This is a genomic window from Salmonella sp. SAL00653 (assembly GCF_046552515.1).
In the GTDB taxonomy this organism is placed as follows: Bacteria; Pseudomonadota; Gammaproteobacteria; order Enterobacterales; family Enterobacteriaceae; genus Salmonella; species Salmonella enterica.
In genome coordinates, this window is the sequence record NZ_JBGDTY010000014.1 from 56,072 (window position 1) to 113,002 (window position 56,931).

A 56,931-nucleotide genomic window follows, 5' to 3' on the forward strand; every position below is an offset into this window, starting at 1 on the left:
CGACCACTGGCGACGGTATTGTAGCGGGGCTACAAGTTCTGGCGGCGATGGTGCGTAATCATATGAGTCTGCACGATCTGTGCAGCGGTATGAAAATGTTCCCGCAGATTCTGGTTAACGTGCGTTACACCGCCGGTAGCGGCGATCCGCTGGAAAATGAAGCGGTGAAAGCGGTAACGGCGGACGTAGAAGCCACGCTCGGCAATCGTGGGCGGGTACTGCTACGTAAATCCGGTACCGAACCGTTGATTCGCGTGATGGTGGAAGGCGAGGATGAAGCGCAGGTTACGGCATTCGCCCATCGTATCGCGGATGCGGTAAAAGCCGTTTAAGCGTTTAAGTGACTAAAAAGGCGGCGGTTGCCGCCTTACGGCCCGCAAAAAACAACGCTTTTGCTGTTTTTTTCCGCAGTTGATACAATGCGCTTAAATTGCCCTTGCGAAGGTCATTCGCTTTGGTTAGTATTCACACCCGCTTCAGTGGGAAACAGTAAAAATCCCGCTTTATTGGTAGAAGCATTGGTACGCGGCAACTCCGCAAGGAACAGGTTGATTATGTACGAAGCTCTTTTAGTTGTTTTCCTTATTGTGGCAATTGGCCTTGTAGGTCTGATCATGCTGCAGCAAGGTAAAGGCGCTGATATGGGAGCCTCCTTCGGAGCAGGCGCTTCCGCTACGCTATTTGGTTCAAGTGGTTCTGGTAACTTCATGACCCGAATGACGGCGGTATTGGCGACGCTGTTCTTCATCATCAGTCTGGTGTTGGGTAATATCAATAGCAATAAAACCAATAAAGGAAGCGAGTGGGAAAATCTGAGCGCGCCGGCGAAGACCGAGCAGACTCAACCTGCTGCACCGGCTCAGCCGGCCAGCGATATCCCGCGCTAATAGCAGTATCCGTGCCGAGGTGGTGGAATTGGTAGACACGCTACCTTGAGGTGGTAGTGCCCAATAGGGCTTACGGGTTCAAGTCCCGTCCTCGGTACCAATATTCCAGAAAAGAGACGCTGAAAAGCGTCTTTTTTTCGTCTGTTATTTGTGGTTGTCTGTAGGTCGGATAAGGCGTTTACGCCGCCATCCGACATTATTACAACCCATGATGGCGCTACGTTTATCAGGCCTACAGACACCTTATATTCCGCGCATAAAAAAGGCCGCTTTCGCGGCCTTAAAATGATAAATGTTTACTTCGCTTTGTTTTCCAGATTCTCAACCTGCGGCAGACCGGTCGCGGAAGAGGCGGTTAACAGACCCGCTTTCGCGTAGCCGAACAGTTTCTCGCGGGTATCGGTAATGTCCAGATTACGCATGGTCAACTGACCGATACGATCGTCCGGTGAGAATACGGACTCGCCTTTCTCCATGGTCAGACGCTCAGCCTTATAGGTCAGGTTGTCGGACACGGTGTTCAGGATGGAGTAGTCGTTGCCGCGACGCAGCTCCAACGTCACTTCACCGGTAATCTGGCTGGCGACCCAACGTTGCAGGCCGTCACGCAGCATCAGCGCCTGCGAGTCGAACCAGCGGCCCTGATACAGCAGTTTACCCAGCCGACGACCATGAGAATGATACTGTTCAATGGTGTCTTCGTTGTGAATACCGGTCAACAGACGCTCGTAAGCGATGTGCAGCAGCGCCATTCCGGGGGCTTCATAAATACCGCGGCTTTTTGCTTCAATGATTCGGTTTTCAATTTGGTCGCTCATGCCCAGGCCGTGACGGCCGCCGATGCGGTTTGCTTCCAGCATCATCTCAACATCATCGCTGAAGGTTTTACCGTTCAGGGCAACAGGGTGACCCTGTTCGAAGCGGACGGTCACCTCTTCTGCCGGGATCTTCACGCTCTCGTCCCAGAACTTCACGCCCATAATCGGGTTGACGATCTTGACGCTGGAGTTAAGAAACTCCAGATCTTTCGCTTCATGCGTGGCGCCGAGCATGTTGGAGTCGGTGGAGTAGGCTTTTTCAACGGACATTTTATAGTCGAAACCGCAGGCAATCATAAATTCAGACATCTCATGGCGACCACCCAGCTCATCGATAAAGTCGGTATCCAGCCACGGTTTGTAAATCTGTAATTCAGCATTCGTCAGCAGGCCGTAACGATAGAAACGTTCAATATCGTTGCCTTTATAGGTACTGCCGTCGCCCCAGATATTCACGCCGTCTTCTTTCATCGCGGCGACCAGCATCGTGCCGGTTACGGCACGGCCCAGAGGCGTGGTATTGAAATAGGTCAGTCCGCCAGTCGTATTATGGAAAGCGCCGCACTGAATCGCTGCGATCCCTTCTGCAACCAACTGCTTGCGGCAATCAATCAGGCGAGCATTCTCTGCGCCATACTCCATTGCGCGACGAGGAATGGCGTCATAGTCATCCTCATCCGGTTGTCCCAGATTCGCAGTATAAGCATATGGGACAGCTCCTTTTTGTCGCATCCACAGCAGCGCGGCGCTGGTGTCCAGACCGCCGGAAAAAGCGATACCAATACGTTGACCTGCTGGAAGATGCTTAAGAATCGTCGTCATAGAATAGAACCCTGCTTGATTGACTGATAATGAGATCGGTTTCTGCTTTAGTGCATTTTTATGCAAAATAAATGAGTTTTCATTTAATCATCTTTTAGCAGAGACAGGAAGCGTTTAGTGAAGGTTTACTGAAATAACGTTGTGAAATGCATGTATAAGCCGGAGAGGTGGGATGAGTATAACGAAGAGTGGTATTCATTCATCTGCATATTGGGAATAGGGTTGACATAACTCATGCCTGGTCACTATACTGTGCGCAGATTTTACGTCCCGTCCTCGGTACCAAATCCCAGCAGTATTTGCATTTTTTACCCAAAACGAGTAGAATTTGCCACGTTTCAGGCGCGGGGTGGAGCAGCCTGGTAGCTCGTCGGGCTCATAACCCGAAGGTCGTCGGTTCAAATCCGGCCCCCGCAACCACTTTCCCTTAGAGTTCTTTTTCAAATATACTGTGAAGATTATGTCCTTCGTAGCTGGATTTGAAAAAAATTCTTTCGGAAGGTACACCAGACCGCCGTTGCGGTTATAGGGTTCAGTTATCTAAAGCCCCGATTTATCGGGGTTTTTTGTTATCTGACTACAGAATAACTGGGCTTTAGGCCCTTTTTTTATGTCTTGGGGGTGGGCTTGTCCACATTAGAGCAAAAATTAACAGAGATGATTACAGCGCCAGTTGAAGCCTTAGGCTACGAGCTGGTCGGCATCGAATTTATTCGCGGTCGCACATCCACACTGCGCATCTATATTGATAGTGAAGATGGCATCAATGTTGATGATTGTGCTGATGTGAGCCACCAGGTAAGCGCGGTGCTGGACGTTGAAGATCCTATCTCCGTGGCTTACAACCTTGAAGTCTCGTCACCGGGTCTCGACCGTCCTATGTTCACTGCCGATCATTATGCGCGTTTCCAGGGTGAAGAAGTCGCGCTGGTTCTTCGCATGGCGGTACAGAACCGTCGCAAGTGGCAGGGCATTATCAAAGCGGTGGACGGTGAAATGATTACCGTCACAGTCGAAGGCAAAGATGAAGTGTTCGCGCTGAGTAATATCCAGAAGGCGAACCTGGTTCCCCACTTTTAACAGTCTGGATGAGGTGAAAAGCCCGCGATGAACAAAGAAATTTTGGCTGTTGTTGAAGCCGTCTCCAACGAAAAAGCGCTGCCACGCGAAAAAATTTTTGAAGCGCTGGAAAGTGCGCTGGCGACAGCAACAAAGAAAAAATATGAGCAGGAGATCGATGTTCGTGTAGAAATCGATCGTAAAAGCGGTGATTTTGATACTTTCCGCCGTTGGTTGATCGTTGAAGAAGTGACCATGCCGACGAAGGAAATTACGCTGGAAGCGGCGCGTTTTGAAGACGAAAGCCTGAATGTCGGCGACTATGTTGAAGATCAGATTGAATCTGTCACCTTTGACCGTATCACCACGCAGACTGCGAAACAGGTTATCGTACAGAAGGTCCGTGAAGCTGAACGCGCGATGGTTGTCGATCAGTTCCGCGACCAGGAAGGCGAAATTGTCACTGGCGTGGTGAAGAAAGTGAACCGCGACAATATCTCTCTGGAAATTAAATCCGAAGGGATGGCCGGTAACGCTGAAGCGGTGATTCTGCGTGAAGATATGCTGCCGCGCGAAAACTTCCGCCCTGGCGACCGTATTCGCGGCGTGCTGTATGCTGTTCGACCGGAAGCGCGTGGCGCGCAGCTGTTCGTCACCCGTTCCAAGCCGGAAATGCTGATCGAACTGTTCCGCATCGAAGTGCCGGAAATCGGCGAAGAAGTGATTGAAATTAAAGCGGCGGCTCGCGATCCGGGTTCTCGTGCGAAAATCGCAGTGAAAACCAACGATAAACGTATCGATCCGGTCGGCGCTTGCGTGGGGATGCGCGGCGCGCGCGTTCAGGCGGTCTCTACCGAACTGGGCGGTGAGCGTATTGATATCGTGCTGTGGGATGATAACCCGGCGCAGTTCGTCATTAATGCGATGGCGCCGGCAGACGTCGCGTCTATCGTGGTGGACGAAGATAAACATACCATGGATATCGCCGTTGAAGCCGGTAATCTGGCGCAGGCGATCGGACGTAATGGTCAGAACGTCCGCCTGGCTTCGCAATTGAGCGGCTGGGAACTCAACGTAATGACCGTTGATGACTTGCAGGCTAAACATCAGGCTGAAGCACATGCCGCTATCGAGATTTTTACTAAATATCTTGATATTGATGAAGAGTTCGCGACCGTTCTGGTAGAAGAAGGTTTCTCCACGCTCGAGGAACTGGCCTATGTGCCAATGAAAGAACTGCTGGAAATTGACGGCCTTGATGAGCCGACCGTTGAAGCACTGCGCGAGCGTGCTAAAAACGCACTGGCCACTCTGGCGCAGGACCAGGAAGCAAGCCTCGGTGATAACAAACCGGCTGACGATCTGCTGAATCTGGAAGGATTAGATCGCGATATGGCTTTCAAACTGGCGGCTCGTGGTGTTTGTACGCTGGAAGATCTCGCCGACCAGGGCATTGATGATCTGGCTGATATCGAAGGGTTGACCGACGAAAAAGCCGGTGAGCTGATTATGGCTGCCCGTAATATTTGCTGGTTCGGCGACGAAGCGTAATAAACTGTAGCAGGAAGGAACAGCATGACAGATGTAACCCTAAAAGCGCTGGCCGCAGAGAGACAGGTTTCCGTGGATCGCCTGGTACAGCAGTTTGCTGATGCAGGTATCCGGAAATCTGCTGACGACTCTGTGTCCGCACAAGAAAAACAGACTTTACTGGCGCACCTGAACCGCGAAGCGGTTTCTGGTCCCGATAAACTGACGCTGCAGCGTAAAACGCGCAGCACCCTGAATATTCCAGGTACCGGTGGAAAAAGTAAATCGGTACAAATCGAAGTCCGCAAGAAGCGCACCTTTGTGAAACGCGATCCGCAAGAGGCTGAACGCCTGGCCGCGGAAGAGCAGGCGCAGCGTGAAGCGGAAGAGCAAGCCCGTCGTGAGGCAGAAGAACAGGCCAAACGCGAGGCGCAACAAAAAGCTGAACGCGAGGCCGCAGAACAAGCTAAGCGTGAAGCCGCTGAAAAAGCGAAACGTGAAGCTGCGGAAAAAGACAAAGTGAGCAATCAACAGACTGACGATATGACCAAAACCGCCCAGGCCGAAAAAGCCCGCCGTGAGAATGAAGCTGCAGAGCTGAAGCGTAAAGCGGAAGAAGAAGCACGTCGCAAACTCGAAGAAGAAGCGCGTCGTGTAGCAGAAGAAGCTCGCCGCATGGCGGAAGAAAACAAATGGACCGCAACGCCTGAGCCAGTAGAAGACACCAGTGACTATCATGTCACCACTTCTCAGCACGCTCGCCAGGCCGAAGACGAAAACGATCGTGAAGTAGAAGGCGGTCGTGGTCGTGGCCGTAATGCAAAAGCAGCGCGTCCGGCGAAAAAAGGCAAACATGCCGAATCCAAAGCCGATCGCGAAGAAGCGCGTGCTGCGGTTCGCTGCGGTAAAGGCGGCAAGCGTAAAGGGTCTTCTTTACAGCAAGGCTTCCAGAAGCCCGCTCAGGCCGTTAACCGTGACGTGGTGATCGGTGAAACCATCACCGTTGGCGAACTGGCGAACAAGATGGCGGTGAAAGGCTCTCAGGTCATCAAAGCGATGATGAAGCTGGGCGCCATGGCCACCATCAACCAGGTCATCGACCAGGAAACCGCACAGCTGGTTGCCGAAGAGATGGGCCACAAAGTTATCCTGCGTCGTGAAAACGAACTGGAAGAAGCGGTAATGAGCGACCGTGATACCGGCGCTGCGGCTGAACCGCGCGCACCGGTTGTGACCATCATGGGCCACGTTGACCACGGTAAAACCTCTCTGCTGGACTACATTCGTTCCACGAAAGTAGCCTCTGGCGAAGCGGGCGGCATTACCCAGCACATCGGTGCTTACCACGTTGAAACTGACAACGGGATGATCACCTTCCTGGACACCCCGGGCCACGCCGCGTTTACTTCCATGCGTGCTCGTGGTGCGCAGGCAACGGATATCGTGGTTCTGGTGGTTGCGGCAGACGACGGCGTGATGCCGCAGACTATCGAAGCTATCCAGCACGCGAAAGCGGCAGGTGTGCCGGTCGTGGTTGCGGTGAACAAAATCGATAAGCCGGAAGCCGATCCGGATCGCGTTAAGAACGAACTGTCCCAGTACGGCATTCTGCCGGAAGAGTGGGGCGGCGAGAGCCAGTTCGTTCACGTGTCTGCGAAAGCAGGTACCGGTATCGACGAACTGCTGGACGCTATCCTGCTGCAGGCCGAAGTTCTGGAACTGAAAGCGGTACGTAAAGGTATGGCGAGCGGTGCGGTGATCGAATCCTTCCTGGATAAAGGTCGTGGTCCGGTTGCTACCGTGCTGGTTCGTGAAGGTACGCTGCATAAGGGCGATATCGTACTGTGTGGCTTCGAATACGGCCGCGTGCGTGCGATGCGTAACGAACTGGGTCAGGAAGTGCTGGAAGCGGGTCCGTCCATTCCGGTGGAAATCCTCGGCCTGTCCGGCGTTCCGGCTGCCGGTGACGAAGTGACCGTCGTTCGTGACGAGAAGAAAGCGCGTGAAGTTGCTCTGTATCGTCAGGGTAAATTCCGTGAAGTGAAACTGGCGCGTCAGCAGAAATCTAAACTCGAGAACATGTTCGCCAACATGACCGAAGGCGAAGTTCACGAAGTGAACATCGTGCTGAAGGCCGACGTACAGGGTTCCGTGGAAGCGATTTCCGACTCCTTGCTGAAACTGTCTACCGACGAAGTGAAAGTGAAGATCATCGGTTCTGGCGTAGGTGGTATCACCGAAACCGACGCGACCCTGGCTGCGGCGTCCAACGCGATTCTGGTGGGCTTCAACGTTCGTGCTGATGCTTCTGCGCGTAAAGTGATCGAATCTGAAAGCCTGGATCTGCGTTACTACTCCGTCATCTATAACCTGATCGACGAAGTGAAAGCGGCGATGAGCGGCATGCTGTCTCCGGAACTGAAACAGCAGATCATCGGTCTGGCTGAAGTGCGCGATGTGTTCAAATCGCCGAAATTCGGCGCGATCGCGGGCTGTATGGTTACCGAAGGTACGATTAAACGCCATAACCCAATCCGCGTTCTGCGCGACAACGTGGTTATCTATGAAGGCGAGCTGGAATCCCTGCGCCGCTTCAAAGATGACGTTAACGAAGTCCGTAACGGCATGGAATGTGGTATCGGCGTGAAGAACTACAACGACGTTCGCGTTGGCGATATGATTGAAGTGTTCGAGATTATCGAGATCCAACGTACCATCGCTTAATCTTCGTCGTCTTTTGGGCCGCAACGGCGTTGGCTGCGCTCGCTCACCCCGGTCACATAGTTATCTATGCTCCCGGGGATTTACGAGCTTGCCGCCTTGTTGCAATCCAAAATCCTTAGAAGATGATTAGGCGTAGGCCGGGTAAGCGAAGCGCCACCCGGCAAGAAATTTAAAAAGGGGCTTATGGCCCCTTTTTTGTCTTTATTCTGGAGAATTTATTATGGCGAAAGAATTTGGTCGCCCTCAGCGCGTAGCGCAAGAGATGCAGAAAGAGATCGCGCTCATCCTGCAACGCGAAATCAAAGATCCACGTGTAGGTATGATGACCACCGTATCGGGTGTTGAAATGTCCCGCGATCTGGCATACGCCAAAGTATTCGTGACGTTCCTCAACGATCAGGACGAAGCGGCTGTGAAAAACGGCATTAAGGCCCTGCAGGAAGCGTCTGGTTTCATCCGCAGCTTGCTGGGTAAAGCGATGCGTCTGCGCATCGTACCGGAACTGACCTTCTTCTACGACAACTCGCTGGTGGAAGGGATGCGTATGTCCAACCTGGTGACTAACGTGGTGAAGCATGACGAAGAACGTCGTGTGAACCCGGACGACAGCAAGGAGGACTGATGAGTCGTCCTCGTCGTCGTGGCCGCGACATTCACGGCGTTCTGCTGCTGGATAAGCCGCAGGGTATGTCCAGCAATGACGTGCTGCAGAAAGTTAAGCGCATCTACAATGCCAACCGCGCCGGGCATACCGGCGCGCTGGACCCGCTGGCGACCGGCATGTTGCCGATTTGCCTCGGCGAAGCGACAAAATTTTCGCAGTACCTGCTGGATTCTGACAAACGCTATCGTGTTATTGCCCGTCTGGGGCAGCGCACGGATACCTCTGACGCCGATGGTCAAATCGTGCAGGAGCGTCCGGTGACTTTCAGCGCTGAGCAGCTTGCGAGCGCGCTGGAGACCTTTCGTGGGGATATCGAACAGATTCCCTCGATGTATTCGGCGCTGAAGTATCAGGGCAAGAAACTGTACGAATATGCCCGCCAGGGTATCGAAGTGCCGCGCGAAGCCCGCCCGATTACCGTCTATGAGCTGCTGTTTATTCGCCATGAAGGTAACGAGCTGGAGCTGGAAGTTCATTGCTCCAAAGGCACCTATATTCGTACCATTATTGATGATTTAGGTGAGAAACTGGGCTGTGGCGCGCACGTAACGTACCTGCGTCGTCTGACGGTCAGCAAGTATCCGGTGGATCGTATGGTGACGCTGGAGCATTTGCAGACGCTGGTAGCACAGGCGGAACAGCAGGGCGTTCCGGCGGCGCAGTTGCTCGATCCATTATTGATGCCAATGGACAGTCCAGCTTCGGACTATCCTGTTGTTAATCTGCCGTTAACATCTTCGGTATACTTCAAAAATGGCAACCCGGTTCGTACCACGGGCGCGCCGTTGAAGGGACTGGTTCGTGTGACGGAAGGTGAAGACGATAAATTTATCGGTATGGGCGAAATTGACGACGAAGGCCGTGTCGCGCCTCGTCGGCTGGTAGTAGAGTACCCAGCGTAATGTCGCTTCGTCTTGCGATAAGAGAGCGCTGCGAGTAGAATACCGCCGCTTAACGTCGCGTAAATTATTTAACAGTTTACGCGGCGTACACTGGGATCGCTGAATTAGAGATCGGCGTCCTCTCATTCTTAAATACTTTGGAGTTTTAAAATGTCTCTAAGTACTGAAGCTACAGCTAAAATCGTTTCTGAGTTCGGTCGTGACGCAAACGACACCGGTTCTACCGATGTTCAGGTTGCTCTGTTGACTGCACAGATTAACCACCTGCAGGGTCACTTTGCAGAGCATAAAAAAGATCACCACAGCCGTCGTGGTCTGCTGCGTATGGTTTCTCAGCGTCGTAAACTGCTCGACTACCTGAAACGTAAAGATGTTGCACGCTACACCGCGCTGATTGAGCGTCTGGGTCTGCGTCGCTAATTCTTTCGAGTTTCAGAAAGAGGGGGCCTTCATGGCCCCTTTTTTCCAGCAGATGGCAGCAATTCGCTGGAAACTAATGTATTGTTGCTATGAATGATCTTCCGTTGCAGAGGTTCGCGCGGCTAATGAGAGGCTTTACCCATATCAGGGTTAGGGTTGTCATTAGTCGCGAGGATGCGCAGAAGATCGGGTATTAAAGACGGCGCGTATTATGCCGTCAAAAATTGGAAAGGATATTATTTTGCTTAATCCGATCGTTCGTAAATTCCAGTACGGTCAGCATACCGTTACGCTGGAAACTGGCATGATGGCGCGTCAGGCCACTGCCGCTGTTATGGTAAGCATGGATGACACCGCCGTATTCGTTACCGTTGTCGGCCAGAAAAAAGCCAAGCCAGGCCAGGACTTCTTCCCACTGACCGTTAACTATCAGGAGCGTACCTACGCTGCTGGTCGTATCCCGGGCAGCTTCTTCCGTCGTGAAGGCCGTCCAAGCGAAGGCGAAACCCTGATCGCGCGTCTGATTGACCGCCCGGTTCGTCCGCTGTTCCCGGAAGGCTTCGTTAACGAAGTGCAGGTTATCGCGACCGTCGTTTCCGTTAACCCGCAGGTTAACCCGGATATCGTGGCGATGATCGGCGCATCCGCTGCGCTGTCGCTGTCCGGCATTCCGTTCAACGGCCCAATCGGCGCGGCGCGCGTAGGTTACATCAATGACCAGTACGTGCTGAACCCGACCCAGGACGAGCTGAAAGAAAGCAAGCTGGACCTGGTGGTTGCCGGTACCGAAGCGGCTGTGCTGATGGTGGAATCCGAAGCTGAACTGCTGAGCGAAGACACTATGCTGGGCGCGGTGGTATTCGGTCACGAGCAGCAGCAGGTTGTTATCCAGGCGATCAACGATCTGGTGAAAGAAGCCGGTAAACCGCGTTGGGACTGGCAGCCGGAAGCCGTCAACGACGCGTTGAACGCGCGTGTTGCTGCGCTGGCTGAATCTCGTCTGAGCGACGCGTACCGCATCACCGATAAACAAGAGCGCTATGCTCAGGTTGACGTAATCAAATCCGAAACCATCGAGCAGCTTATTGCAGAAGATGAAACTCTGGATGCTAACGAGCTGGGCGAAATCCTGCACGCTATCGAGAAAAACGTGGTGCGTAGCCGCGTACTGGCAGGCGAGCCGCGTATTGATGGCCGTGAAAAAGACATGATCCGTGGTCTGGACGTGCGCACTGGCGTACTGCCGCGTACTCACGGTTCCGCTCTGTTTACCCGTGGTGAAACGCAGGCGCTGGTTACCGCAACTCTGGGTACTGCCCGTGACGCGCAGGTGCTTGATGAACTGATGGGCGAGCGTACTGACAGCTTCCTGTTCCACTACAACTTCCCTCCGTACTCCGTAGGCGAAACCGGCATGGTCGGTTCTCCGAAGCGTCGTGAAATTGGTCACGGTCGTCTGGCGAAGCGCGGCGTGCTGGCAGTGATGCCGGACATGGATAAATTCCCGTACACCGTTCGCGTGGTGTCTGAAATCACCGAATCCAACGGTTCTTCTTCTATGGCTTCCGTGTGCGGCGCTTCTCTGGCGCTGATGGACGCTGGCGTGCCAATTAAAGCCGCCGTAGCAGGTATCGCTATGGGTCTGGTGAAAGAAGGCGACAACTACGTTGTACTGTCTGACATTCTGGGCGACGAAGATCACCTGGGCGATATGGACTTCAAAGTGGCGGGTTCCCGCGACGGTATCTCTGCGCTGCAGATGGATATCAAAATTGAAGGTATCACCAAAGAGATCATGCAGGTTGCGTTGAACCAGGCTAAAGGTGCGCGTCTGCACATCCTGGGCGTGATGGAACAGGCGATCAACGCGCCGCGCGGCGATATCTCTGAATTTGCGCCGCGTATCCATACCATCAAGATCAGCACGGACAAGATCAAAGACGTGATCGGTAAAGGCGGTTCTGTGATCCGCGCGCTGACTGAAGAGACCGGCACCACCATCGAAATTGAAGATGACGGTACTGTGAAGATCGCGGCGACCGACGGTGAAAAAGCGAAATACGCTATCCGTCGTATCGAAGAGATCACCGCAGAGATCGAAGTCGGCCGTATCTACAATGGTAAAGTGACCCGTATCGTTGACTTTGGCGCGTTTGTTGCCATCGGCGGCGGTAAAGAAGGTCTGGTTCACATCTCTCAAATCGCGGATAAGCGTGTAGAGAAAGTGACCGATTATCTGCAGATGGGTCAGGAAGTCCCGGTTAAGGTTCTGGAAGTTGACCGCCAGGGCCGTGTACGTCTGAGCATTAAAGAAGCAACCGAGCAGTCTCAACCTGCGGCTGCGCCGGAAGCTCCGGCGAGCGAACAGGCCGAGTAAGGTAGCCTTTTGCCCTCCGCAGTGCGGAGGGCTTTAGACCTGGCTGGACGCCTTGTTGAGCCACCGGGGAACAGGACGTTCATTCAATCGTTGTCTTCGGGAGTGGGAAATGAAGCCTTTTTTGCGCTGGTGTTTCGTTGCGACAGCACTTACGCTTGCAGGATGCAGTAATTCCGCCTGGCGTAAAAGTGAAGTCCTCGCAGTACCATTGCAACCGACTTTACAGCAGGAAGTGATTCTGGCGCGTATGGAACAGATTCTTGCCAGTCGGGCTTTAACCGATGACGAACGCGCACAGCTTTTATATGAGCGCGGAGTGTTGTATGATAGTCTCGGTTTGAGGGCATTAGCGCGAAATGATTTTTCACAAGCGCTGGCAATCAGACCGGATATGCCTGAAGTATTCAATTACTTAGGCATTTATTTAACGCAGGCAGGCAATTTTGATGCTGCCTATGAAGCGTTTGATTCTGTACTAGAGCTTGATCCAACTTACAACTACGCGCACTTAAACCGCGGTATCGCATTGTATTACGGCGGCCGTGATAAGTTAGCGCAAGATGATCTGCTGGCGTTTTATCAAGACGATCCCAATGATCCTTACCGCAGCCTGTGGCTGTATCTTGTTGAGCAGAAGCTTAATGAGAAGCAGGCGAAAGAAGCGTTAAAAGCACGCTTCGAAAAATCGGATAAAGAGCAATGGGGATGGAACATTGTCGAGTTCTACCTGGGCGACATTAGCGAAGCAACGCTGATGGAAAGGCTCAAGGCGGACGCAACGGATAACACCTCGCTCGCTGAGCATCTCAGTGAAACCAACTTCTATTTAGGTAAGTATTACCTAAGTCTGGGGGATTTGGACAGCGCCACGGCTCTGTTCAAACTGGCGGTGGCCAACAACGTTCATAACTTTGTTGAGCACCGATACGCATTGTTGGAATTATCGCTCCTGGGCCAGGACCAAGATGACCTGGCAGAATCGGACCAGCAATAGCTGACGAACATATCAGCCCGTAATCTTTTTGATTGCCATCACCTTCGCGGGTGAGGGCGTTGTTGTTCGTTAATACACCTACTTTGAGCCGGTTCACACTTTTCAATGAAAATTGCAGATCAATTTCATGATGAGTTATGTAGACTGGCCGCCATTAATTTTGAGGCACACGTACTACATGGCTGAATTCGAAACCACTTTTGCAGATCTGGGGCTGAAGGCTCCTATCCTTGAAGCCCTTACCGATCTGGGTTACGAAAAACCATCTCCAATCCAGGCAGAGTGCATTCCGCATCTGCTGGGCGGTCGCGACGTGCTGGGCATGGCCCAGACCGGTAGCGGCAAAACCGCAGCGTTCTCTTTACCGCTGCTCAACAATCTTGATCCTGAGCTGAAGGCACCTCAGATTCTGGTGCTGGCGCCAACCCGCGAACTGGCGGTACAGGTTGCCGAAGCCATGACGGATTTCTCTAAACACATGCGCGGCGTAAACGTGGTTGCCCTGTACGGCGGTCAGCGTTATGACGTGCAGTTACGCGCCCTGCGTCAGGGTCCGCAGATCGTTGTCGGTACGCCGGGACGTCTGCTTGATCACTTAAAACGCGGCACCCTCGACCTCTCTAAACTGAGTGGTCTGGTGCTGGATGAAGCCGACGAAATGCTGCGTATGGGCTTCATCGAAGACGTTGAAACTATTATGGCGCAGATCCCGGAAGGTCATCAGACCGCTCTGTTCTCCGCCACCATGCCGGAAGCGATTCGTCGCATTACCCGCCGCTTTATGAAAGAGCCGCAGGAAGTGCGCATTCAGTCCAGCGTGACTACCCGTCCTGACATCAGCCAGAGCTACTGGACTGTCTGGGGTATGCGTAAAAACGAAGCGCTGGTGCGTTTCCTGGAAGCGGAAGACTTTGATGCGGCGATTATCTTCGTACGTACCAAAAACGCGACCCTGGAAGTAGCAGAAGCGCTGGAACGTAGCGGCTACAACAGCGCCGCGTTGAATGGCGATATGAACCAGGCGCTGCGTGAGCAGACTCTGGAACGCCTGAAAGATGGTCGTCTGGACATCCTGATCGCTACCGACGTTGCGGCACGTGGTCTGGACGTTGAACGTATCAGCCTGGTGGTGAACTACGATATCCCGATGGACTCCGAGTCCTACGTTCACCGTATCGGTCGTACCGGCCGTGCGGGTCGCGCCGGTCGCGCGCTGCTGTTCGTTGAGAACCGCGAGCGTCGTCTGCTGCGCAACATCGAACGCACCATGAAGCTGACCATTCCGGAAGTGGAACTGCCGAACGCAGAACTGCTGGGTAAACGCCGTCTGGAAAAATTCGCCGCGAAAGTTCAACAGCAACTGGAAAGCAGCGATCTGGATCAGTACCGTGCGCTGCTGGCGAAAATCCAGCCGTCTGCTGAAGGCGAAGAGCTGGATCTCGAAACGCTGGCTGCCGCACTGCTGAAAATGGCGCAGGGCGAGCGTCCGCTGATCCTGCCGCCGGATGCGCCGATGCGTCCTAAGCGTGAATTCCGTGACCGTGACGACCGTGGTCCGCGCGATCGTAATGACCGTGGCCCGCGTGGCGATCGTGAAGAACGTCCGCGTCGTGAACGTCGTGACGTTGGCGATATGCAGTTATACCGCATTGAAGTGGGCCGTGATGACGGCGTTGAAGTTCGTCATATCGTGGGCGCTATCGCTAACGAAGGCGACATCAGCAGCCGTTACATTGGCAACATTAAGCTGTTCGCGTCTCACTCCACCATCGAGCTGCCGAAAGGTATGCCGGGCGAAGTGCTCCAGCACTTCACGCGTACCCGCATTCTGAACAAGCCGATGAATATGCAGCTGTTGGGTGATGCGGTTCCGCACGCGGGCGGCGAACGTCGCGGCGGTGGTCGTAGCTTCAGTGGCGAACGTCGTGAAGGCGGTCGTAATTTCAGCGGCGAACGTCGTGAAGGTGGTCGTGGTGATGGTCGTCGCTTCAGCGGCGAACGTCGTGAAAGCCGTGGTCCGCGTCGTGATGACTCTACCGGTCGCCGTCGTTTCGGCGGTGATGCGTAACTCACGCTGACCTGCGCATTCACAGCGTAAAGTAAAATATACAGCCCCGATCGTCACAATCGGGGCTTTTTTTATTTCTTTTGTACTCGTGTACTGGTACAGTGCAGCGTATTGAGAGATAGTCACACTATAAATGACTGGAGAGAGAGCTGAATGGCAGCACTTACCACCACCCAAACGTCACCTTCGCTGCTTGGCGGCGTGGTGATTATCGGCGGCACCATCATTGGCGCGGGGATGTTCTCCCTGCCGGTGGTCATGTCCGGGGCGTGGTTCTTCTGGTCGATGGCGGCGCTGGTCTTTACCTGGTTTTGTATGCTGCACTCCGGGCTGATGATTCTCGAAGCCAACCTTAACTACCGCATTGGTTCGAGTTTCGACACCATCACCAAAGATCTGTTGGGGAAAGGCTGGAACGTGGTCAACGGCATTTCTATTGCCTTTGTGCTCTACATCCTGACTTACGCCTATATCTCGGCGAGCGGCTCAATTCTGCATCATACCTTTGCTGAGATGTCGCTGAACGTTCCGGCGCGAGCGGCAGGTTTTGCCTTTGCGCTGCTGGTGGCGTTTGTCGTGTGGCTGAGTACGAAGGCGGTCAGCCGGATGACGGCGATTGTGCTGGGCGCGAAAGTGATTACTTTCTTCCTGACCTTCGGCAGCCTGTTGGGGCACGTTCAGCCTGCCACGTTGTTTAACGTGGCTGAAAGCCACGCGTCATATACGCCGTACCTGCTGATGACGCTGCCATTTTGTCTGGCCTCTTTTGGTTATCACGGTAACGTACCGAGCCTGATGAAATATTACGGCAAAGATCCGCGTACCATCGTGAAATGCCTGATTTATGGGACGTTACTGGCGCTGGCGCTCTATTCCGTCTGGCTGCTGGGGACGATGGGCAACATCCCGCGTCCGGAATTTATCGGCATTGCGCAGAAAGGCGGCAATATTGATGTGCTGGTACAGGCGTTGAGCGGCGTGCTGAACAGCCGCAGCCTGGATCTGCTGCTGGTGGTGTTCTCTAACTTTGCGGTCGCCAGTTCCTTCCTCGGCGTGACGCTGGGGCTGTTTGACTATCTGGCGGATCTGTTTGGTTTTGACGACTCGGCAATGGGGCGTTTTAAAACGGCGCTGCTGACCTTCGTACCGCCGATTGTCGGTGGCCTGCTGTACCCGAACGGTTTTCTGTATGCCATTGGTTATGCAGGTTTAGCTGCAACTATCTGGGCGGCCATTGTGCCTGCGCTGTTGGCGCGTAAATCTCGCAAGCGCTTTGGTAGCCCGAAATTCCGCGTCTGGGGCGGTAAACCGATGATTGTACTGATTCTGCTATTTGGCGTCGGGAACGCACTGGTGCATATTTTATCGAGCTTTAATTTGTTGCCGGTGTACCAGTAATTGAACGAGCCGGATGAGCTGTTTTCATCCGGCAATATTTCACAAGTCCGCGAAATGGTATCAAATAAAACCCTGTTTATTATAAAGTTCTTCGGCGAGTGCTTCCCCGTGTTCATCGAAAAAAGCATCGGCGATAGTTAAATTTTCTGCCTTAGGATTTGCCGTTATTCTGCTACCATTGGCGTCAAATTCGAGCGCGATGGCGATCTCCGAACCCCACCAGTAATAATAAATTAGCGCAAAATTATTTTCCCCTGGCGTAATAAATTTCTCGATTCCCCGCACACAGGCCATGAGTGGCATGAAGATTTCATAGCTCTCTGAGAGAAATATGTGATCCATCGTGACTATCTGTGTTTCTTTATTAAAGTTGATATGTTCAGCATAAATATTCTTTTCACTTTCACCAGAATTACATGTGGCAAGATTGTTAAGCATTTTTGCAGGATCGCCGTACAACCTTTGCTCCTCAGTAAACCATGGCAACCAGTCGTCATAGTCTTTAATATTTGTTGCCGGTGAATGGAAAAATTTCTTGAGGTTACTCTCGGTAATATGTGCATGAAGAAAAAAGGAAGCAGGTTCACTCATGATGATTTTCTCTGGTAATAAGTCGATTTATTCATATCCCTGTTCGGCCATGATAAAACGATTACTATTTTATAAAAGTACAGAACTGGACCTTTCCTCTATTTCATATCATAGGAAAATATATACTTGAACTGGTTCAGAATAAGCGGAATACGAAAATGGGGCGTAAAGGACTACTCGCTATTGTATTATTGAGCCTGTTTATCGCTTTTATTTTAAAATTTTTCTGGCTCACTCCGTACGATGAAGACGTTTACCTGCCAGTGGAAAAACCTGTCGCATCGTCTTTAAAAATCATTCACCCCGGCGACCAGTTATTTATCCGCATTCTGAAAGCGGAAGATAAGCTGGAACTGTGGGCAAGCGCCAATAACAAGCCTTACAAACTCTACAAAACCTGGACTATATGCGCATGGTCTGGTGGCTTAGGGCCAAAACATAAACAGGGAGACGGTAAAAGCCCGGAAGGCTTTTATGCCACCAACAAAGGGTTGCTTAACCCAAACAGCCGCTATCATCTGGCATTTAATATTGGCTACCCGAATGCTTACGATCGGGCAAATGGCTACACCGGTGATTTCATTATGGTTCACGGGAACTGCGTTTCGGCCGGTTGCTATGCCATGACCGATGCCGGTATTGAAGAGATTTATCAACTGGTGGCGCAGGCGCTAAACAGCGGGCAGAAGAGCGTGCCTGTCCATATCTTCCCATTTACGATGAATGACGAAAATATGCGCCAGGCGCAAGCATGGCCGGAATATAATTTCTGGCGTATGTTGAAGCCCGGCTATGATTACTTCGAAAAAAATCGCCGATTGCCAACCATCACCGTTGAAAATCGGCGTTATAAAATCAGCCCAACAACTCTTCCTTAACATCCATCGCTAAATCAAACGAATGCAGGCGTGCCTGGTGGTCGAAAATCTGCCCGTTTACCATAATTTCATCCACCTGGGTCTCCCGCAGGATGGATTCCAGCCCGTGGCGGACTTTCGCTTTATCACCGACCAGCGACATACTCAGCGCCTGCTGCACGCCATACTGCTCGGATGGCGACCAGAAGGTCTCCATATTCTCAATCGGCGGCGGCAGTTGGCCGGTTTCCCCACGGCGTAGCTTCACGAAAGCCTGCTGCATGGAGGTAAACAGGAATTCGGCGTCGCGGTTGCTGTCGGCGGCGATAATATTGATACACACCATCGCGTACGGTTTTTCCAGCCGCGCTGAAGGTTTGAACTGGGTACGGTACAGATGCAGCGCCTGGAACAACATATCCGGCGCGAAATGCGAAGCAAAGGCGAACGGCAGGCCAAGCTGGGCCGCCAACTGTGCGCTATACAAGCTGGAGCCCAGCAGCCAGACCGGGACCTGCTCGCCGTAGCCGGGCACCGGGCGCACATGCGGATTAGGGTCGCGAGCGTCGAACCAGTCCACCAGCTCTGCGACATCGCGTGGAAAGTTATCGATATCGCCGCTCATATGGCGACGTAGCGCGCGCATCGTCGGCTGATCGCTACCCGGCGCGCGTCCCAACCCTAAGTCGATACGTCCCGGATAGAGCGTATTCAGCGTGCCGAACTGCTCGGCAATCACCAGCGGTGAATGGTTAGGCAGCATCACGCCGCCGGAGCCAAGATGTAATGTTGTGGTATTGGCCGCCAGATAGCCAATCAATACCGAGGTCGCCGCGCTGGCGATACCGGTCATGTTGTGATGTTCCGCCAGCCAGTAGCGGTGATAACCGCGCTTTTCAGCCAGCCGTGCGAGATCAAGCGAGTGCGTGAAGGCTTCTTTTGCCGAAGAACCTTCAGGGATCGGCGCCAGATCCAGCACCGAGAACGGAATAGTTTTGTCAGTCATAACGGCTCACTTTGTTACCGGTTAATCTTTTAATACTGCATTAAAGATTAGCGAATGTTGTTAACAAAGTGAGCTTTATGAGACTGACGGTAAAAACAATACCCGATAGCGCTGCGCTTATCAGGCCTACGGGATCGCTATTTGTAGGCCAGATAAGGTATTTATGCCGCCATCCGGCTAGGCCTGTAGCTCCAGCCCGGCCAGCCGCTTCCAGTAGCCGTTACAGTCGCTATGGGCGGCAAGCGGTAATGGTGCGCCGCCGTTTTCGTTAGCGCGAAAGGCATCAAGCATGGCAAATGTCTCCGTCCCCAACGGCGACAGGCGCACGATATCGACCAATCCCTGCATTGACGTCAGTTCGTTGCCAAGGTTATAGACATAGCCGCTCATGGTCTGAATACCGTTAAGCACAAACACCTGCTGATTCTCTTGCGAGAGCACGTCACGACCGTTTGGATACTTGATACAGCAGGTTTCGCACTCATCTTTCGGACGGTCTTCCGAACGGGCGGTAAAGCAGCGAGCGGAGTAGGCCAGCGGCAGATGGCCGTAGCTCAACACTTCCACTTCAAACTGATTGCGGATGCCCAGTTCATCGCACTGATTAAGCAAATTCACCAGCCAGTCGCGAGACAGCTCCACTGGCATACACCAGCGTACCATGCCTTCTTTCAGCAACCGGCGCAGCGTGACCGCGTTGTAGCAGTTCAGCGCATGGCCAGCGACAAACGGCAGTTTGCGCTCGGCGCACAGATTCACCACGCCGAGATCGCTGGCTTCCAGCAGAAAATCGCCGTTGTCCACATAGCGTTTCAGTTCGCTTAATTCAGATGACGCCTGTACCAGCGCCAGGGTGGAGAGCGCCACCTGCTTACCGCTGGCAGCGAGGGATTTCGCCATTTCCAGCCAGTCGCCGACTTTAGTCGCGCGACGCTTGCTGCACACCGCTTCGCCCAGATAAATGACGTCAGCGCTGCTTTTTGCGGCCTGCTGATAAAAATCTTCCAGCGTCTCTTTCGGCCAGTAATAAAGCACCGGTCCTAAGGAATATTTCATAGCTCCTCTCACTGCCATTTACGGTGATATGCGCCAAGCGTGGTTTGGGTGCCTTCGGACATCGCGCCGAGCGTCTCCATCCAGTCGCGCTGTGGAACGAAGTTTTGCGGGGCGGCTTTGCAGCGATCGATCGCCTGGCGCCACACTTTCGCCACCTGGCTGACGTAGGCCGGGCTGCGCTGGCGGCCTTCGATTTTCACCGAAGCGATGTTCGCCGCCATGAGCTCCGGCAGCAGTTCCAGCGTGTTCAGGCTGGTTGGCTCCTCCAGCGCGTGATAGCGCTCGCCGTCCACTAAATAGCGGCCTTTACACAGCGTTGGGTAGCCTGCGTTTTCGCCATCCTGGTAACGGTCAATCAGGACATCATTCAGGCGCGATTCCAGCCCCTGCGGCGTTTGCTGCCAACGGACAAAGCGGGCGGGAGAGCAGGCGCCGACGGTATTGGGCGACTCCCCCGTCAGGTAGGAAGAAAGATAGCAGCGACCTTCCGCCATAATGCACAGGCTGCCAAACGCGAATACCTCTAGCGGCACCGGCGTGACGCGGGCTAGTTGTTTTACCTGGTGAATCGACAGTACACGGGGCAGTACTACACGGTGGACATCAAAGTTGCGGTGATAAAAGCGAATCGCCTCTTCGTTGGTTGCCGAGGCCTGAACGGAAACATGGCGCTCAATATGCGGGTAACGCTCTGCGGCATATTCCAGCATAGCGAGGTCGGCGAGAATCAACGCGTCGGCGCCAAGCTGCGCCGCCATATCCACGGCGCGCTGCCAGCGGGCATAGCCGTCCGGATGCGCAAAAGTATTAATGGCGATGTGTAATTTGCGGCGATGCTGGTGAACAAAACTCACCGCTTCCTGCAATTTTTTTTCGGTAAAGTTAAGGCCGGCAAAATGACGGGCATTGGTATCGTCTTTTAACCCGATATAAACGGCGTCAGCGCCGTTTTCGATGGCCGCCTTCAGCGCCGGGAGATTTCCGGCAGGGCAGAGCAGCTCCATAATTTATCCTGAGGGTTACGTCTGAGACGCAAAATTGTTAACGAACAGGGATTTTAGTTAACCTTGCTGCGACAATTTTTGATTTAAGGCAGTTAAAGGCGTATTGGTAACACCAATAATGGGGTAGAAAATCAGACCCAATTGTTGATTTACGCCGCCATGTGATTTATTGGATATGGCAAAATAACAGGACTATTGAAACAGGGAGTAAAGCTCGTGTTAGATAAACTGCGTTCACGCTTAGTCCATGCTGGCCCGTCTCTGATGAGTGTACCGGTTAAACTGACGCCCTTTGCGCTAAAGCGCCAGGTTCTGGAACAGGTTCTGAGCTGGCAGTTTCGTCAGGCGCTGGCCGATGGAGAGCTGGAATTCCTCGAAGGTCGTTGGTTAAGCATTCATGTTCGTGACATCGACTTAAAATGGTATACCACGGTTGAAAATGAAAAATTGATCGTTAGCCAGCAGGCGGATGCCGACGTCAGTTTTAGCGCCGACGCCAGCGATCTGCTAATGATAGCTGCCCGTAAACAGGACCCGGATACGCTCTTTTTCCAGCGTCGACTGGTCATTGAAGGCGATACTGAGTTAGGGTTGTATGTGAAGAATCTGATGGACGCCATCGAACTGGAGCAGATGCCGAAAGCGTTACGCGTTATGCTGCTGCAACTGGCGGATTTTGTTGAGGCGGGTATGAAAAACTCGCCGGAAACCAAACAGACCTCGGTAGGTGAACCATGCTAATTCGAGTAGAAATTCCCATTGATGCGCCTGGTATTGATGCGCTGTTACGCCGTTCATTCGAAAGCGATGCGGAAGCGAAGCTGGTTCACGATTTGCGTGAAGATGGTTTTCTGACGCTCGGACTGGTGGCCACGGATGATGAAGGCCAGGTGGTGGGCTATGTCGCCTTTAGTCCGGTTGATGTGCAGGGCGAAGATTTACAGTGGGTTGGCATGGCGCCGCTGGCGGTCGATGAAAAGTATCGCGGGCAAGGGCTGGCGCGCCAGTTAGTGTATGAAGGGCTGGATTCGCTCAACGAGTTCGGCTACGCGGCGGTCGTGACGCTGGGCGATCCGGCGTTATATAGCCGCTTCGGTTTTGAACTGGCCGCACATTACGATCTTCACTGCCGTTGGCCCGGTACGGAAAGCGCTTTCCAGGTACACCGTTTGGCTGAGGATGCGCTGGAGGGCGTGACGGGGCTGGTGGAGTATCACGACCACTTCAATCGTTTTTAAGCACCGGCGTTTGCAGGCTGGACAGCAGCGCCTCAAACGCTTCGCGTTCCGTCACAAGGCGCTCTTTCTGGCGCTTTGTGAGCTGTTTGATGCGATACTCTATGCGCAGGGCCAGCGAGCGATCGCCAACCTGCGCCGCAAACGCCAGCGTTAACTCGCCTTTTCCCCGTAATGCTTTTGCGCCTTTTCCCGTTTGATGCTGCCTGTAACGACGCGCCACATCGGTGGTTATTCCGGTGTAAAGCGCATTGTCTGCAGTACGAATCAGATACAGATACCAGGGTGTCATTGTCGCCATCAGCATGATAATTTTCAGGTTCCCAGTATAAGCGAGAATAAAGATGGACACACTTACCGCTATTGGCCGTTGGCTGGCGAAACAACACGTGGTGACCTGGTGCGTACACCATGAGGGAGAGCTGTGGTGCGCCAATGCGTTTTATTTGTTTGATGCGCAAAACGTCGCGCTGTATCTGTTAACGGATGATAAAACCCGCCATGCGCAAATGTCTGGCGCGTGCGCGCCAGTTGCGGGAACGGTCAATGGTCAGCCGAAAACGGTGGCGCGCATTCGCGGCGTACAATTTAAAGGGGAAATTCGCCGTCTGGAGGGGCAGGAGAGCGACGCCGTGCGTAAAGCTTACCTTCGTCGCTTCCCGGTCGCCAGGGTGCTGCCAGCGCCGGTATGGGAAATCCGGCTGGATGAAATTAAATTCACCGACAACACGCTGGGGTTTGGTAAAAAACTGCACTGGTTACGCGACTCACGCGCCCAGCAGGCGTAGCGCCTCGCGGTTAAATGCCGGCAGGTCGTCAGGCGTGCGGCTGGTCACCAGCTGATCTTTATCGACGACGACTTCCTGATCGTAAAATTCCGCGCCCGCATTCTTCACATCGATAATAATCGGTTTCACCGCCGTGAGTTTGCGGCCACGAATGACATCGGCGCTGATCAACAACTGTGGGCCGTGGCAAATGGCAAAAACCGGTTTACCGCTGTTAACGAAATCGCGGGTAAAATCCACGAAACGGCTGTCGCCGCGCAGGTAGTCCGGCGAATGACCTCCCGGCAATAGCAAGGCGTCGAACTCGTCGGGACGAACGTCATCAATAGCCTTATCAATGGTGACGCTGGCCTCGCCTTTTTTTCCTTTCACCGTTTTACCCGCCTCTTTTTCGATGGTGATGACCTCATGGCCGGCCTGACGGAATTCTGCTGCCGGCGAGGTAAATTCTGAATCTTCAAATTCATCGGTAATCAAAACGGCAATTTTCTTACTCATGCGTTTCCTCCGCAGTGGTGGCGTCGGGTAAGGCAAATTTTCCACAATGATGGATACTTACCTCGTAGACTATTAAGCTTGGTCGATAGGGCCGAGAGTGCAAGGTGGACAAATCTGTAAAGGAGCGAGGATGAGTCAGGTACTGATTACCGGCGCGACCGGACTGGTCGGCGGACATCTGCTGAGAATGTTAATCAACACGCCGCAGGTGAGCGCTATCGCTGCGCCGACGCGTCGCCCGCTGACGGATATTGTCGGCGTTTATAACCCTCACGATCCGCAGCTTACCGACGCGTTAGCTCAGGTGACCGACCCGGTGGATATTGTTTTTTGCTGCCTGGGCACGACCCGGCGTGAAGCGGGAAGTAAAGCGGCGTTTATTCATGCGGATTATACGCTGGTGGTTGATACCGCGCTGACCGGGCGTCGACTGGGCGCGCAGCACATGTTGGTGGTCAGCGCAATGGGAGCAAACGCGCACTCTCCGTTTTTCTACAATCGGGTGAAAGGAGAAATGGAGGAGGCGTTAATCGCGCAAAATTGGCCTCGTTTGACGATTGCCCGGCCTTCTATGCTGCTCGGCGACAGAACAACGCGGCGGGTGAATGAAACGCTTTTCGCTCCGCTATTTCGGCTGTTGCCAGGAAACTGGAAATCGATTGATGCGCGGGATGTGGCGCGGGCCATGCTGGCGGAAGCGCTGGCGCCAGCACAAGAAGGCGTGACGATTCTGACCTCATCGCAACTGCGGGAAAAAGCGGGGTAGCGAAGCCGGATGATTTACCGGATGGCGACGCGGTTTACACATTTTTATCGCCACCCGGCACACCGGTTACTTAATATACGTAAAGGCGGTAGTCACGCGTTTCACGCCGCTCACCCGGCTGGCGATGTCCGCTGCCGCTTTACCTTCACGTTCAGTCACCAGGCCCAGCAGGAACACTTCGCCATTTTCGGTGGTGACTTTCACGTTTGACGATTTTACCTGATCGCTGGTCAGTAGCTGTGAGCGAACTTTCGTGGTGATCCAGGTATCGTTAGAGGCGGTCCCCAGGCCGATAGGCTGACCCTGGCGAATCTCGTTATAGACCTCGGTGGTGCCTTCAACGCCCATCGCTATCTGTTTCGCGCGTGCGGAGAGTTCGCTGTTTGGCGACTGGCCCACTAACAAAACTTTGCCCTGATAAGCCGTGACATTGATGCGCGTCTCTTTTTTGATTTGCTCATCTTTCGACAGCGCGCTGCTGACACGCAGTTCCAGCGTTCCGTCATCCACCTGGGTGCCCACGCTACGCGGGTCGGTTGCGGCTTTGGTGCCGACGGCTGCCGTACCCACTACCGCGGCGGCGACGCAACCTTGCAATAGCAACGCAGAAATAAGGACTGCGAGCGGCGAAAATGCCTTCATGTGTACTCCTTAATCATCCTGGTGAGGAAAAAGCGTGTTATCGATCAAATCGCACAGGCAGTTTACCGTCAGCATATGCATTTCCTGAATGCGCGCGCTGTGGTGTGAAGGGATACGAATTTCAACATCCTGCGGCCCTAATAGTCCGGCCAGCTCGCCCCCGTCATACCCGGTTAGCGCCACAATGGTCATGTCACGTGTGACGGCTGCTTCAACGGCTTTTACGATATCGCGACTATTACCACGCGTAGAGATCGCCAATAAAACATCGCCTGCATGTCCCAGCGCCCGGACTTGTTTTGCATAAACTTCATCGTGCAGGCGATCGTTAGCGATCGCAGTTAAGACCACATTATCGGTATTTAGTGCAATGGCGGGTAAACTGGGTCGCTCCGTTTCAAAGCGGTTAATCATGCTGGCAGCAAAATGCTGTGCGTTGGCCGCGGACGTCCCGTTTCCACAACAGAGGATTTTGTTGCCGTTAAGCAGGGAATGAACCAGCGTCATGGCGGCGCGGGAAATGGCATCCGGAAGCGCTTCCGCCGCAGCAATTTGAGTTTGAATGCTTTCTGTAAAGCAAACTTTGATTCTTTCGAGCACGCTAATCCTTAAAATCTTCAATTATGAGTGGTCGTTAAACGCATCCCGAAACCACTCAATCTCATTTCCGGTGAAGGCTAACACATCGAACCGACAATCCACAGTATCAAAACTCCCATTCTGGCGGGCGAGCCACAAGCGGGCAGTATGTAATAATTTGTGTTGCTTGCTGCGGGTCACACTAGCCGCCGCGCCGCCATAAAGCCCGGAGCGCCGATAGCGGACCTCAACAAAAACCGTCGTTTTTCCGTCGCGCATGATCAGATCGATTTCGCCGCCGCGCTCGCGCACGTTGGCGGCGATAAACCGCAGTCCTTTGCTTTCCAGCCAGCGACGCGCGGCAGCTTCCCACGCGTCGCCAGCCTGTTTACGCGTTAGCTGGCGGGAACAATCTCCCCTTGCTGGTATTTGAGCCATGATAACTTCCTGTTAATCACACAATCCGGGCTGGCGGTTAATGCGCCGGTATTACCATTGATCTCAAATCCCTGCACCTGACGCATCTGCGAAAAGTGGTTCGCCAGCGTCCAGGCATCCACGCCCATGGCGTACATCCGCGCCAGAGAATAGTCGTTATGTACAGCACTCAGCGCCTGCTGCATCAACGGCGTATTGCCGCCTGCCAGCATAGGAATTTCACTGTATTGTAAACCCTCCATTTCCAGACGGAAGTCGGGGCCGGAGGTGCCTTGCGCGCTGCGAGAGCTGGCATACAGCGTCGCGCCGCTCTGGGTGCCGTTACGCATGGCGATCATCGGTTTGATAAAGCCAATCTCTTCCGGCGTAGCCAGAATATAGACCGCGTCTACGCGTCCGCCGCCGGTGATTTGCGCGTCGGTCGGCGGCGCAGGGATGGTCAGATCGCCAATGGTGACGCCAGGCTGCGCAGGCACGCTGGCGGCGACCGGGCTGCCCGTCAACGCGATACCCGCGCCGCCGTTCACGCCCATTTTCAGCTCAGCTACGGAGCCGAATTTTTGCTGTAACACGATGTCGCCGCCCAGTTTTTGCCACTCCTGGGTGAAGGCGTTCGCCACGCGATCGCCAAGCGTGCTGCGTGGGATCAACAGCAGCGGCGACTGCTTGCCCTGGTCATAAATATGATGCGCCGCATCACGGGCTTCATCTTCTGGAGAGAGCGCGAAATAGCAGATATTAGGGAAGCTACGTACCGTTTCCGGCTGGTTGAGCGCCAGCACGTTGAGCGGCGTGTTGCTTTTCATCAGCGCTTCCACATTGTTTTTCAACAGCGGCCCGACCACGATACTGGCGCCGTCTTGCTGAACCTGAGCAAGCACCTGATCCAACGGCTGGGAAGAGGTATCATAGATTTTTAATTCAGCGGAGGGATCCGCCGGCGCGCTTGCTGTAGCAGGGGGAGTCTGTGGCGCGCTGACTGGCGTAGCGGACTGGGCTGGAGCGTCATCAGTCAGATCGCTCACCGAGGCCTGCGACGGACTGGCGACGCCGTTGGTCATTTGTGGTTGCGTCTCCTCCACGCCAGGTTCGACCGGCGCGTCAGGAGCGGCGGCAGGCTGCATCTCCACCGCCTGGGTGCCGAGGTTTTTCGCGGCTTCGAAACCTTGCTGGATGGTACGGCCAAACACGGCAGCCTGACCGTTCAGCGGCAGCAGCAGAGCGATTTTGCTGGTGGAAGCTGGTTTAAAACGTTGCACATTGACGAGCTGCGTCGGCAGCATTTTCGCCCCCGGATTTTGCGGGTAGCGTTTTTGCCAGTCGGCGATCCCGGCTTTCAGCATGTCTGGATCGTTGCGGTTGTCAAACCAGACGCGTTGCAGATCCAGCCAGCCCTGAAGCACATTTTCATCGGCGTTGATAACCAGCGTCCTGGCCTGATCCGGCGTCATGGCGGAGAGCGCCTGCCAGGTGGCGTCGATATTTTTTTGTTTATCTTTCGCCGCCAGTAGCGGTTCCTGGGCGATTAACGCCCGCAACAAGGTAAGCGACGGGCGTCCCTGGCTGGCAACGATCTGCGCCTGCCAGTAACGCGCTTGCTGATGTGGCGCAAAGTCGGCGGGTTTTAGTTTATCCAGCAAGGCCTGCGCGCCTGCGACATCTTTTTGCGCCAGTTTGATTTCTACCGCTAATAAAGACTGTTCGCGACGCTGGGTATCGTTCAGATTTTGCGGGAGTTGGTTGAACAACTCGACGGCCTGCTGGCTTTTTCCTTCTTTCAGCAGTGCATGAATGGCGAGTAATTGCCAGTTGGTCTTGCTATCATCTGCGCTTTGCTGCATCTGATGCAGGTAAAAGGCGGAGTCAGCTTGCGCTGAACCCTGCATATAGGCTGCGCTTTGATCTGGCGCCTGGGTGCCGCACCCGGCGAAAAGTAGCGCAGCCAGGACGACAGGCAGCGCGCGTGCGGCGTTCAAACGAGAAAATGTTGAGGGTACCATACTGTATCCAGTGATATTTTTTTACGCAATGCTCAATATTAAATCGGCAATACGGACGACACAATGAAACAAAACGAATCGGCGGATAATTCTCAGGGCCAACTCTTTATTGTACCTACTCCTATCGGTAATCTGGCGGATATTACCCAGCGTGCGTTGGAGGTGTTACAGGCTGTAGATCTGATTGCCGCCGAGGATACTCGTCACACCGGTTTATTGCTGCAACATTTTGGGATTAATGCCCGGTTGTTCGCGCTGCACGACCATAACGAACAACAAAAAGCGGAAACGCTGGTCGCGAAGCTAAAAGAAGGGCAGAACATTGCGCTGGTTTCCGACGCCGGTACGCCGCTGATTAACGATCCGGGCTACCACCTGGTGCGTACCTGCCGTGAAGCGGGGATTCGCGTGGTGCCGCTACCGGGGCCATGTGCGGCGATTACCGCCCTGAGCGCCGCTGGCCTGCCATCTGACCGTTTCTGCTATGAAGGCTTTTTACCGGCGAAATCCAAAGGCCGCCGTGATGCGCTAAAAGCCATTGAAACGGAACCGCGAACGCTGATTTTTTATGAGTCAACCCACCGCCTGTTAGATAGCCTGGAAGATATCGTCGCGGTATTGGGAGAATCCCGTTATGTGGTGCTGGCGCGTGAGCTGACCAAAACCTGGGAAACCATTCACGGCGCGCCGGTCGGCGAGCTGCTGGCGTGGGTGAAAGAGGATGAAAACCGTCGCAAAGGCGAAATGGTGCTGATTGTCGAAGGCCATAAAGCGCAAGAAGACGACCTGCCCGCCGACGCGCTGCGCACGCTGGCGCTGCTACAGGCAGAACTGCCGCTGAAAAAAGCGGCGGCGCTGGCAGCAGAAATTCACGGCGTGAAGAAAAATGCGCTGTATAAGTATGCGCTGGAGCAGCAGGAAGAATAAAAGCGAGCGCCCGGGAACCGCCTTTTATCGCCATCGCGTTAATACTCAATCAGGTGATTGATGTGGGTAAAGTGATGGGGGCATTGGGCGGTGATAGCGGGCCGGACCTTTCCTTCGGGCTTACTCTCGCGATCAGCAACGCATAACCGACTCCTTTTTAGACGATCATTAATTCCACGCCTGTTTTCGCTAATGCCGCTTTATCCTGTTTGCTGATGGTGTCATCGGTTATCACACAGTCGATCTTGTCCATCGGCAATACCTGGTTAAAGCCGCGACGGTTAAATTTGGTCGCGTCCAGTACCGCGATAACTTTGTGTGCCGCCGCCGCCATGACGCCGCTAATGGAATAACCTTCGTTAAACGTGGTAATACCGTTTGTCGCATCAATACCATCCGCCCCGACAAACATGACATCGGCGCTGATGCCGTGTAGCGATCGTTCCGCAATCGTGCCGTGCATTGAGTGGGTTTTATGCCGTACCGTACCGCCGCAGACCACCAGCGTGAGATCTTTATTTTCTGATAGCGTAAAAGCGGCAGGCAAGCTGTTAGTGATCACCGTAATATTGCTTTTTCGCGCGAGCGCTTCCGCAATCAGTAATGTTGTGCTCCCGCTATCCAGAATGATGGTCATTCCTTCTTCAACCATTGCCGCAGCCGCTTGGGCAATCCGCTTTTTCGGATCGCTGGCGAGTTGATACCGATCTTCCAGAATGACTTCCTGATTGTCGCCTTCCGCCAGATGACTTCCCGGTTTTGCCGCGCCGCCATGAAAACGGGTGACAAGGCCTTTCTCTTCCAGCAGACGCAGGTCAGCACGGATAGTCACTTCAGAAATACCAAAGGTATTTGAAAGGTCCATCACTAGCACGCTGCCTTGCGTATTAATCAGGTCGACAATTTTATTTCTTCGCTCAAATGAGTTCATATTGATTTGCCTGATAATTAACTGTAACTAGTTTAAACGAAGGATTGCGAAAGGTGAACGCTAAATTTCGAAAGGAAATGTGAGCCAGCGCAGGTTGCTGGCTCGTACCATCAGGAAAGTTGAAGTAAGATTTTGCCCTGCATGGGCGCGCCATTAAGCGCTTTGACTGCTTCTGCAAAGCTTTCCGCATCGCCGCGGTGGGCAATGAGAGGGGTCAGTTGAAGACGTTTTTCAGCTAACAGGCGCGCTGCGGTTTCCCATTCTTCTCCTGGCCATGGCGTGGAGTAGTTCATCCAACTGCCGAGGAGCGTGAGCTCTTTACGCAAAATTAACCCGAATGTGCGCGTCGTCAGGGTGAGATCGTGATGTAACGTCCCCACCAGCGCCAGTTGCGCTCGCGGCCCGGCGATATCGATAGCCAGCGAGACGGTCTGGGGAGTTCCTGCCGTTTCGAGAACCAGTTGATCAAACTGAATGTCGGACAACGCGGTCTGGATGTCGTCGGCGGTCATTTCCCGGCTATTACAGGTATGCGTTGCGCCGAGCGCTTTCGCCAGTTCCAGTTTCTGCGGATTGATATCAATCGCCGTTACGCTTCGCGCGCCCAGTTCCCGCGCGCACTGTAAGGCCAGCAGGCCAATTGTCCCGGCCCCGACGATAATTACGTTTTTCCCCTCGCAGCCCTGCGCCAGATGAAAGGCGTGTAAGCCCACGGTAATCGGTTCGATAAACGCGCCATCTTCAATCGGCATATCAGACGGCAAGCGGAAAAGATTGGCCCGTTTGACCACCACATATTCCGCATTACCGCCTTCGCTGCGCGATCCTACAAACTGATACTGTTTGCATAAAGAAAAGTAACCGCGTTCGCATTGCGGACAGTGAAAGCAGGGAAGAAGCGGGACACAAGCGACGGCATCGCCGGGCTGCATATCCGTTACGCCTGTGCCGTAGGATTCAACGTAGCCGCTGAATTCATGGCCTAACGTAATAGGATAATAATGGGCGCCCTGCGCGAAAATACGCGGGATATCCGACCCGCAAAGCCCTGAGCTAACGACCTTGACCAACACATCGTCCTCGGCTTGCAGTTGTGGTAAGGGACGTTCTTCAACGCGCACGTCTCCCTCAGCGTGAATAACCACTGATTTCATAACATTCTCCAGGAAGGTGAGGGGAGCGATTGCTCCCCTAAAATTAAGAGGCGATTTGACTTTGCTGTAGCGCCGTGGCTTTCTCAGCCGCGACAAACTGTCGGGCGCGACGCCAGGTCAGCAGTACGCCGGCCAGATAGATAATGGCAATGACGGCGAAGCCGACGATATTCTGCCAGGTAAAAAGTTGAATCAGCAGCCAGGTGATGGGGGAACCGCCCTGATCCAGCGAGGCGACTTGTCCGCCTGCTTTTAGCGCTCCGGCATTGGCAGCCAGTTGGGTATGCAGGCCAATCGTCTGGGTGGCTATCCACAGGGTGATACCCATAATAATGACACCTGAAATCAGCGTGCGGAACAGGTTGCCCTGGTGTACCGCAACCGCCATCGCAATAAAGAAACCGATGGTGGCGAGGTCGCCGAACGGCAGCACCTGGTTCCCCGGTACTAAGACGGCAATCAGGATGGTCAGCGGAATGAATATCAGACTCGCAGAGACAACAGAGGTATGACCGAGCAGTAGCGCTGGATCAAGGCCTATCAGGAACTCCTGCCCGCCAAATTTGGCCTGTAGACGTTTACGCGCATGTTTCGCGATAGGCGTTAGGCCATCCATAATAGGTTTAATGACGCGTGGCATAAGCAGCATCACCGCTGCAGTTTTGACCGCCAGTTGCAGAACGGCTTTAGCGTCGTAGCCTGCCAGTACACCAATCACCAGCCCCATCACGAAGCCGACAGTCACCGGCTCGCCAAACGGTCCGAAGCGTTTCTGGACATCATCTGCGCTAAAGTGAATACGATTGAGGCCCGGAATTTTTTCGATAATGGTATCAACGAGCACCGCCACGGGGCCCAGGTACGCGGATGAGCCGTGTGGGATAGCAATCCCCTCGAGGCCAAAATAGTCGCGGGTATCTTTGGCAAACCAGTCCCCCAGTTTGTAGACAAAGGCGGCATGAACCACAACGCCCAGAATCCCCAGCCAGTATGAACCGGTCGCCAGATGCAGCATGGCGCCCGTGAAGGTCATGTGCCAGATATTCCAGATATCGACATTCACCACGCGGGTCATGCGGGTCACTAGCATCAGGACGTTAACCCCGATGGCGACAGGGATCGCGACCAGCGCGATTTGTGACGCCCTGGTCATGGGCGATGAACCCGGCCAGCCGACGTCAATAACGTGGAGATTGATTTGGAAATGTTCCGCCATGGCTTTCGCCGCGGGGCCGATAGAATCCAGCATCAGGCCGATGACCAGACCAATACCCACGAAGCCGATACCAATATGCAAACCCGATTTAAAACAATCCCCAAGCTTCATTCCCAGCAGTTTAGAGAACACGATGATCACCAGAGGCAACATCACCGTTGGGCCTAAGTCGAGGATATAACGCATTATTTCGCTAAACATACGTTACCCCATGAGAATGGACAGAATTTTTTGCTGTAATGCTTCAATACCCACGCCGGAAACAAAAGGCATACCGTGAACGACGGGAATATCGCCGAAGGCGCGATCGACCCTGGCAGTGGTACAGATAAGATCGGCGCCGTCCATATAGGTTTCGATTTCGGTGACCCGGCATTGCACTAAGTCGAGCTCAATATGGTTGGCATCACATAGCTCTTTAATTTCTTCCGCAGCCATCGTTGAGGTTGCAACCGCACCGCCACAGGCCACAATTACTTTACGTTTCATAGGGTATTCCTCATTATTATCAATTTATTATCAAACCTGGACGCACTGCTCAGGCTCAAGGATGGTTTCCTGAAAGCGTATCGCCAGTTCGGCATCCGGCGCGCTTAACAGGGCATCGAGGGTGCTTGGGTTCTGTAGCTCACTAAACAGGCGGCGCAGAAGTTTTAGCTGTGCCGCCGGGTTTTCAACGATTAAGGCGATGATTAACGAAACGGCAATCTCTTCGTCATCATCCGCCTGTTGAAACATGACCGGCTTATCTGGACGAATCAGATAGATAGCGGGTGATTTCGCATGAACCGCCTCGCAATGAGGGATAGCGACGGCGTGACGCTCCAGCGCAATGCCGGTAGGAAAAGACGCTTCACGTTCCACCAGCGCCTGCGGATAACTATCATGTACCACGCCTTTCGCCAGCATCTCTTTGCCAATGTGCGCCAGCGCCTGTTGGCTCGAGTCGAATGTGATTCCGGTTCGGACAAATAGTTGGCTCATAAATTCTCCATTATTCAGGCGACATCCGGCGTGCAACCGAAGCGATAAGCGCGCAGAACATCCTGAATTTTGTCAATAATCAGGTTATGCGGCGTAGGGGTGAGCACGCCCTCAGACAGGCGTTCAAACTGTACGGGCATAAACTGGCTAATTAATCCCAGCGGCAATGTGACGTTGTTCAGATTGGCGATTAACTTCTCTACGCTTTGACGAATACGCGGGTGCGGCCAGTAATAGCGAATACGGTCAGACAAACTAAAGTGGATGTCGACCATCGCCTGGCTCCAGGTTGGACGGTAGTATTTTTTCCAGTAGCCCGGTTCGTTTAGCATAACTTCATCAATGACCTCCAGTACCCGACTACGTTGTTCCGGGGAGATCAGCTCGTTTTCCATTTGCGCAAGTGCGAAAATGGTTTCGCGCAGCGCGAAAGTGAGCGCCGGGCCGACCTTCAGAATGGCGTAATGATCGCGTACCAGCGCACGGTAGGCCTGTCGCGTCTGATAATCAGTCGAATGCGCTTCATAGACCATCGGCGTTTCTTTTATCCATGCGGAGAGCGCCTGTGCCGCCTGCGGCTGATAGTGGATAATCTGGGTATGATCAAATTCAACGCCCGGCTGTACGACAATCGCGATAACCCGGTTCAATGCCTCATCCAGCCCCAGGGCGCGAAAAGCAGCCTGATGCGTTTGCAGCGTGCGGGCCGCATCCTGTTCGCGGGTAACATGTACGGCGTTAATGGCGCTGGCTTCTCCGCCCGGAACCGGGACTTCAGTGCCGATAACATAGGTTAAATGGCGTTTTTGTTCGTCGGTCGCCGTCGTTTCCGCTGCCTGGCAAAGCAGGGCGGCGCGTTTAGCGACAACCATTGGGTCCAGCGGCGTCGGGTCGTCAGCGCAGGACATAGAGGCATCAAGATGGATTTTGCTAAACCCGGCAGCGACGTAAGCCTTAATGAGTTCGACGGATTTTTCCATCGCCGTATCCGCAGGTTCGTTTTGCCAGCAGTTAGGTCCCAGGTGATCGCCGCCTAAAATAAGCCGTTCTCGTGGAAAACCCACTTCCTGGGCGATGCCATAGACAAAATCACGAAAGTCAGCCGGTTTCATGCCGGTATAACCGCCAAACTGATTAACCTGATTGGATGTGGCTTCAATCAATACCTTGTTGTCAGTATTGAGATCGAAAAGCAGAGCTGATTCGATAACCAGGGGATGAGCAGAACAAACTGAACAGATGCCCAGATGTTCTCCTGCTTTATGACGAGCAATTATTTCTTTCACTTCTGGCTCCGATATCTTTTGTTTATCTTCATAATATTTTTGGTTTGAAGGCAAAGGATAATAATGGCTTTCGTGATCCAGCTATGAAAACGCCCTTTGCCGTGCTAAATCCGGGGGCTTTAGAGCTTCCCTTCACAACCGCAGTCGGCAATCACTTTACGTACAACCTCTTTCATGGCCGCTTTCGCCGGGATCATGTAATGGCGGGGATCGCTGGCCTCTGCGTGTTGCGTTAAATAGTTTTTAAGCGCGCCGGAAAAGGCGATTTTAAGCTCGGTCGCGACGTTAACTTTGCAGATGCCCAGCGAAATAGCGCGGGTAATATCGCGGGTCGGCAGGCCAGAGGCGCCGTGAAGGACTAAGGGGACATCAACCCGCTGACGAATTTCCGTCAGTCGTTCAAAATCAAGTTTTGGTTCAGCGGTGTAGAGGCCGTGAGCGGTGCCGATAGCAATGGCTAACGAGTCGATACCCGTTTTTTCTACAAATTCCCGGGCCTGTTCCGGATGGGTATAAAGCGCATCTTTACCGTCAACGATAAGATCGTCTTCCTGCCCGCCGAGACGCCCAAGTTCAGCTTCAACGCTGACATCGTAGCGATGACAGTAATCAACCACGCTTTTCACCAGCGCAATATTGTCGGCAAAGGGGAAATGCGACCCGTCGATCATGACCGAGCGTACCCCGGCGGCGACTTTCATTTTGATGTCGGCCAGTTTTTCATGATGATCGAGATGTACCGCGAGAGGATGATTCCAGCTTTTCGCCAGTTCTGCGGCGATAGCCACGATATTACCGACGCCTGCGTAGCTAAAGGTGCCTGGCGTACCGGCGACAATCAGCGGAGAGCGCAATTCTGCGGCGGTTTCCACCACCACTTGCAATGTCTCCAGGTTGTGGATGTTAAACGCCGGCACAGCATAGCCTTCCTGCTGCGCCTTCTTTAGCATTGTTCTGCCTGAAATGATAAACATCCTTCCTCCGAAATCTTTCGTTTGTTTTCTTTGAAAGAATTTATAGGCTTTTGGAATGTTTTTTTGTGATTTTGATCTGATAAATGAAAGTTTCGAAATAAAATGGAAGCTATCGAAAGTTAGGCGTAAAAAAAGCATGTCGGGCAGACATACTTCAGGCTACAGACTAAGGGCGAAAAAATACCGGGTAGCGCTGGCGCTTACCCGGTCTACAGATTATGCGGTTATACCCTGCTCGGAGAAGGGTACTGACTGGATCAGGTCACTGGCGTCGGGTTAAATATCGCCAGTTGGTTATGTAGGCCCCACTGGTCCGAGAAAGTCTTTTTCCGGCCGCTGGCGACATCGAGAATAAAGTGAAATAGCTTCCAGCCCACATCTTCGATTGTCTCTTCACCCGTGGCGATGGTGCCTGCATTGATATCCATTAAGTCATACCAGCGGTTCGCCAGCTCGGTACGCGTCGCCATTTTAATGACCGGCACCGCCATCAGCCCGTACGGCGTGCCGCGTCCGGTGGTAAAGACCTGTACGGTAATGCCGGAAGCGACCTGCTGCGTGCCGCAGACGAAATCGCTGGCGGGCGTCGCGGCGTAAATCAGGCCGCGTTTGGTGGGGCGCTGGCCCGGCGACAATACTTCGACAATGGCGCTCTTACCCGATTTAGCGATAGAGCCCAACGCTTTTTCCACCACATTCGCCAGGCCGCCTTTTTTGTTGCCAGGGGACGGGTTAGCGCTGCGATCGGTTTTCCCCATATCAAGGTAGTTATCGTACCAGGCCATTTCATCCAGCAGGCGTTTACCCACGGCTTCGTTGATGGCGCGCGGCGTCAGAAGATGAATGGCATCGCGCACTTCGGTGACCTCCGAGAACATGACGGTCGCGCCGCAGCGTACCAGCAGATCGGAAGCATAACCCACCGCCGGGTTTGCCGTGACGCCAGAAAACGCATCGCTGCCGCCGCATTGCATCCCGACGACCAGCTCGGAGGCCGGGCAGGTTTCGCGCTGGCGCTGGTTCAGTTTCGTCAGATGGCGTTCGGCGACCCGCAAAATATCGTCGACCATTGATTTAAAGCCGACATGCTGCTCGTCCTGTAAACGCACAATACTGGCGCTTTCAACGGCGATGGCGGGAACATCCTCGGTGCCTTCCAGCAGCCGTTCCGGCTGCAGTTTTTCGCAACCGAGGCCAATCACCATCACTTCGCCGCCAAAATTGGGGTTGAGCGCGATATTATGAATCGTGCGAATCGGCACGACCGCCGCCGGCGCGTTGATTGCCACGCCGCAGCCGTACAGATGGTTTAGCCCTACAACGCCATCGACATTCGGGTATTTGGGCAGGAGATCGCGCTCAATCACTTTCACCACATAATCGACCACGCCCGCCACACAGTGCACGCTGGTGGTAATGCCAAGCAGATTTTTGGTGCCGACGCTGCCATCGGCGTTACGATAGCCCTCAAACGTATAGCCTTCCAGCGGCGGCAGCGGTTCCGGTACTTTGGTCGCCAGCGGTAGCGTATTCAGCGGCGGCGCTTTTGGCAGTTCAACCAGCGACTCGTCGATCCAGCTTCCGCGCGGGATGTCGCGTACCGCATAACCGATGACTTCGCCATAACGGATGATTTCGCCGTGAGCGGGGATATCCGTCAGAGCGACTTTATGGCCTTGCGGAATATGTTCAGTCAGTTCCAGGCCATCCGGAAAACGTGTTCCGGCTTTAAGGCCGTGGTCATTAACAATAATTGCGACATTATCGGTTTCATGTATTTTTATATAAAACGCCGATGGCGATTCCTAGCGAATTTCGATATTGGCCATTGTTCAACATTCTCCAGCCTGGATGATAGAAATAGGATTATCTATTTTGGTTATGGTTAAATCGTTAAATCTCAATATAAGAAATAAAGCTCATGCATAATGAAATAAGAATGACAGGAGTATAAATATAAGAATGTGATCCAGATCACCGCAAATTATGAAATTTTTTATGCAGCCCGGGTAAAGCGTAAATGTGTGCATTAGCGCCCAGTATCATGGGCGTATGCTCAAAAATAAGCGTTAAATAATCCCTTTTTAATGAGCGTTTGCACAATGATTATCCGCCATAGGCTGTTTATACTGAATGGCGAATTCAGTGTATCTGACGAGTTATTTGAAAATACCATGATAATAATAAAAGACGATAAAGATATCAGAACGGTATATTGTGCTACAGGATGTGTACCACATTAGAAATAGAATGCGGAGACCCATTCTGATTTCAGATAAGCATTTTATTGTCGTTGCTATAAGTTATGGTGGCGGCATCACATGTAGAGAATTAAAGAAATAAGCGAAGGTATAAGCGATGAATAACGCTATTTTCCCGAATAAGTTTAAAGCGGCGCTGGCGGCGCAACAGGTGCAGATTGGCTGCTGGTCTGCACTGGCAAGCCCAATCACCACCGAAGTTCTCGGTCTGGCGGGATTTGACTGGCTGGTGCTGGATGGCGAACATGCGCCGAACGATGTGACCACCTTAATTCCGCAGCTAATGGCATTGAAAGGCAGCGCCAGCGCGCCTGTGGTACGTGTGCCAACCAATGAACCGGTCATTATCAAACGGATGCTGGATATTGGGTTTTATAATTTCCTGATCCCCTTTGTTGAAACGCAAGAGGAAGCGGCTCGCGCCGTCGCCTCGACGCGTTACCCGCCGGAAGGCATTCGCGGCGTCTCCGTTTCTCACCGCGCGAATATGTTCGGTACGGTGCCTGATTACTTTGCGCAGTCGAACAAAAACATCACCATTATTGTTCAAATCGAAAGCCAGTTGGGTGTCGACAATGTTGATGCCATCGCCGCAACGGAAGGCGTTGATGGCATTTTTGTCGGCCCAAGCGATTTGGCCGCTGCGCTGGGTCATCTCGGCAATGCTTCTCACCCTGACGTGCAGCAGACGATTCAACATATTTTCGCCCGCGCTAAAGCGCACGGTAAACCGTGCGGCATTCTGGCGCCGGTAGAGGCGGATGCCCGCCGTTATCTGGAATGGGGCGCGACCTTTGTCGCCGTTGGCAGCGATTTAGGCGCCTTCCGCGCCAGCACGCAGAAGCTTGCCGACACCTTTAAAAAATAATCCTGGTATGGAAAGAGAGAACGCTATGACGATGAAAGTTGGCTTTATTGGCTTAGGCATCATGGGTAAGCCCATGAGCAAAAACTTACTGAAAGCAGGGTATTCGCTGGTGGTGTCCGATCGTAATCCTGAAGCGATTGCTGACGTCATTGCCGCAGGCGCGGAAACGGCCTCTACGGCGAAGGCGATCGCTGAACAGTGTGACGTCATCATCACGATGCTGCCTAACTCTCCGCATGTGAAAGAGGTTGCGCTGGGCGAGAACGGTATCATCGAAGGCGCGAAGCCGGGAACCGTATTGATTGATATGAGTTCTATCGCGCCGCTGGCAAGCCGTGAAATCAGCGATGCGCTGAAGGCGAAGGGCGTTGAGATGTTGGATGCGCCGGTCAGCGGCGGCGAGCCGAAGGCGATTGATGGCACGCTGTCGGTGATGGTGGGGGGCGATAAAGCCATTTTCGACAAGTACTACGACCTGATGAAAGCGATGGCGGGTTCCGTGGTGCATACCGGCGATATCGGCGCAGGCAACGTCACAAAACTGGCTAACCAGGTGATCGTGGCGTTGAATATCGCCGCCATGTCTGAAGCGCTGACGCTGGCGACTAAAGCGGGCGTCAACCCGGATCTGGTCTATCAGGCGATTCGCGGCGGTCTGGCTGGCAGCACGGTACTGGATGCGAAAGCGCCGATGGTCATGGACCGAAACTTTAAACCAGGTTTCCGTATCGATCTGCACATTAAAGATCTGGCGAATGCGCTGGATACCTCCCACGGCGTTGGCGCGCAGCTCCCGCTGACCGCCGCCGTTATGGAAATGATGCAGGCGTTACGCGCGGATGGACACGGTAATGACGACCATAGCGCGCTGGCGTGCTACTACGAAAAACTGGCGAAAGTGGAAGTCACTCGCTAACGACGTTGTGCCCGGATGGCGTGTAGCGATCCGGGCCTGAATTTCAGGCTGGATAAGTGAAACGCCATCCGGCGTTGTGCAGTAACAGGCTACCACTATGAAAATCGTAATTGCCCCCGACTCCTATAAAGAAAGCCTTTCTGCCGCCGAGGTAGCGCAGGCGATAGAAAAAGGATTTCGGGAAATTTTCCCCGATGCGCAATATGTCTCTGTTCCGGTTGCCGATGGCGGCGAAGGAGCGGTCGAAGCCATGATTGCCGCGACGCAGGGCGTTGAACGCGCCGCATGGGTGACCGGGCCGTTGGGTGAAAAAGTGAAAGCCTGCTGGGGAATGTCCGGGGATGGTAAAACCGCGTTTATTGAAATGGCGGCGGCCAGCGGACTGGCGCTGGTTCCACCAGAAAAACGCAACCCTTTGATTACTACCTCGCGGGGAACGGGGGAGCTGATATTGCAGGCGCTGGAAAGCGGCGCAAGCAATATCATTATCGGCATTGGCGGCAGCGCGACAAATGACGGCGGTGCGGGGATGATGCAGGCGTTAGGCGCAAAACTGCGCGATGCAAACGGCGCGGATATCGGTTACGGTGGCGGAAGCCTTCATTGTCTAAGCGACATTGATATTTTAGAGCTCGATCCCCGTTTAAAACTCTGCGCGATTCGTGTCGCTTGCGATGTCTCTAATCCTCTGATCGGCGACAACGGCGCATCACGAATTTTTGGGCCGCAGAAAGGCGCGACCGAAGAGAACATTGTTGAGCTGGACAGAAATCTTGCTCACTATGCCGACATCATAAAAAAATCGCTGAATGTCGACGTAAAGGCGGCGCCCGGCGCAGGCGCGGCAGGCGGTATGGGGGCGGCGTTAATGGCTTTTCTCGGTGCGGAATTACGCAGCGGGATCGAAATTGTCACGGCGGCACTGAACCTGGAGGAGCATATCCACGACTGTACGCTGGTGGTGACGGGAGAAGGGCGGATTGATAGCCAAAGTATTCGCGGTAAAGTGCCGATTGGCGTCGCGAATGTGGCGAAAAAATATCATAAGCCAGTGATTGGCATTGCCGGCAACCTGACGCACGATGTAGGGATAGTGCATCATTATGGCATCGACGCTGTCTTTAGCGTACTCACGCGCATCGTGACGCTGGAGGAGGCTTTTCGGGGCGCTTTTGACAATATTTATCGGGCATCCAGAAATGTTGCTGCCGCTCTGGCGATAGGAATGCGCAGCGCAGGGTGACAAAGTCGCGCGAACCCTCTATACTGCGCGCCGAAGCTGACCAGACAGTCGCCGCTTCGTCGTCGTCCTTTCGGGGAGACGGGCGGAGGGGAGGAAAGTCCGGGCTCCATAGGGCAGGGTGCCAGGTAACGCCTGGGGGGGAAACCCACGACCAGTGCAACAGAGAGCAAACCGCCGATGGCCCACGCAAGTGGGATCAGGTAAGGGTGAAAGGGTGCGGTAAGAGCGCACCGCGCGGCTGGTAACAGTCCGTGGCACGGTAAACTCCACCCGGAGCAAGGCCAAATAGGGGTTCATAAGGTACGGCCCGTACTGAACCCGGGTAGGCTGCTTGAGCCAGTGAGCGATTGCTGGCCTAGATGAATGACTGTCCACGACAGAACCCGGCTTATCGGTCAGCTTCACTTCTTCATAAAACCCGCTTCGGCGGGTTTTTGCTTATCAGGCCGGTGAAGGGTATAGAGGTTGCAGAAGACGCCAGCGTCACCATCCGGCAATTAATTGACAGCCGTGGTGACATAATATTATTCGTTTTTGTGATGAGAAACACAAAACGCTATGGATTGCGCTATTTTTAGTTGAAGTGAAAAGCAATCGATTTCTTTCACAAAATTACATCCTGAAAAACAGCAAGAAAGCGGTGTAAATTATTTGTTGTAAATGAAAATTAAATGTATGAAATATTTTGGTTAAAATTTTATTAAATGTTTCTTTACAAACAAATAAGGTAAAAAAATGTGATGCGTAACGGTTTTTAAGCGCATTTACCTTCGGTTTATACTTAAATTTGAGAAATTATGCTTTAAATTTAACGCTGGAATTGCCGATAAAATGTCCCGTAATTGATTGAAATATCGTCTTCATGGGATATCAAAAATAGGAGATAAAATAGGCTGGTTATCGCCATAATATATCGTTATCCCGCCCCTGTTTTTTGATTGAAATCAGGCTAAGTTACTGCTTTATTTTTGTAACATATTGAAATATCAGGTTTTCTTTATTTAATAAAAACCATGTAAAAATTGTGGTAAGTTAATTTGTGAGTGGTCGCACATAACCTTTAAGATTTAATTTGCTACACTTCCTGCCGTTCACAATGTTATTTCAGAGCGGTAGATATGAATACTCTTGTTCTCCCTAAAACACAGCATTTGGTGGTCTTTCAGGAAGTCATTAGAAGTGGTTCTATCGGTTCTGCCGCAAAATCGTTAGGGTTAACCCAACCCGCCGTCAGTAAAATCATTAGCGATGTTGAGGCCTATTTTGGCGTTGAGCTAATTGTACGTAAAAATACCGGCGTTACGTTGACCGAAGCGGGACAGGTACTGCTTTCCTGGTCTGAATCTATCACCCGCGAAATGAAAAACATGATCAACGAGATGAACAGTATGACGTGCAATACCGTTGTCGACGTCTCGTTTGGCTTTCCTTCGCTGATTGGCTTTACCTTCATGTCCGATATGATTCATAAGTTCAAAGAGGTCTTTCCAAAAGCGCAGGTATCCATGTACGAAGCCCAGCTCTCTTCATTTCTGCCGGCCCTGCGCGACGGGCGGCTGGACTTTGCTATCGGTACGCTCAGTAATGAAATGCAGCTACAGGATCTGCATGTCGAGCCGCTGTTTGAATCAGAGTTTGTCTTGGTAGCCAGCAAGTCCCGAACATGCACCGGCACCATCACACTGGAATCGTTAAAAGACGAACAGTGGGTGTTGCCGCAAACGAATATGGGCTACTACAGCGAATTACTCACCACTCTACAACGAAATGGCATCAGCATCGAAAACATTGTTAAAACAGATTCCGTCGTCACAATATATAATCTTGTTCTCAATGCTGATTTCTTAACTGTTATTCCCTGCGATATGACCACGCCTTTTGGCTCTAATCAATTTATCACGATACCCATACAAGACACGTTACCCGTCGCACGTTATGCGGCGGTATGGTCTAAAAATTATCGTATCAAAAAAGCCGCTTCAGTATTAGTAGAATTGGCTAAACAATATTCATCATATAATGGATGCAGACGCAGGCAGTTAATAGAAATTGAATGATATGGAATAAACATATTTAGCGAAATTGACGTCACCTGTTTCTTTTGAACAGTGGGCAACGGTAACTTATTTTTAATACCCAGGTTAAGAGGTTATAATGCACATTACATACGATCTCCCGGTTGCAATTGAAGATATCCTCGAAGCGAAAAAAAGACTGGCGGGGAAGATATATAAAACGGGAATGCCTCGCTCTAACTATTTTAGTGAACGTTGCAAAGGCGAAATATTTCTCAAGTTTGAAAATATGCAGCGTACGGGTTCATTTAAAATTCGTGGCGCTTTTAACAAACTTAGCTCGTTAACGGAGGCGGAAAAACGTAAAGGCGTCGTGGCCTGTTCCGCAGGTAATCATGCACAGGGCGTTTCTCTTTCTTGCGCAATGCTGGGTATTGACGGCAAAGTCGTGATGCCGAAGGGCGCGCCAAAGTCAAAAGTGGTGGCCACCTGTGATTATTCGGCGGAAGTGGTGCTCCACGGTGACAACTTCAATGACACCATCGCTAAGGTGAGTGAAATTGTCGAAACCGAAGGCCGCATTTTTATTCCGCCTTACGACGATCCAAAAGTCATTGCCGGACAGGGCACTATTGGTCTGGAAATTATGGAAGATCTGTACGATGTCGATAATGTCATCGTGCCTATTGGCGGCGGCGGTTTAATTGCAGGTATTGCCATTGCGATTAAATCGATTAACCCGACCATTAAAGTTATCGGCGTACAGGCCGAAAATGTTCACGGTATGGCGGCGTCTTATTATGCTGGCGAAATAACCACGCACCGAACGACCAGCACCCTGGCGGATGGTTGTGATGTCTCCCGCCCGGGTAATTTAACCTATGAAATCGTTCGTGAATTAGTCGATGACATTGTCCTGGTTAGCGAAGATGAAATTCGTAACAGCATGATCGCTTTAATTCAGCGCAATAAGGTTATTACTGAAGGCGCTGGAGCTCTGGCTTGCGCCGCACTATTAAGTGGGAAATTAGATAGCCATATTCAGAACAGAAAAACGGTCAGTATTATTTCTGGCGGCAATATCGATCTTTCTCGGGTATCACAAATTACGGGTTTAGTTGACGCTTAATCTTTTCGTGAGGATAGGATATGAGTACTACTGATAGCATTGTATCCAGCCAGGCAAAACAGTCGTCATGGCGTAAATCGGACACGACGTGGACGCTGGGTTTATTTGGTACCGCCATTGGCGCCGGGGTGCTGTTTTTCCCTATCCGCGCCGGGTTTGGCGGGCTTATCCCCATTCTGCTGATGCTGGTTTTAGCTTACCCCATTGCGTTCTATTGTCACCGGGCGCTGGCGCGTCTGTGTTTATCCGGATCTAATCCGTCCGGCAATATTACGGAAACGGTCGAAGAGCACTTTGGTAAAACGGGCGGGGTAGTTATCACGTTCCTTTACTTCTTTGCGATTTGTCCGCTGCTGTGGATTTATGGCGTCACCATCACTAACACGTTCATGACATTTTGGGAAAACCAGTTGCAGATGCCAGCGTTGAATCGCGGTTTCGTGGCGCTGTTCTTGCTGCTGCTGATGGCCTTTGTGATCTGGTTTGGTAAAGATCTGATGGTTAAGGTGATGAGTTACCTGGTATGGCCGTTTATCGCCAGCCTGGTGCTAATCTCATTATCGCTGATTCCTTACTGGAACTCGGCGGTTATCGATCAGGTTGATCTCAGTAATATCGCGCTGACCGGGCACGATGGCATACTGGTTACGGTGTGGCTGGGCATCTCTATCATGGTGTTCTCCTTTAACTTTTCGCCCATCGTCTCTTCCTTCGTGGTGTCTAAGCGGGAAGAGTATGAGAAAGAGTTTGGCCGCGAATTTACCGAGCGTAAATGTTCACAGATCATCTCGCGCGCCAGTATGCTGATGGTCGCCGTGGTGATGTTCTTCGCCTTTAGCTGCCTGTTTACGCTCTCTCCGCAGAACATGGCGGATGCGAAAGCGCAGAACATTCCGGTACTTTCCTACCTGGCCAACCATTTCGCCTCTTTGTCGGGGACAAAATCCACTTTTGCAACGGTGCTGGAGTATGGCGCGTCTATCATCGCGCTGGTTGCTATTTTCAAATCTTTCTTCGGTCACTACCTGGGGACGCTGGAAGGGCTGAACGGCCTGGTGCTGAAATTCGGTTATAAAGGCGATAAAACCAAAGTCTCTATGGGCAAGCTTAACACCATCAGCATGATCTTCATTATGGGGTCTACCTGGGTCGTAGCTTACGCAAACCCGAACATTCTGGACCTGATTGAAGCGATGGGCGCGCCGATTATCGCCTCGCTGTTATGTCTGCTGCCGATGTACGCCATTCGTAAAGCGCCGTCGCTGGCGAAGTACCGTGGTCGTCTGGATAACGTGTTCGTCACCCTGATTGGTCTGCTGACCATCCTGAATATTGTCTACAAATTGTTCTAATCCTCACGTTTAGCCTGCGTTCCGCCCCAGGGCGCGGACGCAGGCTGACATCGACGGAGGCACTACATGAATGAATTTCCGGTCGTTCTGGTCATTAATTGCGGATCATCTTCTATCAAATTCTCTGTACTGGATGTCGCTACCTGTGATGTTTTAATGGCGGGAATAGCAGATGGAATGAATACTGAAAACGCCTTTTTATCTATTAATGGCGATAAGCCGATAAACCTCGCGCACTCTAATTATGAGGACGCGTTAAAAGCCATTGCCTTTGAGCTGGAAAAACGTGATTTAACGGATAGCGTGGCATTAATTGGTCACCGTATCGCGCACGGTGGAGAGCTATTTACGCAGTCCGTCATTATTACCGATGAGATTATCGATAATATTCGTCGGGTATCACCTTTAGCGCCGCTGCATAATTACGCTAATTTAAGCGGCATTGACGCGGCGCGGCACCTTTTCCCGGCCGTGCGTCAGGTGGCGGTATTTGATACCAGTTTCCACCAGACGCTGGCGCCGGAAGCCTATTTGTACGGATTGCCGTGGGAATATTTTTCCAGCCTGGGTGTGCGTCGCTACGGCTTTCACGGTACGTCGCATCGCTATGTTTCGCGGCGCGCGTATGAACTGCTTGACCTCGATGAAAAAAACTCGGGTCTGATTGTCGCGCATCTGGGCAATGGGGCGTCTATCTGCGCGGTACGCAATGGTCAGAGCGTGGATACCTCAATGGGGATGACGCCGCTTGAGGGGCTGATGATGGGCACTCGCAGTGGCGACGTTGATTTCGGCGCGATGGCGTGGATAGCTAAAGAAACCGGGCAGACGTTGAGCGATCTGGAGCGAGTGGTGAATAAAGAGTCCGGTTTGCTCGGCATCTCCGGGTTGTCATCCGACCTTAGAGTCCTGGAAAAAGCCTGGCACGAAGGACATGAGCGCGCCCGGTTAGCGATAAAAACGTTTGTCCACCGTATCGCCCGTCACATTGCCGGACACGCGGCATCGTTACATCGGCTGGATGGCATTATTTTTACCGGCGGTATTGGTGAAAATTCAGTATTAATTCGCCAGTTGGTCATTGAACATCTGGGCGTGCTGGGGCTTACGTTAGACGTTGAAATGAATAAGCAGCCGAATTCTCACGGCGAGCGCATTATTTCCGCTAACCCTTCTCAGGTTATTTGCGCTGTTATTCCCACGAATGAAGAGAAAATGATTGCCCTTGATGCCATTCATTTAGGCAACGTGAAAGCACCAGTGGAATTTGCATAACTTAACGGCTGTTCTGTAGAGAGATTATTTTTCATGAAGGTAAATATCGATACCAGCGATATGCTGTATGCCGAAGCATGGCGTGATTTTAAAGGTACGGACTGGAAAGAAGAAATTAATGTCCGTGATTTTATTCAGCATAACTATACGCCCTATGAGGGGGATGAATCTTTTCTCGCCGACGCGACGCCAGCGACCACGGCGTTGTGGGAAAAGGTGATGGCGGGAATACGTATCGAGAACGCGACCCATGCGCCGGTGGATTTCGATACCAACATCGCGACGACGATTACCGCGCACGATGCGGGGTATATTGAAAAAGATCTGGAAAAAATCGTCGGTTTACAAACGGATAAGCCGCTTAAACGCGCTTTGCATCCGTTTGGCGGCGTTAACATGATCAAAAGTTCATTCCACGCTTATGGCCGCGAAATGGACGCCGATTTTGAATATACCTTTACCGACCTGCGGAAAACCCATAATCAGGGCGTATTCGATGTTTACTCGCCGGATATGCTGCGCTGCCGTAAATCCGGCGTATTAACCGGTTTGCCGGATGGTTATGGTCGCGGGCGCATTATTGGCGATTATCGTCGCGTCGCGCTGTATGGCATCCGTTATCTGGTACGCGAACGCGAGCTGCAATTCGCCGACCTGCAGTCGAATCTGGAGCAGGGACAGAATCTTGAGGCGACGATTCGCCTGCGTGAGGAGTTGGCGGAGCACCGTCGCGCGCTGCTGCAAATGCAGGAGATGGCGGCGAAATACGGCTATGATATCTCCCGCCCGGCGCGGAACGCGCAGGAAGCGGTACAGTGGCTCTACTTCGCCTACCTGGCAGCGGTAAAATCGCAAAATGGCGGTGCAATGTCGCTGGGAAGAACCGCGTCGTTCCTTGATATCTACATTGAGCGCGATTTCAACGCGGGCCTTCTGACAGAGCAGCAGGCGCAGGAGCTGATCGACCATTTCATCATGAAGATCCGCATGGTGCGCTTCCTGCGCACGCCGGAATTTGATTCGCTCTTTTCCGGCGATCCGATCTGGGCCACCGAAGTTATTGGAGGGATGGGGCTCGATGGCCGCACTCTGGTGACGAAAAACTCCTTCCGTTATCTGCATACCCTGCACACGATGGGACCAGCGCCGGAGCCGAACCTGACCATACTGTGGTCAGAAGCGTTGCCGGTGGCATTCAAGAAATATGCTGCGCAGGTCTCCATCGTGACCTCATCTTTGCAGTATGAAAACGACGATTTAATGCGTACCGACTTTAACAGCGACGATTACGCCATCGCTTGTTGCGTCAGCCCGATGGTCATCGGTAAGCAGATGCAGTTCTTCGGCGCGCGCGCCAACCTTGCCAAAACGTTGCTGTACGCTATCAATGGCGGCGTTGATGAGAAACTGAAAATCCAGGTTGGGCCGAAAACCGCGCCATTAATGGATGAGGTGCTGGATTACGACGCGGTAATGGAGAGCCTCGACCACTTTATGGACTGGCTGGCGGTGCAGTACATTAGCGCGCTGAACATCATTCACTACATGCACGATAAGTACAGCTATGAAGCTTCGCTGATGGCGCTGCACGACCGTGATGTGTATCGGACGATGGCGTGCGGCATCGCCGGACTGTCGGTGGCGGCGGATTCCCTGTCCGCCATCAGGTACGCTCAGGTGAAGCCGATCCGCGACGAAAACAGCCTTGCCATCGACTTTGCTATTGAAGGCGAGTATCCGCAGTACGGCAACAACGATGAGCGCGTGGACAGCATCGCCTGCGACCTGGTGAAACGCTTTATGCAAAAAATTAGCGTGTTGCCGACGTATCGCAATGCGGTGCCGACGCAGTCCATTTTGACCATCACCTCGAACGTCGTGTACGGGCAGAAGACCGGCAATACGCCGGATGGACGCCGCGCCGGAACGCCGTTCGCGCCGGGGGCGAACCCGATGCATGGTCGTGACCGCAAAGGGGCGGTGGCCTCGCTGACGTCGGTGGCGAAACTGCCGTTTACCTACGCCAAAGACGGTATTTCGTACACCTTCTCGATTGTGCCTGCGGCGCTCGGGAAAGAAGATGCGGTGCGGAAAACCAATCTTGTCGGCCTGCTGGACGGTTATTTCCATCATGAAGCACAGGTAGAAGGCGGGCAGCATCTGAACGTCAATGTCATGAACCGTGAAATGTTGCTGGATGCGATTGAACATCCGGAAAACTACCCGAACCTGACGATCCGCGTTTCCGGCTATGCCGTGCGCTTCAATGCGCTGACTCGTGAGCAGCAACAGGACGTTATTTCGCGCACCTTTACTCAGGCGATGTAACGTGAACGGGGCGATCGTGTGGATCGCCCCGCGACGGATCTTCACTGAACGGTAATCTTAGGGGGAGATATGATTAGCGCATTTGATATTTTTAAGATTGGCATTGGACCTTCAAGCTCCCATACCGTAGGGCCAATGAATGCAGGAAAATGTTTTATCGATCGGCTGATCGACAGCGGCGACCTGCCGCGAACGACGCGCATCACGGTTGATCTTTACGGATCGCTATCGCTGACGGGCAAAGGCCACGCGACCGATACCGCCGTCATTATGGGCCTGGCGGGCAATACGCCGCAGGATGTCAATATTGATAGCATTCCGGCGTTTATCCAGGAGGTTGCCCGCATCAGCCGTTTATCGGTGGCGGGTGGCGCGCATGTGGTGGATTTTCCCGTCGCCGACAGTATTTTCTTTCACGCTGAAACCCTGGCGCGCCATGAAAACGGTATGCGTATTACCGCCTGGCACGGACAAACGCCGCTTTTACACAAAACGTATTACTCTATTGGCGGCGGCTTTATTGTCGAAGAGGAACGCTTTGGCCAGTCGCACGACGTAGAAAAATCGGTGCCGTATGATTTTCATTCCGCCAGCGAACTGTTGACGCTGTGTGAAAGGCAGGGGCTCTCGGTTTCCGGCCTGATGATGCAAAATGAACTGGCGTTGCGGAGCAAAGAGCAGATTGACGCTGGCTTTGCCCGCATCTGGCAGGTGATGGCGACCGGAATTGAACGTGGCATGAATACTGAGGGCGTGCTGCCGGGGCCGCTGAACGTTCCACGCCGCGCGGTAGCGTTACGGCGTCTGCTGGTCTCCAGCGATAATCTCTCCCGCGATCCGATGAACGTCATCGACTGGATTAACATGTTCGCCCTGGCCGTGAGCGAAGAGAACGCGGCGGGCGGGCGAGTGGTCACCGCGCCGACCAACGGCGCGTGCGGCATTATTCCCGCGGTGCTGGCCTATTACGACAAATTCCGTCGTCCGGTCAATGCCAACTCTATCGCCCGCTATCTGCTGTCGGCGGGGGCGATTGGCATGCTGTACAAGATGAACGCCTCGATATCCGGCGCGGAAGTGGGGTGTCAGGGCGAGGTTGGCGTCGCGTGTTCGATGGCGGCGGCGGGGCTGACAGAACTGCTGGGCGGCAGCCCGGCGCAGGTCTGTATTGCGGCGGAAATTGCGATGGAGCATAACCTTGGCCTCACCTGTGACCCGGTGGCGGGTCAGGTACAAATCCCTTGTATTGAACGTAATGCGATTAACGCCGTTAAAGCGGTGAATGCGGCGCGAATGGCGCTACGCCGTACCTCTGAGCCGCGGGTTTCGCTCGATAAAGTGATCGAAACCATGTACGAAACGGGTAAAGACATGAACGACAAATATCGCGAGACGTCGCGCGGCGGTCTGGCGATTAAAGTCGTTTGTGGATAGGCCCGACAGGCGCAGAGTGAGCAGGCTATGGGATAACGCAGAAGACAGAAGCTGAGAAAAGGGCGCACCAAAGTGCGCCATTTTTTGTTGTGATACGCGTCAAATAGAGAAAATAACAATATTAAATAAATAGTAAATAGAAAATAATTCTTAACCCACAAGAAATGCAGGCGTTTTATTGGTAAGTTTTTCTCTTATCGTGCGCGTATGATTTTCTTATTACAAGAAAGTACCTGCACCTCACGTTCTGCATATCGCCTTGCTGCGGCACGAAAAATAAAAAAACCTCTACCTACACATTGAGCGAGAATTCTATGGAATCGGCTAGTAATACCAGCGTAATCCTCGACGCATCAGCCCCGGCGCGTCGGGCAGGGATGACAGAAAGCGAATGGCGTGAAGCCATCAAATTTGATAGTACCGACACCGGTTGGGTTATTATGAGTATCGGGATGGCGATCGGCGCAGGGATCGTTTTTCTTCCTGTCCAGGTTGGCCTGATGGGACTTTGGGTCTTTTTACTCTCTTCTATTATTGGCTATCCGGCCATGTACCTGTTCCAGCGGCTGTTTATTAATACGCTGGCGGAATCCCCGGAATGTAAAGACTACCCCAGCGTGATCAGCGGCTATCTGGGCAAAAACTGGGGTATTTTATTAGGCGCGCTGTACTTTGTGATGCTCGTCATCTGGATGTTCGTCTATTCTACGGCGATTACTAACGACAGCGCCTCTTATCTGCATACTTTCGGCGTAACGGAAGGATTGCTTTCCGATAGTCCATTTTATGGTCTGGTGCTGATCTGCATCCTGGTAGCGATTTCCTCACGCGGTGAAAAATTACTGTCCAAAATCTCCACCGGCATGGTGCTGACCAAGCTACTGGTAGTGGCGGCGCTGGGCGTCTCTATGGTGGGTATGTGGCATCTGTATAACATTGGCGCGCTGCCGCCGATGGCCCTGCTGATTAAAAACGCCATTATTACCCTGCCATTTACGCTGACCTCGATTTTATTTATCCAGACGTTAAGCCCAATGGTGATCTCTTACCGTTCACGCGAAAAATCTATTGAGGTCGCACGCCATAAAGCGCTGCGTGCCATGAATATCGCGTTTGGCATCCTGTTCGTTACCGTATTTTTCTATGCGGTTTCCTTCACCCTGGCGATGGGGCATGACGAAGCGGTGAAAGCCTACGAGCAGAATATTTCCGCCCTGGCGATCGCCGCGCAATTTATTAGCGGCGATGGCGCTGGCTGGGTCAAAGTGGTTAGCGTAATTCTGAACATCTTTGCCGTCATGACCGCCTTCTTTGGCGTTTATTTAGGATTCCGCGAAGCGACGCAAGGCATTGTGATGAATATCCTGCGCCGCAAAATGCCCGCCGAGAAGATTAAGGAAAATCTGGTACAGCGCGGCATTATGATTTTCGCTATTTTGCTGGCCTGGAGCGCCATTGTGCTCAATGCGCCGGTACTGAGCTTCACCTCTATTTGTAGCCCTATCTTCGGTATGGTGGGCTGTTTAATTCCGGCATGGTTGGTCTACAAGGTTCCCGCATTGCACAAATATAAAGGCGCTTCGTTGTACCTGATTATTATTACCGGTCTGCTGCTATGCGTTTCTCCGTTCCTGGCATTCTCTTGATATACCTGAGATTAAGGTTGTTGTTATGTTTGAATCTAAAATAAATCCATTGTGGCAAAGTTTTATCCTGGCCGTACAGGAAGAAGTAAAACCGGCGCTGGGGTGTACTGAGCCAATTTCACTGGCGCTGGCGGCAGCGGCGGCGGCGGCTGAACTTGACGGCACAGTTGAACGCATTGACGCGTGGGTTTCGCCTAATCTGATGAAAAATGGTATGGGCGTTACCGTTCCAGGAACGGGAATGGTAGGGCTACCGATCGCCGCGGCGCTTGGCGTGTTGGGCGGTGATGCGAAAGCCGGGTTGGAGGTGTTAAAAGACGCTTCCGCTAAAGCCGTTGCCGATGCAAAAGCGATGCTGGCCGCCGGACATGTCGCAGTGATGTTGCAGGAGCCATGTAACGATATCCTGTTTTCACGGGCGAAAGTGTATAGCGGCGATAGCTGGGCATGTGTCACGATCGTCGGCGATCATACAAACATTGTGCGGATAGAAACCGACAAGGGCGTGGTATTTACCCAGGCCGATAATGCGCAGGAAGAAGAAAAAACCTCGCCACTGGGAGTGCTGTCTCATACCTCGCTGGAAGAGATCCTGGCGTTTGTGAATGCGGTGCCCTTTGACGCTATCCGCTTTATTCTCGATGCGGCGAGGCTAAACGGCGCGTTGTCGCAGGAGGGACTGCGTGGTTCCTGGGGGCTGCATATTGGTTCGACGCTGGCCAAACAGTGCGATCGCGGTCTGCTGGCGAAAGATCTCTCCACGGCGATTTTGATCCGTACCAGCGCGGCGTCAGACGCCAGAATGGGCGGCGCCACGTTGCCCGCGATGAGCAACTCCGGCTCCGGCAACCAGGGGATTACCGCCACGGTGCCAGTCATGGTGGTTGCTGAACATGTCGGCGCCGATGACGAACGCCTGGCGCGCGCGCTCATGTTATCGCATTTGAGCGCTATCTATATTCACCATCAGCTTCCGCGTTTGTCGGCGCTGTGCGCGGCAACTACGGCGGCGATGGGCGCGGCAGCGGGTATGGCGTGGCTGATAGATGGTCGTTACGACACTATCGCAATGGCTATCAGCAGTATGATTGGTGATGTCAGCGGGATGATTTGCGATGGCGCGTCGAATAGCTGCGCGATGAAAGTCTCTACCAGCGCGTCGGCGGCGTGGAAAGCCGTACTGATGGCGTTGGATGATACGGCGGTGACCGGAAACGAAGGGATTGTGGCGCACAATGTCGAACAATCTATTGCGAATTTGTGTTCGCTGGCGTGTCGCTCAATGCAGCAGACCGACAAGCAGATCATCGAGATTATGGCCAGTAAAGCGCATTAATAATCACGCCCCGGCATGACGTCGGGGCAGCGTGTTGCCCGATGGCGCTGCGCTTATCGGGTCTACCTGTTATCAGCCGGAGCGGGCGCTTGCGTCGCCATCCGGCATGATTTCAGGCTGCGGCCTCTTCTTCTGCCAGCCGGGCTTCGGCGTCCGCCACGATGGCTTCCAGTTCGGTTAGCATCTCTTCATAGCCCAGCGGCACAGTGGCGCTCATCGTCTCCTGTACGGCAGGTTTTACCACGGGCTGACGTTTCTTCGCCGATTTTTTGCTCATCTTGCGACTCCTTTTCTGGCTGGCTACACCGGTAAATCTACCAGTAATGCGCGCAGCGGCGTATCGGCAACCAGCGTAATGTTAGGTTCATCACGAATAAATGCGCCATCTCCGCAGGTTAACGCCTCGCGTTCTTCGTTGTGCGTCATCGCGTGGAACGTACCGTGAATCGATTGCAAATAGGCGCGCGGCCCGTGAAGCTGGAAATTAAGCGATTCGCCTTTCTCCAGCGTAATATGATGTACCCAGACCTGTTGGCGCAGTTGTAAGCTGTTTTGCTCACCGTCGGGCGAGGCAAGAAGCTGTTGTTGCGCCGCCAGGAGTGGGATTTTTTGTACCAGCGTGTTTTCCCGTTCAGGACAGGCGTCAAGCCACAGTTGCATTCGGGTTAACGGCTTAACTTTGCTGAGATTATGTTCGCTGTAGCTAATGCCCGGCTGCGCGGCGAGCAGTAACGCTTCGCCCGCTTTAGCCTGTACATGGTTGCCGTCGCTGTCGCGGTATTCCGCTTCGCCGTCCAGAATCAGGTTTAAAATATCCACCTTTGGATAAGTTCGAGGCTGAAAAGAGGCGCCCGGCGCCAGCACTTCCTGGTTCAGTACGCGCAACGACGCGTAGCCCAGCAGTGTAGGGTCGAAATAGTGTCCAAAGGAGAAGGTATAGCGGGCCTGTAGCCATCCGTAGTCTGCTTGTCCACATTGTTTGGCGGTTCGGGTCGTAATCATCGTTATTAACCTCTCTTTACTTCCTTTTATGTTAAGGGGCTGGACGCTGCATTGTTAGCCAGATATTCTGCCCGGTATGTTCAAATTTCCTGAATGAGAACGTTATGGCTAAAGAGAGAGCGCTGACGCTTGAAGCATTGCGTGTGATGGACGCCATTGACCGCCGGGGCAGTTTTGCCGCAGCGGCTGATGAGTTGGGGCGGGTGCCCTCCGCGCTGAGTTACACCATGCAGAAGCTGGAAGAAGAGTTGGACGTTGTACTGTTCGATCGCTCCGGCCATCGTACAAAATTCACCAACGTCGGACGTATGCTGCTGGAACGCGGGCGGGTATTGCTGGAAGCGGCAGACAAGTTAACGACGGATGCTGAAGCGTTGGCCCGCGGTTGGGAAACTCATCTGACGCTGGTCACTGAAGCTCTGGTACCGACGCCTGCTTTTTTTCCGCTGATCGACCGGCTGGCCGCTAAAGCCAATACGCAGCTTTCATTGATTACCGAAGTACTGGCTGGCGCATGGGAGCGGCTTGAGCAGGGACGGGCGGATATCGTCATCGCTCCGGATATGCATTTTCGATCGTCGTCGGAAATTAACTCCCGTAAGTTGTATACGCTTATGAATGTGTATGTCGCCGCGCCTGACCATCCTATTCATCAGGAGCCGGAGCCGCTTTCGGAAGTGACGCGGGTTAAATACCGCGGCGTAGCGGTAGCGGATACCGCGCGCGAGCGGCCGGTATTAACGGTGCAACTGCTGGATAAGCAGCCACGTCTGACGGTAAGCACGATTGAAGATAAACGTCAGGAGCTGCTGGCCGGGCTTGGCGTCGCGACCATGCCATATTCGATGGTGGAACAGGATATTGCCGAAGGGCGGCTACGCGTGGTCAGCCCGGAATCGACCAGCGAAATCGATATTATTATGGCCTGGCGGCGCGACAGTATGGGGGAGGCAAAAGCCTGGTGCCTGCGGGAAATACCTAAGCTATTCGCCGGAAAATAAATAGCGCGCGGCGCTTTAAAAGCGGCGCCGCGCCGCCATCAGGAAAAGCGTTTCGGATCGGGGCCGAAGCGGTTGTCGCCCGGCGTACCATTCTGGCAGTTGAACGCGATGATGATAAGCCAGCCGATAATGGGGATAAGTAGCAACAGTAGCCACCATGCGGAGCGGTCAGTGTCATGCAGACGACGGAACTGCACGGCCCACCACGGTAAAAAGATCAGAACGCCGTAAATGGTGGTCAGAACGCCTTCACCCCCGGCGCGTTGCCAGCCAAGCATGGCGTCCAGCAGGCCCAACACAAAGGTAAAGATGATATTGACCAGAATAAACATCCAGTACTCTTTGCGTCGCGCGCGGCCGCCAAATCCCAGATAATTTTTTAAAACCTTTAAATACCAATCCATTTTCGCCTCAATAATGGTTCAATCACTTGTTTTTAAAGTAATCAAACTAAGAATAGCCGCGAATGAAATGTTGGTAAATATTTGTGGTATTTATTAATAAGGCGTCCCGGAGGACGCCTGAAATTAGCCAAAGCGCACGTCGCGCCCGTGAGGTTCGAGCAGATCCTGCCACGGTCCGACAGAAATGATACCCGTGGGGTTAATCGTTTTATGGCTACGGAAATAGTGGTGACGAATATGGTCCATATTAACAGTTTCAGCAATGCCCGGTATTTGATAGATATCGCGCAGGAAACCGTACAGATTCAGGTAGTCGCTGATTCGGTATTTGTCGCATTTGAAATGAGTCACGTAAACCGGATCAAAGCGTACCAGGGTCGTCCATAAGCGGATATCCGCCTCGGTCAACTGGTCGCCCGTCAGATAGCGGTGCTGTCCGAGAATCTGTTCCAGGCGCGCCAGCGCAGTAAATACCTTGTCTACCGCTTCATCATACGCTTGCTGGCTGGTGGCGAAGCCTGCTTTATAAACGCCGTTATTAACGTTGTCATAAATCCAGCCGTTTAACTCGTCAATTTTGCTTTGCAGCGCGGGGGGATAGTAATCCCCGGCTTTAGCGCCCAGCCCATTGAAGGCGGAGTTAAACATACGAATGATTTCGGCGGACTCGTTGCTGACGATAGTATGATTTTTTTTATCCCATAAGACCGGTACGGTGACGCGGCCGCTGTAGTGTGGATCGGCGTGCAGATACAACTGGTAGAGAAATTCATGCTGATAGAGGGTATCGCCGGTGGCCGCCGGAAAAGTATCATCAAACGTCCAGCCGTTTTCCAGCATCAATGGATTCACGACGGAAACCGGAATAAACGGCTCCAGACCTTTCAGTTTACGGAAAATGAGCGTGCGATGCGCTCAGGGGCAGGCAAGGGAAACGTACAGATGGTAACGATCTTTTTCTGCGGCGAATCCGCCTTCGCCGGAAGGTCCGGGCGTGCCGTCAGCGGTAAGCCAGTTGCGGAAAGCCGACGCTGAACGCTGAAATTTCCCCCCGGAAGATTTGGTGTCATACCAGGTGTCGTGCCAGACGCCATCGAGCAGTTGTCCCATGTCTCTCTCCTTCAGA

At 53.0% G+C, this 56,931-nt stretch carries 53 protein-coding genes, 2 tRNA genes, 1 other RNA gene and 1 pseudogene (1 of these 57 running past the window's edge); 34 read left to right on the top strand and 23 right to left on the bottom strand.

The genetic code is table 11. From position 1 onward, the window contains the following. From glmM to ACLJRU_RS16285, 3 genes are all read left to right on the top strand, one after another. On the top strand, window positions 1–332 hold the 3' end of the coding sequence (gene glmM / locus ACLJRU_RS16275) for a phosphoglucosamine mutase (protein ID WP_000071172.1). It extends 1,006 nt beyond the left edge of the window; the window shows 332 of its 1,338 coding nt (coding positions 1,007–1,338); its start codon lies beyond the left edge, outside the window; the stop codon is at window positions 330–332. Window positions 333–554: 222 nt separating this feature from the next. Further along, a complete protein-coding gene (secG, locus tag ACLJRU_RS16280) occupies window positions 555–887 on the top strand; it encodes a preprotein translocase subunit SecG (protein ID WP_000272679.1) in 333 nt (110 codons plus the stop codon). 13 nt (window positions 888–900) lie between these two features. Further along, a tRNA-Leu gene (locus tag ACLJRU_RS16285) sits at window positions 901–987 on the top strand. Between the two features lie 196 nt (window positions 988–1,183). On the opposite strand, the gene argG is transcribed toward ACLJRU_RS16285, so the two are convergent. After that, window positions 1,184–2,527 (bottom strand): argininosuccinate synthase, encoded by a 1,344-nt coding sequence (gene argG / locus ACLJRU_RS16290; protein WP_023235315.1) that lies wholly within the window; start codon window positions 2,525–2,527, stop codon window positions 1,184–1,186. 343 nt (window positions 2,528–2,870) lie between these two features. Between argG and ACLJRU_RS16295 the strand changes: the two genes are divergently transcribed. The 12 genes from ACLJRU_RS16295 to mtr all read left to right on the top strand — a co-directional run bounded on the left by ACLJRU_RS16295 (window position 2,871) and on the right by mtr (window position 16,663). Continuing rightward, window positions 2,871–2,947, top strand: a tRNA-Met gene (locus ACLJRU_RS16295). 207 nt (window positions 2,948–3,154) lie between these two features. After that, on the top strand, window positions 3,155–3,607 hold the full coding sequence (gene rimP / locus ACLJRU_RS16300; protein ID WP_000105461.1) for a ribosome maturation factor RimP: 453 nt from the start codon (window positions 3,155–3,157) through the stop codon (window positions 3,605–3,607). 27 nt (window positions 3,608–3,634) lie between these two features. After that, a complete protein-coding gene (nusA, locus tag ACLJRU_RS16305) occupies window positions 3,635–5,137 on the top strand; it encodes a transcription termination factor NusA (RefSeq protein WP_001031038.1) in 1,503 nt (500 codons plus the stop codon). A 24-nt stretch (window positions 5,138–5,161) separates the two neighbouring features. Continuing rightward, complete coding sequence (gene infB, locus ACLJRU_RS16310; protein WP_001540961.1) at window positions 5,162–7,840, top strand: translation initiation factor IF-2; 2,679 nt, start codon at window positions 5,162–5,164, stop codon at window positions 7,838–7,840. A gap of 220 nt (window positions 7,841–8,060) precedes the next feature. Further along, the gene (rbfA, locus tag ACLJRU_RS16315) at window positions 8,061–8,462 is read left to right on the top strand and encodes a 30S ribosome-binding factor RbfA (RefSeq protein ID WP_001040208.1); all 402 of its coding nucleotides are present in this window, start codon (window positions 8,061–8,063) and stop codon (window positions 8,460–8,462) included. Continuing rightward, the gene (gene truB / locus ACLJRU_RS16320; RefSeq protein WP_000089674.1) at window positions 8,462–9,406 is read left to right on the top strand and encodes a tRNA pseudouridine(55) synthase TruB; all 945 of its coding nucleotides are present in this window, start codon (window positions 8,462–8,464) and stop codon (window positions 9,404–9,406) included. The genes rbfA and truB overlap by 1 nt, the downstream gene beginning before the upstream one ends. A 150-nt stretch (window positions 9,407–9,556) precedes the next feature. Next, on the top strand, window positions 9,557–9,826 hold the full coding sequence (rpsO, locus tag ACLJRU_RS16325) for a 30S ribosomal protein S15 (protein ID WP_000059465.1): 270 nt from the start codon (window positions 9,557–9,559) through the stop codon (window positions 9,824–9,826). Window positions 9,827–10,067: 241 nt separating this feature from the next. Beyond that, a complete protein-coding gene (gene pnp, locus ACLJRU_RS16330; RefSeq protein ID WP_001670767.1) occupies window positions 10,068–12,203 on the top strand; it encodes a polyribonucleotide nucleotidyltransferase in 2,136 nt (711 codons plus the stop codon). A gap of 109 nt (window positions 12,204–12,312) precedes the next feature. After that, window positions 12,313–13,197: a lipoprotein NlpI gene (gene nlpI, locus ACLJRU_RS16335; protein ID WP_000802069.1), complete on the top strand. Its 885-nt coding sequence runs from the start codon at window positions 12,313–12,315 to the stop codon at window positions 13,195–13,197. A gap of 105 nt (window positions 13,198–13,302) precedes the next feature. Continuing rightward, complete coding sequence (gene yrbN, locus ACLJRU_RS16340) at window positions 13,303–13,383, top strand: protein YrbN (protein ID WP_010723222.1); 81 nt, start codon at window positions 13,303–13,305, stop codon at window positions 13,381–13,383. Further along, a complete protein-coding gene (deaD, locus tag ACLJRU_RS16345) occupies window positions 13,376–15,265 on the top strand; it encodes an ATP-dependent RNA helicase DeaD (RefSeq protein WP_000807248.1) in 1,890 nt (629 codons plus the stop codon). The genes yrbN and deaD overlap by 8 nt, the downstream gene beginning before the upstream one ends. A 153-nt stretch (window positions 15,266–15,418) precedes the next feature. Beyond that, window positions 15,419–16,663, top strand: coding sequence for a tryptophan permease (mtr, locus tag ACLJRU_RS16350; protein WP_001540960.1), 1,245 nt, complete (start codon window positions 15,419–15,421; stop codon window positions 16,661–16,663). A gap of 60 nt (window positions 16,664–16,723) precedes the next feature. On the opposite strand, the gene ACLJRU_RS16355 is transcribed toward mtr, so the two are convergent. Further along, on the bottom strand, window positions 16,724–17,254 hold the full coding sequence (locus ACLJRU_RS16355) for a hypothetical protein (protein WP_001294027.1): 531 nt from the start codon (window positions 17,252–17,254) through the stop codon (window positions 16,724–16,726). Between the two features lie 158 nt (window positions 17,255–17,412). Between ACLJRU_RS16355 and ACLJRU_RS16360 the strand changes: the two genes are divergently transcribed. Then, a complete protein-coding gene (locus tag ACLJRU_RS16360; RefSeq protein ID WP_000532745.1) occupies window positions 17,413–18,132 on the top strand; it encodes a murein L,D-transpeptidase family protein in 720 nt (239 codons plus the stop codon). Here ACLJRU_RS16360 and ACLJRU_RS16365 read toward each other — a convergent pair. The 3 genes from ACLJRU_RS16365 to ACLJRU_RS16375 form a co-directional block, all read right to left on the bottom strand. Then, entirely contained in the window at window positions 18,110–19,117 is a 1,008-nt protein-coding gene (locus ACLJRU_RS16365; RefSeq protein WP_187790660.1) for a luciferase-like monooxygenase, read from the bottom strand. The genes ACLJRU_RS16360 and ACLJRU_RS16365 overlap by 23 nt on opposite strands. A 177-nt stretch (window positions 19,118–19,294) precedes the next feature. Continuing rightward, window positions 19,295–20,191, bottom strand: coding sequence for a U32 family peptidase (locus ACLJRU_RS16370; RefSeq protein ID WP_001540959.1), 897 nt, complete (start codon window positions 20,189–20,191; stop codon window positions 19,295–19,297). Continuing rightward, complete coding sequence (locus ACLJRU_RS16375) at window positions 20,182–21,177, bottom strand: peptidase U32 family protein (RefSeq protein ID WP_000421309.1); 996 nt, start codon at window positions 21,175–21,177, stop codon at window positions 20,182–20,184. Before ACLJRU_RS16375 ends, ACLJRU_RS16370 begins: the two co-directional genes overlap by 10 nt. Window positions 21,178–21,393: 216 nt before the next feature. On the opposite strand from ACLJRU_RS16375, the gene ACLJRU_RS16380 reads away from it, so the two are divergent. Both ACLJRU_RS16380 and ACLJRU_RS16385 read left to right on the top strand, forming a co-directional pair. Then, window positions 21,394–21,918, top strand: a complete 525-nt coding sequence (locus ACLJRU_RS16380; protein WP_000884721.1) for an SCP2 domain-containing protein — start codon at window positions 21,394–21,396, stop codon at window positions 21,916–21,918. Beyond that, complete coding sequence (locus ACLJRU_RS16385) at window positions 21,912–22,415, top strand: GNAT family N-acetyltransferase (protein ID WP_000908562.1); 504 nt, start codon at window positions 21,912–21,914, stop codon at window positions 22,413–22,415. Before ACLJRU_RS16380 ends, ACLJRU_RS16385 begins: the two co-directional genes overlap by 7 nt. On the opposite strand, the gene ACLJRU_RS16390 is transcribed toward ACLJRU_RS16385, so the two are convergent. After that, on the bottom strand, window positions 22,402–22,719 hold the full coding sequence (locus ACLJRU_RS16390) for a GIY-YIG nuclease family protein (RefSeq protein ID WP_000928379.1): 318 nt from the start codon (window positions 22,717–22,719) through the stop codon (window positions 22,402–22,404). The genes ACLJRU_RS16385 and ACLJRU_RS16390 overlap by 14 nt on opposite strands. A gap of 37 nt (window positions 22,720–22,756) precedes the next feature. On the opposite strand from ACLJRU_RS16390, the gene ACLJRU_RS16395 reads away from it, so the two are divergent. Beyond that, the gene (locus tag ACLJRU_RS16395; protein WP_000380405.1) at window positions 22,757–23,200 is read left to right on the top strand and encodes a YhbP family protein; all 444 of its coding nucleotides are present in this window, start codon (window positions 22,757–22,759) and stop codon (window positions 23,198–23,200) included. Here the strand turns inward: ACLJRU_RS16395 and yhbO are convergent. Next, complete coding sequence (yhbO, locus tag ACLJRU_RS16400) at window positions 23,180–23,698, bottom strand: protein/nucleic acid deglycase (protein WP_000037599.1); 519 nt, start codon at window positions 23,696–23,698, stop codon at window positions 23,180–23,182. The genes ACLJRU_RS16395 and yhbO overlap by 21 nt on opposite strands. Window positions 23,699–23,828: 130 nt before the next feature. Here yhbO and ACLJRU_RS16405 point away from each other — a divergent pair, with 130 nt between their 5' ends. Further along, entirely contained in the window at window positions 23,829–24,464 is a 636-nt protein-coding gene (locus ACLJRU_RS16405; protein ID WP_001517952.1) for an NAD(P)H-binding protein, read from the top strand. A gap of 66 nt (window positions 24,465–24,530) precedes the next feature. On the opposite strand, the gene dolP is transcribed toward ACLJRU_RS16405, so the two are convergent. The 4 genes from dolP to ACLJRU_RS16425 are packed head-to-tail and all read right to left on the bottom strand — an operon-like array spanning window position 24,531 to window position 28,123. Further along, window positions 24,531–25,106 (bottom strand): division/outer membrane stress-associated lipid-binding lipoprotein, encoded by a 576-nt coding sequence (dolP, locus tag ACLJRU_RS16410; RefSeq protein WP_000643280.1) that lies wholly within the window; start codon window positions 25,104–25,106, stop codon window positions 24,531–24,533. A gap of 9 nt (window positions 25,107–25,115) precedes the next feature. Further along, the gene (gene diaA / locus ACLJRU_RS16415; RefSeq protein WP_000893481.1) at window positions 25,116–25,706 is read right to left on the bottom strand and encodes a DnaA initiator-associating protein DiaA; all 591 of its coding nucleotides are present in this window, start codon (window positions 25,704–25,706) and stop codon (window positions 25,116–25,118) included. Between the two features lie 21 nt (window positions 25,707–25,727). Further along, window positions 25,728–26,123 carry a YraN family protein gene (locus ACLJRU_RS16420; protein ID WP_000057285.1) on the bottom strand — a complete coding sequence of 132 codons (396 nt, stop codon included), beginning with the start codon at window positions 26,121–26,123 and terminating at the stop codon, window positions 25,728–25,730. Further along, on the bottom strand, window positions 26,081–28,123 hold the full coding sequence (locus ACLJRU_RS16425; protein ID WP_001540957.1) for a penicillin-binding protein activator: 2,043 nt from the start codon (window positions 28,121–28,123) through the stop codon (window positions 26,081–26,083). Before ACLJRU_RS16425 ends, ACLJRU_RS16420 begins: the two co-directional genes overlap by 43 nt. Window positions 28,124–28,186: 63 nt before the next feature. Here ACLJRU_RS16425 and rsmI point away from each other — a divergent pair, with 63 nt between their 5' ends. Then, complete coding sequence (rsmI, locus tag ACLJRU_RS16430; RefSeq protein ID WP_000812295.1) at window positions 28,187–29,050, top strand: 16S rRNA (cytidine(1402)-2'-O)-methyltransferase; 864 nt, start codon at window positions 28,187–28,189, stop codon at window positions 29,048–29,050. Between the two features lie 157 nt (window positions 29,051–29,207). Here rsmI and ACLJRU_RS16435 read toward each other — a convergent pair whose 3' ends face one another. The 8 genes from ACLJRU_RS16435 to garD form a co-directional block, all read right to left on the bottom strand. Next, complete coding sequence (locus tag ACLJRU_RS16435) at window positions 29,208–29,981, bottom strand: DeoR/GlpR family DNA-binding transcription regulator (RefSeq protein WP_001083899.1); 774 nt, start codon at window positions 29,979–29,981, stop codon at window positions 29,208–29,210. A gap of 110 nt (window positions 29,982–30,091) precedes the next feature. Continuing rightward, a complete protein-coding gene (gene gatD / locus ACLJRU_RS16440) occupies window positions 30,092–31,135 on the bottom strand; it encodes a galactitol-1-phosphate 5-dehydrogenase (RefSeq protein WP_038394042.1) in 1,044 nt (347 codons plus the stop codon). 43 nt (window positions 31,136–31,178) lie between these two features. Beyond that, window positions 31,179–32,552 (bottom strand): galactitol-specific PTS transporter subunit IIC, encoded by a 1,374-nt coding sequence (locus ACLJRU_RS16445; RefSeq protein ID WP_001540956.1) that lies wholly within the window; start codon window positions 32,550–32,552, stop codon window positions 31,179–31,181. A 3-nt stretch (window positions 32,553–32,555) separates the two neighbouring features. Next, complete coding sequence (gene gatB / locus ACLJRU_RS16450; RefSeq protein WP_000824293.1) at window positions 32,556–32,840, bottom strand: PTS galactitol transporter subunit IIB; 285 nt, start codon at window positions 32,838–32,840, stop codon at window positions 32,556–32,558. 30 nt (window positions 32,841–32,870) lie between these two features. Continuing rightward, on the bottom strand, window positions 32,871–33,335 hold the full coding sequence (gatA, locus tag ACLJRU_RS16455) for a PTS galactitol transporter subunit IIA (protein ID WP_000080445.1): 465 nt from the start codon (window positions 33,333–33,335) through the stop codon (window positions 32,871–32,873). A gap of 14 nt (window positions 33,336–33,349) precedes the next feature. After that, window positions 33,350–34,621, bottom strand: a complete 1,272-nt coding sequence (gatZ, locus tag ACLJRU_RS16460) for a tagatose-bisphosphate aldolase subunit GatZ (RefSeq protein WP_023235314.1) — start codon at window positions 34,619–34,621, stop codon at window positions 33,350–33,352. A 119-nt stretch (window positions 34,622–34,740) separates the two neighbouring features. Next, the gene (locus ACLJRU_RS16465; protein WP_000469979.1) at window positions 34,741–35,595 is read right to left on the bottom strand and encodes a tagatose bisphosphate family class II aldolase; all 855 of its coding nucleotides are present in this window, start codon (window positions 35,593–35,595) and stop codon (window positions 34,741–34,743) included. Window positions 35,596–35,852: 257 nt separating this feature from the next. Next, the gene (gene garD, locus ACLJRU_RS16470; RefSeq protein WP_223557645.1) at window positions 35,853–37,379 is read right to left on the bottom strand and encodes a galactarate dehydratase; all 1,527 of its coding nucleotides are present in this window, start codon (window positions 37,377–37,379) and stop codon (window positions 35,853–35,855) included. A 574-nt stretch (window positions 37,380–37,953) separates the two neighbouring features. Here garD and garL point away from each other — a divergent pair. From garL to ACLJRU_RS16530, 12 genes are all read left to right on the top strand, one after another. After that, the gene (gene garL / locus ACLJRU_RS16475) at window positions 37,954–38,724 is read left to right on the top strand and encodes a 2-dehydro-3-deoxyglucarate aldolase (protein WP_001057715.1); all 771 of its coding nucleotides are present in this window, start codon (window positions 37,954–37,956) and stop codon (window positions 38,722–38,724) included. A 25-nt stretch (window positions 38,725–38,749) separates the two neighbouring features. Then, window positions 38,750–39,640, top strand: coding sequence for a 2-hydroxy-3-oxopropionate reductase (garR, locus tag ACLJRU_RS16480; protein WP_000178106.1), 891 nt, complete (start codon window positions 38,750–38,752; stop codon window positions 39,638–39,640). Between the two features lie 97 nt (window positions 39,641–39,737). Then, entirely contained in the window at window positions 39,738–40,883 is a 1,146-nt protein-coding gene (garK, locus tag ACLJRU_RS16485) for a glycerate 2-kinase (protein ID WP_023235311.1), read from the top strand. 32 nt (window positions 40,884–40,915) lie between these two features. Further along, window positions 40,916–41,290, top strand: an RNA gene (gene rnpB, locus ACLJRU_RS16490) — RNase P RNA component class A. A 711-nt stretch (window positions 41,291–42,001) separates the two neighbouring features. Next, window positions 42,002–42,940: a transcriptional regulator TdcA gene (tdcA, locus tag ACLJRU_RS16495; protein WP_001094910.1), complete on the top strand. Its 939-nt coding sequence runs from the start codon at window positions 42,002–42,004 to the stop codon at window positions 42,938–42,940. A gap of 97 nt (window positions 42,941–43,037) precedes the next feature. Beyond that, the gene (tdcB, locus tag ACLJRU_RS16500; protein WP_410957182.1) at window positions 43,038–44,027 is read left to right on the top strand and encodes a bifunctional threonine ammonia-lyase/L-serine ammonia-lyase TdcB; all 990 of its coding nucleotides are present in this window, start codon (window positions 43,038–43,040) and stop codon (window positions 44,025–44,027) included. A 20-nt stretch (window positions 44,028–44,047) separates the two neighbouring features. Further along, entirely contained in the window at window positions 44,048–45,379 is a 1,332-nt protein-coding gene (gene tdcC, locus ACLJRU_RS16505) for a threonine/serine transporter TdcC (RefSeq protein WP_000108129.1), read from the top strand. 66 nt (window positions 45,380–45,445) lie between these two features. Beyond that, the gene (tdcD, locus tag ACLJRU_RS16510) at window positions 45,446–46,654 is read left to right on the top strand and encodes a propionate kinase (protein WP_001001855.1); all 1,209 of its coding nucleotides are present in this window, start codon (window positions 45,446–45,448) and stop codon (window positions 46,652–46,654) included. Between the two features lie 33 nt (window positions 46,655–46,687). Next, window positions 46,688–48,982 (top strand): formate C-acetyltransferase, encoded by a 2,295-nt coding sequence (pflB, locus tag ACLJRU_RS16515; protein ID WP_023235309.1) that lies wholly within the window; start codon window positions 46,688–46,690, stop codon window positions 48,980–48,982. 69 nt (window positions 48,983–49,051) lie between these two features. Next, window positions 49,052–50,416 (top strand): L-serine ammonia-lyase, encoded by a 1,365-nt coding sequence (tdcG, locus tag ACLJRU_RS16520; protein WP_000622078.1) that lies wholly within the window; start codon window positions 49,052–49,054, stop codon window positions 50,414–50,416. 314 nt (window positions 50,417–50,730) lie between these two features. Beyond that, window positions 50,731–52,062: an amino acid permease gene (locus ACLJRU_RS16525; protein WP_023235963.1), complete on the top strand. Its 1,332-nt coding sequence runs from the start codon at window positions 50,731–50,733 to the stop codon at window positions 52,060–52,062. 25 nt (window positions 52,063–52,087) lie between these two features. Next, window positions 52,088–53,398 carry a serine dehydratase subunit alpha family protein gene (locus ACLJRU_RS16530; RefSeq protein WP_000463087.1) on the top strand — a complete coding sequence of 437 codons (1,311 nt, stop codon included), beginning with the start codon at window positions 52,088–52,090 and terminating at the stop codon, window positions 53,396–53,398. A 112-nt stretch (window positions 53,399–53,510) separates the two neighbouring features. On the opposite strand, the gene ACLJRU_RS16535 is transcribed toward ACLJRU_RS16530, so the two are convergent. Then, complete coding sequence (locus ACLJRU_RS16535) at window positions 53,511–53,675, bottom strand: hypothetical protein (RefSeq protein WP_000039327.1); 165 nt, start codon at window positions 53,673–53,675, stop codon at window positions 53,511–53,513. 23 nt (window positions 53,676–53,698) lie between these two features. Further along, complete coding sequence (locus ACLJRU_RS16540) at window positions 53,699–54,400, bottom strand: pirin family protein (protein WP_000633554.1); 702 nt, start codon at window positions 54,398–54,400, stop codon at window positions 53,699–53,701. Window positions 54,401–54,504: 104 nt separating this feature from the next. On the opposite strand from ACLJRU_RS16540, the gene yhaJ reads away from it, so the two are divergent. Beyond that, complete coding sequence (yhaJ, locus tag ACLJRU_RS16545; protein WP_001540945.1) at window positions 54,505–55,401, top strand: DNA-binding transcriptional regulator YhaJ; 897 nt, start codon at window positions 54,505–54,507, stop codon at window positions 55,399–55,401. Between the two features lie 38 nt (window positions 55,402–55,439). Here yhaJ and ACLJRU_RS16550 read toward each other — a convergent pair whose 3' ends face one another. Both ACLJRU_RS16550 and ACLJRU_RS16555 read right to left on the bottom strand, forming a co-directional pair. After that, the gene (locus ACLJRU_RS16550) at window positions 55,440–55,805 is read right to left on the bottom strand and encodes a DUF805 domain-containing protein (RefSeq protein ID WP_000384139.1); all 366 of its coding nucleotides are present in this window, start codon (window positions 55,803–55,805) and stop codon (window positions 55,440–55,442) included. A 123-nt stretch (window positions 55,806–55,928) separates the two neighbouring features. After that, window positions 55,929–56,915: pseudogene (locus tag ACLJRU_RS16555) on the bottom strand (glutathione S-transferase family protein). Window positions 56,916–56,931: the final 16 nt, after the last annotated feature.

Excerpts from the sequence above, each read along its gene's own strand:
- secG (WP_000272679.1), top strand. The coding sequence starts at position 555 with ATGTACGAAGCTCTTTTAGTTGTTTTCCTTATTGTGGCAATTGGCCTT.
- argG (WP_023235315.1), bottom strand. The coding sequence starts at position 2,527 with ATGACGACGATTCTTAAGCATCTTCCAGCAGGTCAACGTATTGGTATC.
- nusA (WP_001031038.1), top strand. The coding sequence starts at position 3,635 with ATGAACAAAGAAATTTTGGCTGTTGTTGAAGCCGTCTCCAACGAAAAA.
- infB (WP_001540961.1), top strand. The coding sequence starts at position 5,162 with ATGACAGATGTAACCCTAAAAGCGCTGGCCGCAGAGAGACAGGTTTCC.
- rbfA (WP_001040208.1), top strand. The coding sequence starts at position 8,061 with ATGGCGAAAGAATTTGGTCGCCCTCAGCGCGTAGCGCAAGAGATGCAG.
- truB (WP_000089674.1), top strand. The coding sequence starts at position 8,462 with ATGAGTCGTCCTCGTCGTCGTGGCCGCGACATTCACGGCGTTCTGCTG.
- rpsO (WP_000059465.1), top strand. The coding sequence starts at position 9,557 with ATGTCTCTAAGTACTGAAGCTACAGCTAAAATCGTTTCTGAGTTCGGT.
- nlpI (WP_000802069.1), top strand. The coding sequence starts at position 12,313 with ATGAAGCCTTTTTTGCGCTGGTGTTTCGTTGCGACAGCACTTACGCTT.
- yrbN (WP_010723222.1), top strand. The coding sequence starts at position 13,303 with ATGAAAATTGCAGATCAATTTCATGATGAGTTATGTAGACTGGCCGCC.
- deaD (WP_000807248.1), top strand. The coding sequence starts at position 13,376 with ATGGCTGAATTCGAAACCACTTTTGCAGATCTGGGGCTGAAGGCTCCT.
- mtr (WP_001540960.1), top strand. The coding sequence starts at position 15,419 with ATGGCAGCACTTACCACCACCCAAACGTCACCTTCGCTGCTTGGCGGC.
- ACLJRU_RS16355 (WP_001294027.1), bottom strand. The coding sequence starts at position 17,254 with ATGAGTGAACCTGCTTCCTTTTTTCTTCATGCACATATTACCGAGAGT.
- ACLJRU_RS16360 (WP_000532745.1), top strand. The coding sequence starts at position 17,413 with ATGGGGCGTAAAGGACTACTCGCTATTGTATTATTGAGCCTGTTTATC.
- ACLJRU_RS16365 (WP_187790660.1), bottom strand. The coding sequence starts at position 19,117 with ATGACTGACAAAACTATTCCGTTCTCGGTGCTGGATCTGGCGCCGATC.
- ACLJRU_RS16370 (WP_001540959.1), bottom strand. The coding sequence starts at position 20,191 with ATGGCAGTGAGAGGAGCTATGAAATATTCCTTAGGACCGGTGCTTTAT.
- ACLJRU_RS16375 (WP_000421309.1), bottom strand. The coding sequence starts at position 21,177 with ATGGAGCTGCTCTGCCCTGCCGGAAATCTCCCGGCGCTGAAGGCGGCC.
- ACLJRU_RS16385 (WP_000908562.1), top strand. The coding sequence starts at position 21,912 with ATGCTAATTCGAGTAGAAATTCCCATTGATGCGCCTGGTATTGATGCG.
- ACLJRU_RS16390 (WP_000928379.1), bottom strand. The coding sequence starts at position 22,719 with ATGCTGATGGCGACAATGACACCCTGGTATCTGTATCTGATTCGTACT.
- ACLJRU_RS16395 (WP_000380405.1), top strand. The coding sequence starts at position 22,757 with ATGGACACACTTACCGCTATTGGCCGTTGGCTGGCGAAACAACACGTG.
- yhbO (WP_000037599.1), bottom strand. The coding sequence starts at position 23,698 with ATGAGTAAGAAAATTGCCGTTTTGATTACCGATGAATTTGAAGATTCA.
- ACLJRU_RS16405 (WP_001517952.1), top strand. The coding sequence starts at position 23,829 with ATGAGTCAGGTACTGATTACCGGCGCGACCGGACTGGTCGGCGGACAT.
- dolP (WP_000643280.1), bottom strand. The coding sequence starts at position 25,106 with ATGAAGGCATTTTCGCCGCTCGCAGTCCTTATTTCTGCGTTGCTATTG.
- ACLJRU_RS16420 (WP_000057285.1), bottom strand. The coding sequence starts at position 26,123 with ATGGCTCAAATACCAGCAAGGGGAGATTGTTCCCGCCAGCTAACGCGT.
- ACLJRU_RS16425 (WP_001540957.1), bottom strand. The coding sequence starts at position 28,123 with ATGGTACCCTCAACATTTTCTCGTTTGAACGCCGCACGCGCGCTGCCT.
- rsmI (WP_000812295.1), top strand. The coding sequence starts at position 28,187 with ATGAAACAAAACGAATCGGCGGATAATTCTCAGGGCCAACTCTTTATT.
- ACLJRU_RS16435 (WP_001083899.1), bottom strand. The coding sequence starts at position 29,981 with ATGAACTCATTTGAGCGAAGAAATAAAATTGTCGACCTGATTAATACG.
- gatD (WP_038394042.1), bottom strand. The coding sequence starts at position 31,135 with ATGAAATCAGTGGTTATTCACGCTGAGGGAGACGTGCGCGTTGAAGAA.
- ACLJRU_RS16445 (WP_001540956.1), bottom strand. The coding sequence starts at position 32,552 with ATGTTTAGCGAAATAATGCGTTATATCCTCGACTTAGGCCCAACGGTG.
- gatB (WP_000824293.1), bottom strand. The coding sequence starts at position 32,840 with ATGAAACGTAAAGTAATTGTGGCCTGTGGCGGTGCGGTTGCAACCTCA.
- gatA (WP_000080445.1), bottom strand. The coding sequence starts at position 33,335 with ATGAGCCAACTATTTGTCCGAACCGGAATCACATTCGACTCGAGCCAA.
- ACLJRU_RS16465 (WP_000469979.1), bottom strand. The coding sequence starts at position 35,595 with ATGTTTATCATTTCAGGCAGAACAATGCTAAAGAAGGCGCAGCAGGAA.
- garL (WP_001057715.1), top strand. The coding sequence starts at position 37,954 with ATGAATAACGCTATTTTCCCGAATAAGTTTAAAGCGGCGCTGGCGGCG.
- garR (WP_000178106.1), top strand. The coding sequence starts at position 38,750 with ATGACGATGAAAGTTGGCTTTATTGGCTTAGGCATCATGGGTAAGCCC.
- garK (WP_023235311.1), top strand. The coding sequence starts at position 39,738 with ATGAAAATCGTAATTGCCCCCGACTCCTATAAAGAAAGCCTTTCTGCC.
- tdcA (WP_001094910.1), top strand. The coding sequence starts at position 42,002 with ATGAATACTCTTGTTCTCCCTAAAACACAGCATTTGGTGGTCTTTCAG.
- tdcB (WP_410957182.1), top strand. The coding sequence starts at position 43,038 with ATGCACATTACATACGATCTCCCGGTTGCAATTGAAGATATCCTCGAA.
- tdcC (WP_000108129.1), top strand. The coding sequence starts at position 44,048 with ATGAGTACTACTGATAGCATTGTATCCAGCCAGGCAAAACAGTCGTCA.
- tdcD (WP_001001855.1), top strand. The coding sequence starts at position 45,446 with ATGAATGAATTTCCGGTCGTTCTGGTCATTAATTGCGGATCATCTTCT.
- pflB (WP_023235309.1), top strand. The coding sequence starts at position 46,688 with ATGAAGGTAAATATCGATACCAGCGATATGCTGTATGCCGAAGCATGG.
- tdcG (WP_000622078.1), top strand. The coding sequence starts at position 49,052 with ATGATTAGCGCATTTGATATTTTTAAGATTGGCATTGGACCTTCAAGC.
- ACLJRU_RS16525 (WP_023235963.1), top strand. The coding sequence starts at position 50,731 with ATGGAATCGGCTAGTAATACCAGCGTAATCCTCGACGCATCAGCCCCG.
- ACLJRU_RS16530 (WP_000463087.1), top strand. The coding sequence starts at position 52,088 with ATGTTTGAATCTAAAATAAATCCATTGTGGCAAAGTTTTATCCTGGCC.
- ACLJRU_RS16535 (WP_000039327.1), bottom strand. The coding sequence starts at position 53,675 with ATGAGCAAAAAATCGGCGAAGAAACGTCAGCCCGTGGTAAAACCTGCC.
- ACLJRU_RS16540 (WP_000633554.1), bottom strand. The coding sequence starts at position 54,400 with ATGATTACGACCCGAACCGCCAAACAATGTGGACAAGCAGACTACGGA.
- yhaJ (WP_001540945.1), top strand. The coding sequence starts at position 54,505 with ATGGCTAAAGAGAGAGCGCTGACGCTTGAAGCATTGCGTGTGATGGAC.
- ACLJRU_RS16550 (WP_000384139.1), bottom strand. The coding sequence starts at position 55,805 with ATGGATTGGTATTTAAAGGTTTTAAAAAATTATCTGGGATTTGGCGGC.